Origin of the sequence: Hyalangium sp. (genome assembly GCF_045802625.1) — a bacterium.
Lineage (GTDB): Bacteria > Myxococcota > Myxococcia > Myxococcales > Myxococcaceae > Hyalangium.
On record NZ_JBJMQP010000039.1, the window covers coordinates 55,728 to 112,376 of the forward strand.

The following is a 56,649-nucleotide window of genomic DNA, read 5'->3' on the forward strand; positions in this document are numbered from 1 at the left end:
CGCTCATGGGCAACGGGCTGCCCGTCAATGATGGCGCGTCCTGGCTGCGCCAGCGGCGGATGCTCCAGCCGGCCTTCCATCACCAGCGGATCGCCGCGCTGGCCGGGAGGCTGATGGAGAGCATTGACGAGGGCCTGACGGAGCAATGGGAGCCCTCCGCTCGAACGGGAGAGCCCTTCAACGCAGCGCGGGCCTTCACCCACCTGACGATGCACGTGCTCGTCCACACGATGTTCGGCGGTGGGCTGACGCGAGCCGAAGCCGAGCAGGCCTCCGAGGCCATGGCCTACATCATCGACTTCATGCTGAGGGGAATGCTGGCCCGGTTCCTGCCCTCGTGGACGCCGATCCCCGGGACCGCGCGCTACCGGATGGCCGTGCAGACGATCGACTCGATCATCTTCCGGATGCTCGATCGGGGAGAGCAGGATCCCGCGTTGGGAGACACGCTGCTGTCCCTGCTCCTGCAGGCGAGTGATTCCGAGACGGGCGAGCACATGACGCCCGGCCAGCTCCGGGACGAGGCGGTGGCGCTCTTCGTCGCGGGGTTCGAGACCACCTCGGTGGCCATGGCGTGGGCGCTCCATGTGCTGACGCAGCAGCCGGAGATCGCCCAGCGGCTCCAAAGCGAGGTGGACACCGTGCTCGGCACGCGCACGCCGGGCTTCGAGGACGCGCGGCGGCTCACCTATACGCGCAACGTGTTGCAGGAGTCGATGCGGCTGTACTCGCCCGCGTACTGGCTGCCCCGGACGCCGCTCGAGGACGATGAGATCGACGGCTACCGGATCCCCGCGGGGACGCTCGTGGGAGTCCTCTCGCACCTCATCCACCGCCACCCGGATATCTGGGAGTCGCCCGAGCAGTTCGATCCGGATCGCTTCACGCCTGAGCGCTCGGCCAGGCGTCCCAAGCAGGCGTGGCTGCCGTTCGGCGCGGGCCAGCGGCAGTGCATCGGCAAGGAGTTCGCGCTGATGGAGGGGCAGTTCCTGCTCGCCCGCATCGCGCAGCGCTTCCGCGTGGAGGCCATTCCGGGGCGCACGGCCCAGGTGAACTTCACCACCACGCTGCGCGCCCGGAACGGGGTGTGGGTACGCCTATCGCCGCGGGGATGATCGCGCGTCAGTCGTGATCGTGGCCGTGGCCGTCGGGCCCGTGGGCATGGCCGTGGGTGATCTCCTCGGCGGTGGCGTCGCGGATGTCACGCACGGTGACGTCGAAGTGCAGCGTCTTGCCCGCCAGCGGGTGGTTCAGGTCGACGACCACCGTGTCGCCCTTCACCTCGTGGATGCCAATGGGGATGACCTCGCCCCCGTCAGTCTGCGCGGCCAGCCGCATGCCCGGCGTCAGCTCGGCGTTGGCCGGGAACATGGTGCGCGGCACCTCCTGGAGCCCTCGGGAATCGTGCTCGCCGTAACCCTGGGCGGGAGCCACCACGACCTTCTTGGCGTCGCCAACGCCCATGCCCTCCAGGGCGCCCTCCAGGCCGGGGACGATCTGCCCACGCCCGTGCATATAGGAGAGCGGGGAGCCGGGCTCGCTCTGGTCGATGACCTGTCCATCTCCCAGGTGCAGCCGGTACTCCAACGCGATGATTCGATCCTTGGCGACTTTCATGAGGCTGCTCCTCTGGTTCGGGCTTCGAGTGAGACTTCTTCGGGAAGATTGCGAGCGAGGCCACACCGGTGCATGGATGAGGGACCCGGAGTGGAATCCGCTCTCCTGCTCGGAGAGCGGCCGAGGCAGGGTATATCGCGCCTGAGCCCCTGTGTCGCAGCGGCCGCGTGGGAGCCGTCAAGCGGCTGACGGCTCGGCTCCAGCCTCGATCGAGGCCTGAATGGAGGTGGCATGTGGAACCCTTCGTCCAATCCCTCGAGCTCACGGATGGCGCGCTGCCAGAGCCCCTCTTCCGCCGTCTGCAGAGGCGCATTGGGGCGCTGGGCACCGAGCGCCTGCGCACCACCTACCAGACGACCTTCTGGTACGACTTCAGCGAGCCCACCAACGTGGTGGAGGAGGCCATCCTCACGCTCCGGCCGCGCGTGGTGAAGCACCTGCGCATCGCGGGCGTCGAGTGGTGGCTGAGCCGCATGTACACCACGGACGTGCGGGTGGACTTCCACCAGGACCGGGACGAGAAGCTCGCCCTGCGCACCGGCAAGCTGGTGCATCCGCGGCTGTCCTCCGTGCTCTTCCTGAACCGCGTGCGCGGCGGAGCGCTGGCCATCACCCAGCAGCTCCCGGATCCGGCCAACCCCTCGATGGCGCCGAACAAGCTGGATGATCTGACGCTGGTGGCCCCTCGGCCCAACCGCTTCGTCGTCTTCGAGGGGACCTTCACCCACGGAGTGCTGGACGCGAACAACCAGATCCCTGATCGCAAGCTCCCTGGCCGCTCCCGGCAGCGGCGCACCATCGCGCTGAACTGGTGGGCACGGAGACCCACGGACACTCCCACGTGGGCGGAGACGAGGCTCTATCGGGCCCTGGGCCGCTAGCTTCAGCCCCAGGGTCACTCTTGCGCGGTCTCACGGAGGCGACGAGTGACTCGCTCGGCCCACTCGGGCTCGAGCTCCATGCACGCCGGCCTCCGCCCCAGCCGCAGCGCCGCCGCCGGCGTCGAGCCGCTCCCGGCAAAGGGATCCAAGACGGTGTCTCCAGGCCGGCTGTACGTCCTCACCAGCGGCTCCAACACCGAGAACGGCTTGTGGTGCGGGTGGCTGCCCCACCGCTCCGCCTCGGCGTCATCATCGTAGCCGCCGACCACCGCCCAGACGGTGGGAAGGTCTCCCAGCCCCCTGGGCGGCTCGGGCGTCCGCGCGAACACCAGCGCCACCTCGTACACGCGCAGCAGCTGCTCGTTCGCGTTCTTGTCCGTCGTCCGCTTGCCCCAGGTGTACTCGCCCCGCAGGTGCGAATAGCCCAGCCCCTTCGCCACCGTGGTGATGGGCTCCTTGCCCAGCAGGTTCGTCCAGATCACCAGCGGCGCCTCCGGCGTGAGCCAGGACACCGCTCGCGTCAGCCACGCCTCCGTGAAGGCGCGGTAGTCCCTCACGGTCTCGAAGCGGACAATCGGGTTGCGATCGATCTTCTTGTGGGCCCGCGGATCCCGCTCGTCCCCGCCCTTTCGCCGCCGCGTGAGCAGGCAGTACGGCGGATCCGTCAGCAGCAGGCCGGCACGGGCTTCCCCGAGCGCAGCCCGGTAGCCATCCGCCTCTCGCGCGTCGGCGCGGTGGCAGCGCAGGGCCTCGGGTGGAAGATCCATGCTCATCCGGCTCGCACCCTACACCCCGGGGCGCAAGGCTCAAGGCATCGCGCGAGGCTCCGAGCGGGAGACGGCGGCAATCTCCCGGACGGGGACCCGATCATGCGAACGGAAGACCGCGAAGTCGGTCCCGGCCTCGGTGACCACATCCATCATCTGGTCGATGAAGGTCTCCCCGACCCGCAATTGCACGGCCACGGGGCGCCGACGGACTACCGCTTCCTCGAGCACGTCGATGAAGTCACACCGCCCCACATCGTCCTGGCAAATCCGGCTCATGATTCACCTGACCGGGACTGTCACCCGGTTTTGAGGCGCGGTGACACGCCTCCCCCTGTTGCTGTCTCAAGCCCGTAACGGCTTGGGGATCAGGATACAAGCCGAAATCGGCGATGGCCAGCCGGCGCTCCTGCCCCCCAATGGACGCCATGCGCTCCCCCGGCATACCGTCTCGCTCTGTCCCGCGCGCACGAGTGCCCATGAGCCGGAATCCCCTCCGCCCCCTGTCTTGCCCTCCCCAGAGCCGCGTCGTCCTCTCCCTGCTGACGAGTCTCCTCCTGCTCCCCGCCGCCGTCCGGGCCGAGAGTGCCTCTGACACGCCTGCCGCCTCCCCACCGGGGGCCCCGCTCGTGCCCCCCGCGCGGGCTCCTGACGAGCCGGCTCACCGCACGGGCTGGGACATCCAGGGCGTGCCCGCGGTGAACTTCAACACCGACGAGGGGTTTGGCTACGGCGCGATCCTGATGCTCGTGGACCGCGCGGACGGCACCTACGAGCCCTTCCGCTACTCGATCCTGCTGCAGGTCTTCCAGACCACGCGGCAGGTGGCCTCTCACTTCATCCAGCTCGACGCGCCCCACTTCCTCGACTCGCAGTGGCGAATGGGCTTCGAGGTGGCGTACACCCGGACCCGGTACGCCCCCTACTACGGCCTGGGAAACACCGCGTCCTACGTCCCCGAGTTCTCCGACTGCACGAACCGGGACGCCCTGGAGTCCAATCCAGATGTCTGCCCGGACAACGCCGACTTCCGAGGCCTGCGCTACTACACCTATGACCACCAGAGCCTGCCGCGCATCCGCATCAACGCGCGGCGACAGCTCACCAACACCTGGATGCTCTTCCTGGGCTACCGCCTGCGCATGGACCGGATCCGGACGCGCTACTCCTCGGACGATCTGGGCCAGACCGGCGACTCGAAGCTCATCGAGGATGGCTCGACGGGGCTGATCGACTCCCACGCCAGCGGCCTCTCCGACACGTTCTCGGAGCGCACCTCCGAGCTGATGTTCGGCATCCAGTACGACACCCGGGACATCGAGTCCTCCCCCACCCTGGGCATGTTCCACGAGCTGTCGGTGCGCGGGGGTGCTGGCGCCATCGGCAGCCAGTTCAACTACTGGGGCGCCACGCTCCATGCGCGGTTCTTCCACCCCGTCATCCCCGGGTACCGGCGCCTGGTCATGGGGTGGCGGGGCCTGTTCGATGTGATGGGTGGCGACGTGCCCATCTCCCTGTTCCCGGTGTACGGCGGGCTCGAGAACAAGGATGGCTTCGGAGGTGTGTACTCCGCGCGTGGCATCCTGCTGCGCCGCTACCAGGGGCCCGTGAAGCTGCTGCTCAACGCGGAGCTGCGGTGGACGGCGCTCTCGGCGGAGCCGTTGGGGCAGCAGTTCGACTTCACCCTGGCGGGGTTCGTGGACTCGGGGCGCGTCTGGAGCAACCTGCACTTCAACGAGGGCGGCGGCCTGAAGACGTCCGCGGGCGGCGGGCTGCGCATCTCGTGGAATCGCGAGTTCGTCATCCGGCTGGACTACGGCGTCGGCATCACCGAGCCCACCACCGGCTTCTACCTGGACATCGGCCACATCTTCTGAGCGCTTCGCATGCGCGGCGCTGAACCCGAATCAGCGGACGCGGGGCGAGAGTTCGTCGGACTTCACGTCCTCGGCATACACGTCCCGGTACACCGCGTGCGTGTTCCCGTGCGAGTCCCTCACCTCCAGGTGGATCCGGTACCACTGAGGGCCGTCCGTCTCCTGCATCGCAGGCACCGTGAACGTCCCTCGCGCCATCCCGCTGAGGGGCGGCACGAACGAAGACACCCGGTCGCCTCGATGGATGTCCACCCACCAGGTGAAGGCGCTCGCCGGTAGGGCTCCATCCTCCGGATCCTCTCCACGCCCCTCGAAGGTGAGGGCGCTCCCGGGCCGGTAGCGTGCGCCCTCCTCAGGTGAGCGCAGCCGCGCGACCGGTGGCCTGTCGCCTCGTGCGGCCTCCGTGGCAACCGGCTCCCGCACGCCCGTGTCGTCCTCCAGCCTCTCGTCGCGCGAGGGCGGTGGCATGGGTGGCTCGGTGAACTCCGCTCCAGAACATCCCCCGAGCACCAGGAGCAGGAAGGCCGAAAGGTTCTTCAGACGCATGGCGATGCTTCGTCGGCGGGTCCCCCCCTCCGACGTGCCTGGCAAGATGGGGCGCCGAGCCTCGCTCGCCTACCGCTGGCTCCCATTCAGCCGCGGCCCTTCGTTCATCACCGGATGCTGTTCGCGGAGAGCTGCCGTGCAGCGCTCAGCCTCTCCCTCCAACGAGCCGCCTCGCGTCCAGCACTGGACGGCTTGCGGTACATTTTCTCACCGGGCGCGAGAACGCTTCGCCCGGCGCGCACCTCGCGCCACTTCGGCCCAGCGGCCTCGGAGGCGTGCCTCGGAGGCGAGCGCCTCCTCCCAGGAAGGACCATCCGACAGCAAGCGCTGCGCGTGGGCGAGCACCAGCCGCTCCAACGCCCGCTCTTCGCACAACCTGCGCAACCCCGGCTTGTCCAGCCCACACGCGCCCAGGAACGCCTGCCGCGCCGAAGGGCGCACCCGGTGGTTCCGCCACCACTCCGCTTCCGCCGCCTTCTGCTCTTCATCGGTGGGCACGAGCCCCAACGAGCGAGCCCACCCGGCCAACAACGCTCGCCGCAGGCCCGCCTCGGCCAGCTCCACGCTGTCCGGCGCTCGCTGCAGCGTCGCCAGCACCTGTGCGGAGGAGATGGCCCTGCCGTCCACCATGGACACATCATCCGCCAGCCTCCGGCGCCTCACGAGCGACGAGGGCGGTGGCCGGAGCGCACCTCTCGGAGGATACACCGGCACGACCAAGGACAAGAACGCCGCCGCCGACCGGATGCAGGCGATGGCATCCTGGCGCTTGAGATCCCCCACTCCTCGCGAGAACCAGCCCTCCCAGCCTCCTCGCGTGGCGGCGGGCCAGAGGGGCCGCACGGCGTCGAGGATCCGGCGCCAGGTGCGGTCCTGGTAGAAGAGCTCCTCGGCCGCCGTCACCAATTCCCGAGCCTGCCGCTGGTTGAGCACTCGCGCCGCACGCGCCTGCGCGGCCACGTGCCGGACATTCACCAGCGGCACGGTGAGCGGCCGATAGCCGTGCTCCGCGTCCGCATGCAGCAGCGCCACCTCCGAGTCATCCACCAACACCCCATCCCGGAACCCCTCGAAGATCTGCCCCACACCCACCATGCCGTGAGCGGACAGCTCCGCCGCGCGCAGCGCGCCCATGCTCGCCCCGCCGAAGAGCGCCACGCCCGCCTCCAGCGCGGCCAGCAGCTCGTGGTGCCACACGGAGGGCTGCGCCTCGAAGACTCCATCCACCAGGGCGATCACCCGGGGCCGCAGCGAGAGCGCTCGCCACACATCCCCCTGGCGCGCGGGAGGCAGGACATGGCAGCGCGCCAGCTTGCGCGCCTCGTCCGCGGGCAGCGAGGGACCCAGGAAGACGACGAGATCCTCAGGACGGCGTTTCATAGGAGCTCCGAGATGCGCATGCCCGGCACCACCACCCGCCTCACGTGCAGCCCGGGCATGGGCGCGTCCAGCGTGACTTCGGCCACCTGCGTGAAGCCCGCGCGCCGCAGCTGGTGCAGCACGCGCTTCACCCCTCGTGCCGGAGAGGAGGCCTCCGTGGAGAAGTCCGGCATGTCCTCGGTGCGGCGCTTGGAGCGCACCGAGGCACAGACTCGGGCGAAGCCTCGCGCCGCATCCCGGTCCGCTGGGGACACGTCCTCCCGCGCGCCGTGGATGTCCGTGAGGCGAGACTGGGCCGCCTCCAGCAGCGCCCGCAGCAGCGCGTCGTCCCTCCCGAGCGCACAGGCATACCCCGCCGTCAGCGGCACCGGCCCCTCCTCCTGATCCACCAGCACCGCCGCGGCCACTGGCAGCCCCACCGCTCCCGGCGCCCGCAGGGTGGGCGTCACATCGAAGAGGTACACGCCAAAGCCCCGCTCCCGCAGCGAGCGCGCCAGCTCCGCCGTGCGAGGCGCGCCCCGCTCGAGCACCACCGGCCCCAGCATCCGCCGCCGCACCGCCTCCTCCGTCCACCCGCCGGGCAGCACCCGGGCCAGTTGATCCCGCTCCGTCGCCTCCAGCAGCGCGTGCAGCAGCGCGCGCCGGGCGTCCGGGTGCGCGCCGGAGCCATTGCTCGTCCACGCCACGCTCACCGGCCCCAGCGCCGCCGCGCCCGACGGAGGGCAGTGCACGCCCTGCGCCGGAACCCACACCGAGCGCCCCGAGTGCAGCTCCGTGGCCTGCCTCCACGCGCACCGCACCGAGTCCCCCCACAGCCGCGGATCCACCATCCTCCCCGCCGAGCCCAGCGCCTCGGCGCTCCAGGCGCTCGCGCTGCGTACATCCAGCTCCGAGCGGGCGCCCCACACCAGCCGGCCCGGCAGCACGTTCTCCGCCGCCCACAGCTCCGCCGTCTCGAAGAGCGCCCCCAGCGCGGCCCCCTCGAAGGACAGCCCCTTGCCGTTGCACACCTGGAGCACATGCCCGCCGGGCCGCACGGCGCACGCCACCTCCACCCCGGCGCGATCCAACCCCGTCACCCGCGCCACCCGGGTGACGCCCAGGGCCTCGGCCAGCTGGGACTGAAATACCTGTGAGACAAGGACGTGTTTGGTAGGAAGCACGGCGGCCAACCTTAACTCGAAAACCGTCCCGGGAATCCACCCATCGTGTTCGTCACGAACTCCGCGGGCGTGGTAGGGGTGGGCACGTTAGGGGGAACCCGGGATGATCCAGGTCGGAGATCCAGCGCCGGACTTCAGCGCCATCGATTGCCAGGGGCGCACCCTCGCCCTGTCCTCCCTGCGGGGACGGCGCGTGGTGCTGTTCTTCTTCCCCAAGGCCTTCACCATCGGCTGTACCCTCGAGACCCGGGCGTTTCGAGACAACCACGCCCGCATCCAAGCCCTGGGCGCGGAGCTGGTGGGCGTGTCCGTGGACTCGGTGCGCACCCAGTGCGCCTTCGCCGAGCAAGAGGACATCCACTTCTCCCTCCTCGGCGACGAGGAGCGCCAGATCAGCCACTCCTATGAGGTGCTCTGGCCCGTGCTCAAGGTGGACCGGCGCGTCACCTTCATCATCGATCCCGCCGGCACGGTGGAGTCCATCATCCGCCACGAGGTCCGCGTCTATCGCCACCTGGATGATGTGCTGAGCTACCTCGAGGCCCACCCGCTCCCCTCCAGCGCCTCCGAGGACTCACCCCGCTAGTCCCACTGGCAGTGATACTCGCAACACTGGGCGCCGCGGGCCGTGCACTTCGGGTGGGTGAGCCGGACGGACTTGCCCCCGGACAGCTCGATGGCGCGCTGGTGCCAGCCGATGATGGTGAGGCAGTCCGTCTCGGTGGCGTTCTCCGCGCCGAAGGTGCGCAGCACGGCCGACCTCTGGCCCGTCTTCTCGTAGGTGCGCGAGCCGACGGCGTAATAGAAGCGGTAGATCTGCGGCGCCTGGCTCAGCAGGAAGTGTGGATCTCCCGGCCGGACGAAGACGTGCTGCGCCCCCTTGAGGTTCTCGTCCGCCGAGGCGCGCCCCATCTCCATGAAGGCCCGCGTGCGATCCTCCGGCGACAGCACGTCCGCGATGGCCGCGTCCAGCCGCAGGTTGAGCTCCAACGGATACCAGTTGATGGGGAGGATCATCTTCCGCAGCAGCGCCTGATCCGCGGGCGGCAGCCGGCGCAGCACCTCCTCCACCCTCGCCTGCCCACCCTGCTGGCGCACCATGTTCAGCCGGGAAATGAGCACCGTGCCTTTGATGCGGGAATGGGGAGGGGTCTCTGCCGTCGACATGGGGTGAAGCCCCAGCGGGGCCTGCCCTGCATTGTGACAGTGACGGACGCGGTGCGGCAACCGAATGCGACGCATCGCCACCGCGCACCACCGCATGGCCCCTCACCTCCCCTGGAAATCCGCGACCTTCAAGCCTGCCCGCACTGGCTGTAACCTTTGCGTCCCACCGGTGTTCAAGTGAGTGTGAAGGCATGGCGGACAACGGGAGGCCCAGCGCTCCCTCGGCTGGCACTCGCGAGCAGCGCTCCGGCGCCCTCGGACGAGGTGCTGTGCCGCGCCTTCCTGGACGGTGACGAGGCGGCCTTTGGCACGCTGGTGGAGCGCTACCGTGGCCTCGTCTTCTCCCTGGTGCGCCGCTTCGCCGCCCGCCCCGAGGACGCGGCCGACCTGGTGCAGCAGGCCTTCCTGCGCGCGCTGGAGGCCTCGGGCCGCGTCTTCTCCCGCTGGAAGCTGACGAGCCCCACGCCCTTCAAAGCCTGGCTGATCCGGATCGCCCTCAACCTGGCGAAGAACCATGCGCGCCAGGGCCAGCGCTGGCGCCCGGCCCTGCTCACCGAGGTGGAGGACTCGGCCACCGATCCGCGCGAGTCCCCCCAGGAGGCGCTGGAGCGCCAGGAGCGGGAGCGGCGTCTCCAGGCCGCGGTGCTCGCCCTGCCCCGCCGCCAGCGCGAGGTCCTCACCCTCCGGGTGGATGGGGATCTGCCCTTTCGAGACATCGCCGAGACGCTCGGCATCACCGAGAACAACGCCAAGGTGCAGTTCCACCACGCCGTGAAGCGCCTGAAGGCGGAGGTGGCCGGCGCGCCACAGGAGAAGCGCGAATGAAAGCGTGCCAGGAGCAGGAGGAGCTGTTGACGCTCCACGCCGCGGGGGCGCTGGAGCCGGACGAGGAGGCCCGGCTGCGCGCGCACCTGGCCACGTGTGAGGCCTGCCGGAGCGAGGCCGAGTCCACCGCCCGAGTCCTCTCCGAGGTGGCTCTGCCGCCGCCTTCGTCCGCCCTGCGCGAGCAGATGGAGGCCCTGCCCGAGCGGGCCCTGGGCGCGTGGCGGCGGGAGCAGGTGCGCAAGGCGTTCCGGGCTCGGACCGTGGGCGCGCTGCTGGCCGCGGCGGCCGCCGTGCTGGTGTTGGTGGCCCCGTCGCTGCCTCGGCCGGGGACGCCGAGCCCCGTGGCACGCCCTGCTGCTCCCGCGAGCGTCTCCGAGACGCAGGCCGACTTCGAGCAGTGGGCCTCCGCGGATCCGCTCAGCGAGGCGATCGAGCCCGCCAGCGCCGAAGAGGACGCGGACGGGGACGCTGCGGACGAGGCGGTGACGCCGACGAGTGAGCTGTTGCTGAACCTGAACCCAGGAGACTCGCTGTGATGAAGCCCATTCGAGTGGCCGTATTGACGCTGGCCCTGCTGCCCCTTGCCGCGCTCGCGGCGCCCCCGGATGCCAAGGCGGAGGCGGAGCAGGACGCGGAGCGCCAGATGCGCATGGCGCGCGTGCTGGGGCTCGCGGAGGAGCTGGAGCTGGACTCCACGCAGGCGCTGAAGCTGGACGAGACCTTGCGCAAGTTCGACGAGCGCCGCCGCCCGCTGCGAGAGCAAGTCCGCGAGTCGGCCGACGTGCTCGAGCGCGCGGCCAATGGCGACAACACCGCGCTGTCCCAGGTGGATCAGGCCGCGCAGCGCGCCTTTGACGCCCGGGCCCAGCTCGCGGCGCTGGACCGCGAGATGTTCCAGGCGATCTCCAAGGATCTGCCGCCCCAGAAGCGCGCGAAGCTGGCGCTCTTCATGGCCCGCTTCGAGAACCGGTTCTCGAACTTCAAGCATCAGATCCGTGACCAGGTCCGCGAGAGGATGCGCGAGAAGATGCGCAAGCTCCGGGACCTGGACGACCGCGACTGAGCGCTCCACGCCGCCCTGCCCCCGGCCCTCGAGGTGTGACACCCTGAGGGCATGGAGGCCAGGACTCGACAGGAGGCCATCGCGGGGGCCCTGCTCGGAACGCTCGTGGGAGACGCGCTCGGGCTGCCGCGAGAGGGACTGTCTCGCGGCCAGGCGGCGCTCCGCTTCGGGCATGGGCCGCTGCATCACCAGCTCTTCCTCGGGCGAGGGCTGGGCAGCGATGACACCGAGCACGCGTGCATGGTGGGCCAAGCGCTCCTGGCGCAGCCGGATGAGGCCTCCGCCTTCGCGCGCAACCTGGGCTGGCGGCTCCGGGCGTGGCTGCTGAGCCTGCCGGCGGGACTGGGCCGAGCCACCCTGCTGTCCACCCTGCGCCTGTGGTTGGGGTTCTCTCCCGAGCGCAGTGGCATCGCCTCCTCGGGCAATGGCGCCGCGATGCGCGCACCGCTGCTGGGGGTATGTCTGGCGTACCAGCCTGAGCGATTGGAGGCCTTCATCCGAGCCTCGAGCCGGATGACCCACCGGGATGTGCTCGCGGAGGAAGGCGCGCTCTTGGTGGCGCTGGCGGCGGCGTACGGGACCCGGCGAGGGGTTGAAGGCGTGGAGCCGGAGTCCTTCCTGAAGGAGCTGGAGACCCGCGTGTCGGCGCCCGAGCTCCAAGCCGCCGTGCGCACCGTGCGCGAGTACCTGGTGGGGGACGAGCCGGCCCGGAGGATGGCGGGGAAGTTCGGCCGCTCTCGGGGCGTGTCCGGCTTCGTGCTCCACACCGTGCCCGCGGCGCTCTACGTGTGGCTGCGCCACCCGGGAGACTTCCGGCGCGCGGTGGAAGAGATCATCCGGCTCGGCGGAGACACGGACACCACGGGCGCCATCGTCGGCGCGCTGGTGGGTGCCACCGTGGGGGTGAAGGGCATTCCTCCCGAGTGGCTCGCGGGGGTGGTGGAGTGGCCCCGCACCGTGGGGTGGATGGAGCGGCTGGCGGAGCGGCTTGCGCGGCAGTTCCCCTCGGCGGGAGCGCCTGAACGTTCAGGGCCGCTCCCACTCTTCTGGCCAGGGCTGCTGCCGCGCAACCTGGCCTTCCTGCTCATCGTGCTCGGGCACGGGTTCCGGCGGCTGCTTCCTCCTTGAGGGAGCCCTGGGCCTTGCGCTCCTCTCCCGAGGAGAACAGCGCCTTGAGCACGCGGCCCGTCGCCGTCTTCTGCTTGCACACCTCGCGAGGCGTGCCCTCGGCGACAATCCGGCCTCCCGCCTCGCCGCCCTCGGGTCCCAGCTCCACCACATGGTCCGCCGCGGCGATCACCGAGGGGTGGTGCTCGATGACGACGAGCGTGTCCCCGCGATCCACCAGCCGTCCCAGGAACGTGATCAACCGCTCCACGTCGCCCAGGTGCAGGCCCGTGGTGGGCTCGTCCAGCACGTAGAGCGTGGGCTCGTGGCGAGTGCTGGCCGTCAGCTCCGCCGCCAGCTTCAGCCGCTGCGCCTCGCCTCCCGACAGCGTGTTGGAGCCCTGGCCGAGCTGCAGATAGCCCACGCCGAGATCCGAGAGGCACTCCAGCGGAGCCGACACCTTGGGGAGCGCGCGGAACACCTCCTTCGCCTCATCGGCGGACAGCCGCAGCACCTCGCCGATGGTGAGCCCGTGGTAGCGCACCTCCAACGTGGACACGTCGAAGCGCGCCCCGCCGCAGGCCTCGCACGGCGTCACCACGTCCGGGAGGAAGGCCATCTCGTGGGAGATGGCGCCCTGTCCCTCGCAGGCCGTGCAGCGGCCTCCGGCGGCGGTGTTGAAGGAGAACCGCGCCGGGCCGAACCCTCGGATCTTCGCCTCCGGGGTGGCGGCGAACGCGCGGCGCAGCTCGTCCCAGATGCCGAGGAATGTCGCCGGCACCGAGCGCGGCGTGCGGCCAATGGGCGACTGATCCACGGCGAGCACGCGGGACACAGAGTCCGCCCCGTGGAGCGAGTCGAACGGACCCGGCCTCGGCGCCACGAGCCCCAGTTCCTCTCGCAGAGCCGGGTACAGCACCTGGCGGATGAGCGTGCTCTTGCCCGAACCCGATACTCCCGAGACGACCGTGAGCCGGCCCACCGGCAGCCGCAGATCCACTCGCTGGAGGTTGTTGGCCCGAGCGCCCTTCAGCTCGATCCACTGCTCGGGCTTCCCACGCGTAGAGGGAGGCCGAACCTGAGAGGTCCGCAGCGCCCGAGCGGTCGGCGAGTCCTCCCGCTGGAGCACCTCCTCCGGCGCGCCCTCGGCGATGATGCGGCCACCGCCGCGCCCGCCCGTGGGCCCCAGATCGATCAGATGGTCCGCCGCCCGGATGGTGTCCGTGTCGTGCTCCACCACGAGCACGGAAGAGCCCGTGTCCACGAGCGCCCGCAGGTTGGAGAGCAGCCGGTGGGTGTCTCGCGGGTGCAGGCCGATGGTGGGCTCGTCCAGCACATACAGCGCCCCCGTCAGCCCCGCGCCGAGCTGCGCGGACAGGCGCAGCCGCTGCATCTCTCCTCCCGAGAGCGTGGCGGCGGCGCGATCCAGCGAGAGGTAGCCCAGGCCCACGCGCTCCAGGAACTCCAAACGGCGGACGAGCTCCTGTCGCGAGGGCTCGCCAATGAGCGCCCGGTCCCCTCGGAACTTCCAGCCCTGCACGCGCGCGAGCATGGCCGTGACGGAGCTCTGCACCACCTCGTGGTAGCGCGCGCCCTCCAGCCGTACCCCACGCGGCACCGGCGCCAGCCGTGAGCCCTGACACGTGCCGCACGGCTCGGTGTGGCCCTCGGCGATGGCCTCGGCGCCACCTTCCACGCCGGTGCCCTCACACGCCTCGCAGCGGCCCTGCTTCGTGTTGAAGGAGAACCAGCGCGGATCCAGCTCCGGCACGGCTGTCCCGCAGCGAGGGCAGGTCCGCTCGGTGGACATCAGCGTCTCGCCCTTGCCGCCGCGCACCTTCAGCGCGCCCTGGCCCCAGCCGAGCGCCCGGTCGAAGACCGCCCGTGGCAGCGCCGACAGCTTCCCCTCGTGCATCACGAGATCGATGTCGTGCTCGCGAGTCTTCGTCAGTCGCGGCGGGTTGTCCGTGTTGGCCATCTGCCCGTCCACGATCGCGGCGGGGATGCCCGCGCGGGCCGCGGCGGCGAAGAGATCCAGGTAGGTGCCCTTGCGAGCGCGCACCGCGGGAGCCAGCACCGTGCCCTCCCCCTTCATCCCCGAGAGCTGCGCGTACAGCGCGTCCGCCGTGGTGGAGGCGATGGGCGAGTCATCGTTCGGGCAGTGCGGCTGGCCCAGCTTGGCGAAGAGCAGGCGCAGGTAGTGGGCCACCTCGGTGACGGTGGCCACGGTGCTCGTGGCTCCCGCACGCGAGGTCCGCTGTTCCAGCGCCACGGTGGGCGGGATGCTGCTGATACGCTCCACGTCCGGCCGGGGCATGGTGGGCAGGAACTGCCGCGCGTATGGCGTGAGCGTCTCCAGGAAGCGGCGCTGCCCCTCGGCGAAGACGACATCGAACGCCAGCGAGCTCTTGCCCGAGCCGCTCGGCCCCGTCACCACCGTCATCTTTCCCAGGGGGATCTTGCAGGAGATCTCCTGCAGGTTGTGCTCACGCGCGTGCTCCACCTCGATGGCCGGAGCCCCCGCGCCCGCCCCGCGCGACTTCGCCGGACGCCGGACCGCGGTGCCCTCTCCGCGCAGCGCCGCCGCGGTGAGCCCCGGGCCTTTTGCCAGCGCTTCGGGAGTGCCCTCGGCCACCAGGCGCCCACCGTGACGGCCCCCGCCCGGGCCGAGATCGATGATCCAGTCCGAGCCGCGCATCACCGACAGATCGTGGTCCACGACAAGGACGCTGGCGCCCCGCTCCACCAGCGCGTGCAGCGCGGAGAGCACGTGGCGCACATCGGTCTCGTGGAGACCGGCGCTCGGCTCGTCGATCAGGAAGAGCGTGCCCTGTGTTTCGCCCGCCAGGGCCCGCGCCAGCTTCAACCGCTGTGCCTCGCCACCGGACAGCGTGGACAGGGGCTGGCCTAGCGACAGGTAGCCCAGGCCCAGCTGCGCCACAGGCCCCAGGGTGCGCCGGAGCACGGCATCGTCCCCGAAGTGCTTGAGCACCTCGTCCACGGTGAGCTCCAGCACATGCGCCACGCTGAAGCCCGAGTGCTGGATGGCGAGCACCTCCTCCTTGAAGCGCCGGCCCCGGCACGTGGCGCAGCGCAGGGCCACGTCCGCCAGGAATTGCATCTCCACCGTCTCGTAGCCTTCGCCCGCGCAGGCCTCGCAGCGGCCCTTGTCCACGTTGAAGGAGAAGTGCGCGGCCGTGAGCCCCCGCACCTCCGCCTCCGGCTCGGAGGCGAAGCGCTCGCGCATCCGGTCCCACGCCTTGGTGTACGTGGCGGCGTTGCCTCGCGAGGTGCGCCCCAGCGGCGATTGATCCACGAAGGTGATGGACTTCACCGCCTCCGCGCCCTCCAGAGACTCCACCTCGCCGGGCGCCTCCACATCCTTCTCGCCCAACCCACGCGCCAGGTGCCGGTACAGCACCTCGTCCATCAGCGTGCTCTTGCCGGAGCCACTAGGCCCCGTGATCGCGCACAGCACCCCGAGCGGCACACGCACGGTGAGCTCCTGCAGATTGTTGGTTCGAGCGCTGCGCACCACCAGCTCGCCCGTGCGCTTGCGAGGCGTGTGCGGCGTCTCCTGAGTGCCAGCCAGGAGCTGGCCCGTGGGCAGATCCGTCCGCTTCGCCAGCGCCTCGGGCGAGCCGTCGAAGCACAGCTTCCCGCCGTGCTTGCCCGCCCCCGGCCCCAGCTCCAGCACGCGGTGCGCGGCGCGGATGACGTGCTCGTCCTGCTCGATGACGAGCGCGATGTTGCCGCGATCGGCCAGCTCCGCCATGGCCTCGGTGAGCGGGCGCACGTCGCTCGGGTGCAGGCCCACCGTCGGCTCGTCCAGCACGAACAGAGAGCCCGTCAGCGAAGTGCCGAGCGCCGCGGTGAGTGACACGCGCTGCGCCTCGCCTCCCGAGAGCGTCCGCGCGGGCCGATCGAGCGTGAGATAGCCGAGCCCCACCCGCACCAGGTAGCGCAGCCGGTTGGCCAGCTCCTTGCGCGCCAGCTCTCCTTGGCCCGTGGTGGTGCGCAGGGACTCCAGGCGCTCGCACGCGTCGGACAGCTCCAGCCGGTGCCACGCCGCCAGATCCAACCCACCCACGCGGTACGCCAGGGCCTGCTCGTTCAGCCTCGCGCCCTTGCAGCTCTCGCAGAGCGTATAGGCCCGGTAGCGCGAGAGCAGCACGCGCACGTGCATCTTGTACGTGCGGCTCTCCATCCACCGGAACCACGCGCGCACGCCCGGGTACGACCGCCCGCCGTGGTAGTCACCCTCTCCCTCCAGCACCATCTCCCGCTGCGCCGGAGTGAGCGAGCTCCACGGCTTGTCCAGCGGGATGCCCATGGCCTTGGCGTACCGGTGGAGCATGTTCCGCTCCCAGTCCGAGGTCTTCCCCGACCACGGCCGGATCGCTCCCTGCGCGAGACTCAACGAGGGATTGGGGATGACCTTCTCCCAGTCGATCCCGATGGTGCGCCCGAAGCCGCGGCACGTGGCGCACGCGCCCGTGGGCGACTGGTAACTGAACAGGCCCGGCCGAGCGGGCTCGAACTCCCGAGCGCACTTCGGGCACACGAGGCCCCGGCGGATGCGCCGGGTGACTCCACCGGGGAGGAACGCCATGGCCTCGCCCTCGCTGCGCGCCCACGCGTCCTCCATGGCCTGGGTGACGCGCGAGAGCTGCGACTCCGCCAGCTTCACTCGATCCACCACCACCTGGGCGATGCCCACCGAGTCCGTGGCCTCGCTCGGACGCAGGGACTCCAGCTCCCGCACCTCGCCCTGCACCACGAGCCGATGGTAGCCGTCCTTGAGCAGCCGGGTCCGCACATCGAGGAACTCGGCCGTGCCGGCGATCCGCACCGGGAAGGTGAAGACGGCCTGCGCGTCCGGGTGCGCGGCGATGGTGGCCGCGGCGGCCACGCGCGCATCGGTGCGCACCGCCTCCACACCACACGCGGGGCACACGGGCATGGCCTCGCGGGTGAAGAGCGCCGAGAGGTAGGCCTCCACATCCGCCAGCGTCGCCACGGTGGAGCGAGAGCTCTTCACAGGAGCGCGGCGATCCACCGCCACACCAGCCGCTACCGGCTCGAGCATATCCATGGGCGGCCGCTCCAGCCGCTCGAGGAACTGGCGAGCGTACGGGCTGAAGCTCTCGACGAAGCGGCGCTGGCCCTCGGCATACAGGGTGTCGAGCGCCAGGCTCGACTTGCCTGCACCTGATACACCCGTGATGCAGACGAACTCGCCCTCCGTGAGATCCACGGAGAGGGATTGGAGGTTATGGGTCCGGGCTCCGACGAGGTGCGTCTTATGCATGGAAGCCGCGATCTAACGGCCAGATTGGCACTCGCCAAGCTTATCTATCAGGTTGGATCCTCAGGGAGACGGGGGCTCGCCCGGACCCTCGTACCAGGTGGCCTCGGGCTGCTGCACGTGAAGCTCCAGATCCCGCTGGAGCCGGCGCGAGGCCGCCTCCTTCACCTCCGAGTAGCGAACAGAGACCCGATCCGGGCGCCAGTCGAAGTCCACGCTTCCCTGGCGCACGAACTCCGCGAAGGCGTCCAGCAGCGGCAGCTCCGCCTCGTTCTCCACGAAGAGGAACTGGCCCGCCTGGTTGACCTCCAGGAAGACGTAACGGCCATCCGGCCGGACAATGAAGTCGAAGCAGCCGAAGACGATGTCCAGCCTGCGCATCAGCGCGTAGCACTGCTCGGCCACTTCCACCGGGAGCTCGAACGGCTCCATGCGCAGCTCATCCTGGGCTCTGCGCCAGTCGAGCCGCCCGCCCTCGGTCTGCTGCGAGAGCAGCTTCGCCGCGAACGCCCGCCGCCCCATCATCGTGACGCGCAGCTCGTAGGCCTTGGGCACCAGCGCCTGGTAGATGCCGGGCACCATGGAGAGCAGCTCATCCTCGATGAGCTGAGCCTCGGTCAGCTGGCTCGTATAGGTCATGTAGTACTTCGCGTCGTCCCTCCACGCCGTCATCTTGAAGGGCTTGAAGGCGATCTGCCCTCCGTGCTCCCGAATGAAGGCGCGGATCTCTCCCGGATCATTCGTGTAGACGGTGTCCGGGACCTCCAACCCCACCTCCAGCGCGAACTGATGCTGCCGCAGCTTGCTGGTCCGCTCGACAGCGTGGTGCGGGTTCACCCAGAAGGCCTCGGGAGCGAGCGTGTCGAGCAGCGAGCGCCGGAACGTCCTGCACCCCAGGTCCACGCAGTCGTAGTCCGCGGGGTGGACGCGCTGCGGATCGATGACGACCGCGGGCCTCCGGTTCCAGATGGTGCCAAGGGTGTGCTCGGCGAGATGCTCGGAGAGTTTCAGCTCTGGGCCGCGAAGCCGCACCGAGCGGCGGCCTGCCTCGAAGCGCACCGTCTCGGTGGCGCGCGTGGGGAAGTCGGAGGTGTGCCAGAGCAGCGCCGACGCACCCTTGCGCGCGAGGGCCTCGGCGACGGCGGCGGCGTGGATATCGGTGGGTTGGGAGAGGATCAAGACGGTCTTCATGGCGACGCTCGTGCGGAGGGTTCGGGGCGCAGGGCCGGAGAGAGGGCGCCCTCTCCAGCCCCGTGTCTGCAAGGAGTGACAGGGGCTCTCGGCCTCTCAGTCGCCGTCAGACTGGTCCGCGCTCCCCCCCGTGAGATCCGGGTGACCGTGCGGATCCCGGGTCCGCCCGGCGGTCGCATCCGGCAAGACCAGCGCCGGGTAGCCTCCTCGGACCTGCTCCAGCTCCTCGGCCAGCACGCGCCCCAGCACTCGGCCCGGTTGGTTGCTTTGCTGCTTCATCTCGATCTTCTTCATGTGATGCCTCCGTGCGAGTGGCTCCCGAATGGAGCCATGAAGGACTACGGAGGCCCCCACGAAGGTGGATGGCTTGGGGGAAAAACCACGCCGGGCCTGCTCTCCCGTCGAGACGAGAGCGCAAGGCTCGCCCGCGCGCTTACCGCCAGGGGAGCCCTGCACGGCGAGAGGATCTTCACCTCCAACTCCACTCTTATGCTGGCGCACCTCGGGAAGAGCTATGAGGCAGCGCTCCCCATAAGGATGTCTCGATGACGTCTATCAAGTCACCTGCTGGGTCTCGATACCCACCATGTCGATGACCCGCTGACAGATCCTGGCAGCCTCTTTGGCGGTGGGGGCGGTCGCGATCACATACCCCGACCGATCCAAGGATTTCCGAACCGGCCGGACCACCGAGCCTGGACGCAATGGTAGATGCAGTGCAACGACTCCTGGCTCGATCCGGGCGTACTCGACTCCGGACACCTTGCTGACAACCCCTGGCTGCGGTGTGAAATACCGGATGGCCGCACCACCGAATGGCGCGGCAGCCTGGATGGGCGGCTCAATGAGGCCGCAAGGCCAGCCAACGGCGAGCTCGTAGAGGTCGACCCCAGACGACAGCCTCACCAAGACCGGAAGCCAATCTCCGGCCAGCCGGTTGTGTGTCTCGATTATCCGTGGTCCCTGGGGCGTCAACTTGAGCTCTGTGTGCGCTGGACCGTCGGAGATACCGATACAATCCAGAAACTCTCCGGCAAACTTCACAACCCCAGCCCTCTCCGACTCCGACAGGAGGGCGGGCATTTCATGCGCAATCTCGACGTAGGGATTTGCACTGCTCTCGAAGTACTTTGTCTCTTCGTTGATACCAAACACGAAGTGCTTTCCGTTGAACGAAAAACTCTCAACCGAAAGCTCCCGGCCCTCCAGGTATTCCTCCATGAGGAAGTCACCAGCGAACATGGCCACTGTATCGGCCAGGTTCGTCTTCTCCTCGACACAGGCGACCTGCTGACTCCCCACTCCATCACGAGGCTTGATGATGAATTTGGAGCCCACCTTTTCCCGGAATCGTACCAGATCCTCGACGCTTCGTCCGAGAGCCGCCTTCACTACATCAAATCCAGCCGCGGAAAGGGCTTGCCGCATGGCATGCTTGTCGCGCGTTCTCTCAACGACCTCAGGGGACAAAGCTGGGAGCCCCAGCGCACGGCTCAGCCGCGCCGCGGGCATCAGCCCATACTCCGTCAACGAGATGACGCGGTCCAGAGGCTGCGTACGGTGGATGGCCTGCGCGATGGGCTCCAGCAGAGGGTCCTTCTCGTAGTCCATGACGAGCACGTGCCCAGCCATCTGGAAGAGTTCGTCTTTGACGAGCTCCCGCTTCTGGACGACCACCGTAGCGACTCCCAGGCGGTTCGCACGATCCAAGAGGTGAAACAATGCATCTCCGCCACCAACGATCAATACCCGCTTCTCTTTCATTTCCACTCTCCATGGGACTGCCTTCCTCAAGCCGCTACCCACCCTGTGGCATCAGCTTGAAGAGAGTTCGGTTTGGAAGAATCGAACCATCACCTCTGGGCAGGTCAGCCGGATGAGCTGGATAAATCCCTCGCAAATCTCCTGATTGAAATCGTGCCTGGTTTGAGCGTTGCCCAGCACGACGCAGAGAAGCGAGCGGGTCCCGTTCACGATCCGGAAGTCGTGGGCATCTACGTCGCGCCGCCCCAGCCACGCCAACAAGCGACCGCCACTGGAATAGATGAGATCCCCGCATTGCACCCGCTGGGGCTTGTTCTTGAACAAGGGGATGATTTCTTCCTCGCCCTTACCGCGGCTTACCACCATGTCATCACGAAGTCCGGACGCATCATGGAGGCCAAGCCCTGAGCAATACATGGCACTCATCACGTTGCCCGCATCGATGATGTTGTTATATCGCGGGAACCCCTTCCTCGTGATGCTCTCGATCAACCGGTGTCCAGCGGGGAGTTGCTGAGGATATCCCAGCGCCTCGAATAAAGTGAAAAAGCCAGCCGCTTCAGGGCGCAGCAAGGGAACGCCAGCCTGGACCATCGCGACGGCTTGTGCCACCAGCGGATCAAGGGGCTCCAATCTTCCTTCCCGCACGGATATGCCATCAATGATACACGCTACAGGGTTCCTGATCCCGAGTTCGTAGGCATCCCTGTGCAAGATGAGTTTCTGCATTCGTCCATTCTCGCAATTGCAATCATATCCACTGGATTAGAGATCGAAGCGGTAACGTACCTTCATCATGAACAGGCTGATTGTGGAGTACCTGAAGGAGTCGCGCGCAAGGAAGCCATATGGTCCGTCCGCAGTGGCATCGCCGCCACGGGAATACACCAGGAATAGATCGGAGAGAGGGGCGAACTCGTAGCGATAGCGAATCTGGAGGGCAAGAGTTCCCTTGAAGATCTCCGGGGCTGGAGGGCTATCCAGCGCCTGAAAAAGACGTCCATCGCCGCCGATCTCCCAGTTCGAGCGGGGCTCCGCGCGCAGGCCGAGCCACTGCACGCTCAACTTGAGTTGTTGACGCGGCGAGAACAGGGCACTCACGTCAAGGCGCGGCGTTATCTGGAAGCCGTTGTATGTCGCGAACGTTTGCTCCCTCTGCCAGACCAGCCAACCATCGAGCCTATCAAGCGCCACCTGGGTCTCCATGCTGAAGTGCCCTGAGGGGTTTAGCTTGAGCACAAGGTTCACCGACTCTGAGAACCCGCCCAGATCTTCGCCGTGTCCTTCCGCGACAACTCCCAGAATCCATTGCTTACTCTTGTCGGACCAGGCCTCGATCCTGGCGTCCGGCCGAGCCGCGACCCGGAAGGCCCCATTGCCTCGGCTGTTGCGATCATCCCAGTGCCGCGGCAGGTAACCGACCTGGACATCAATGACAGTATTTCCGCGAAACGTCAGCTCTTGCAACCCTTGAAACAGGGTGTCCACAAGCTGCTGGTGAGTGTTCCATCCGTGCTGCGTCAGGAACTCGGTTCGGATCTCCTTGAGCAGTCCATCCAATGCGCGCGTCCGCGTGTAATGATACTCGAACTGCGAGAGAGCATTCCGCCGGAGAAATCCGAAGTCGTTCAACTGCAGGTTGGCGCCGTAGTGCTCGATCGCGAGCGCATGGACATCCCCCGCCGTGGGCGTCAGCGTGGTTTCCAGCCACGCGCCGTAGTCCCTCTGACCCGCGCGCCAGCCGAAGATTCCCTGCCCATCGGTCTGCCACCTGCCATCCTCCGTGTGGAAGTGGCCATCCACCGCGCTCACCACCGCGGCCGCCAGTGGTGTTTGGACTATCGTGCCGAGCAGACCGATGGCTCGATATCCGCCACCCTGGCTCTCGAAGAGCAGGCGCCCTGCGCCGAACTTCCGCCCCTTGATCCTGGCATTCGTTATCTCGTCACCGAGCCGGACCGTGTAATCCGCACCGGAATCAGCCGCCCCCATCAACCCGTACTGCACATTCCCAGCCTGGCCAGCGATCTTCGCGGCCCCCAGAATCTCTGACGCGCCGGGCAGCCCTTCGGCTTGTGCGCCGTCCGGCAGCGTGGGCGCGTCGGGTGCAGCTCCAATGCGGCGCGTGTACACCGCGTTGACGCGTCCGGTCTGGAAGATGTCTTGCCCTTCGGTGAAGAATGGCCTCTTTTCCGGGAAGAAGGTTTCAAATGCCGACAGGTTCACCACCAGCTCATCCGTATCCACCTGCCCGAAGTCAGGAAGAATAGTCGCTGCAAAGCGTGTCTGGGCTGTCGGGTTCCAGAAGGCATCAATGCCAGCCCGAAACCCTGGCTTCATCCCAACCTGGTCGTAACGGGGGGCGGTATACGGGTATAAAGCGATGTTGGGGCGAGGCTCGACATCCTCGACCACCATGGGCTGGAATGCTGACAGAAACCGGGGGCGCGTCAGCGGGAGGGCGGGCCAGGACCAGCGCTCGTTCAAGGCCGAGACCCAGCGGGCGAGATAGAGCCCGATGAGCCGGCTCTTGCCCTCGCTGCGAGGCATGGCAAACATTGACCACGGAAGAAAGGCCTCCGCGCTCCACCCATCCGGTAGCGACTTCGTCGCCCGCCGCCATGGCCCATCCCAGTTCCAGTTGTAGCGCCGCTCCGGCAACAGCGTGCTGTCCGCCGCCGATCCGCCCAGGAAGATACCGAACATATAGCCATACCGCCCGGTACCGGTCGGATCAATCCCTATCTGAATGAAATCTCCTTCCAGCCAGACATCATGGGGACTCAGGCGCAAGACCTGTTGGTCGAACGGTTGTTCCGACCAGACGCCAACGTAGATGCCCTTCTCGGTGTAGAAGATCTTCGCGTGCGTCTGGTAGAGGGGCTTGCTCCCTGAATCGGGAACCACGACGGCGAACTCGGACACGTCAGCCGCGCTGGCCCAGGCGGGTTCATCCAACCCACCATCGATTTGAATCTGGGCTGTGTCCTCAGCGATGCGCGGAGGCTGTAACGTCCCCGCCGCGTTGATGAAGCTCGCAATGAGAAGAGTTGGCAAGATCATTATAGGCCCCCAGAGCAGATCTCGAACTTGAGCGGGCCTTCGGATGCGCTATGGCTCATGGTGCCATCTCGGAATGTGCTCCTCTATTTGGTGGTCGCGGCAAGCGTGACGAGCCGCACCTGGCGCGTCATGAGCAACAATAGGCTTGCGGCGATACCTATCCCAGTCAACACAAACATGGGCCCCGCCTGTTCAGTTCCCATCCGGTCGAGAGCTAGCGCCAGGGCCAGGGGGACCGCGGCCTTCAGCAGTTGGAAGACAATGGTTGTCCGTCCAGCCCACTCGACACCTTCCTGATCGCTGGTAACATTCTCGAAGATGAGTTTCCGCTGCCAGATGCGCAGGGTGTTGAACGAATAGCCGATCATGAACGCCAACCCCGCGGCGAAGACGACACTGCCCGTGGCGCAGAGGCCGTAATCCGCAATAGCAATGGCGAACACGGACAGGGTGACATTCCAGCGCTCACCTCGCCGCTCGGCCACGACCATCGTGGCGAGTAGCGCCCCAAAACCTGCCGCTGCGCTGACCAACCCGTAGTCGCTCACCGCCCACTGCTTCTCTTTCTGCAGAATGATGGGAATGAGGTAGTTGTACGCCCCGAGGTGCACGGTGAGTACTGCAATTCCGATGAGGGCGAGCCAGAGGATAATGGACCGGGACGTGTCCGCCCGCTGCGCAGCGGTTGTCTGGTGCGACGCCCCGCCAGCACCCTGCCCGGCGTGGGTGCTCTCGAGTTGTTCTGCGCTCCCACGGAGTAGAGCCGGAATCAGCGCTCCTACGGCCAAGGTGCCAATGAGGACCGCGAAGGTCCACTTGATACCCGCTCGCTCGTGGAGCAATCCTCCGAGAGCCCCACCCACGAAAGCACCGAGTTGGATGCCCGCCTGCGAGATCCGGGAGGCCTCCTTCGCCGACAGCACCTTGCGCAAAGCCAGTCCCGCCATCGTGCTCTCAAGCGACTGCTGCGCGATGAAGGCGGTAACCGTGAAGGCCCCCGCGATGCCGTAGAGCCCCCATATGGACAGGGGCGAGGGGAGTAGCAAGCCTGTCAGGGCAACCAGGAGACCCGCGAACCGGGCTGCGGCGAACGCACGCAAATTCTCGTGGGCAATCCAGTTCCTCATCCGCGGCAACAATAACTGGATTGTATAAGGCACCGCGCTCATCAATGCCAGGGTCAGCCCCAGCGGGAGGAAAGACTGGCTGCTCGACAGGGCTGTCCAGATCAGCGCGACGGTCAGCATGGTATCGCCGGACAGCGTGATCGCCAGCAGCAGGATGAGCCATGTCTTTCCCAGCGTCACGCTGACTCACCTGCGAGGACGAGCCCAAGTTCCTGCTCAAGCTCAACCGCCCGCCGCTCGGCAAGCGCGATATCGCCTGGCTCCCTGTATTTTCCCTTCACCGAGAGCAGGCCGGCGATGTCGAAGCCCTTCGGAGCCGAGTGAATGACCGAGCCTACGGCGGCGGCCGGGTAGTAGGCCGTGAACGCGTCCGCTCCCCCTGCCTTGCCGGCGTGGTTCTCCACCACGCGCCCGTTCCGATAGACGAACTTGACACAGGTGGCCATCCGCGGTGCCGAGCGGCGTAGCGCATATTCCCGCAGTGGCGCCAACTCCGGGATGCATGACACAATGTGGGCTGCGACGAGATCAATCAGGTACACGTCCCGGATGTTGCGGTAGACATGCCCGCCACTGATTCGCGGACTGAACTCCACGACGCGATACTCGCCACGCACATCTTGCCGAAGCTCGACATTGAACAAGGCGTTCTCCAGGCCGAGCGCCTCACAGATCCGTGCCGCGAGGCTGGCCAGCGCCGGCTCCGCGTCTGGATGTTTGAATGGGAGCGAATAGAGATCCTCCTCGAAGAAGGGGCCGGGCATTCGCATTTTGTTGTGAATCCCCCCGAGGTAAAACCGGCCATCAACCACGACCCCGTCCAGGGTGACCTCGTTCCCAGGCAGGAACTCCTCGACGAGAGCGAATGCACCAGCGCTCCCCTGGTAGTAGTTCCCAGCCCCACTCCGGGCGAGCTCCTGTATGGACTCAAGGCGCGCGCTCAGCGCCTCCTCATCGGAGACCAGGGCCACCTGGATGCTCGACGCGGCCCGGGTCGGTTTTACGACCACGGGATACCCCATGCGCCGAGCCGCGGCGCAGGCGTCAGCAATTCCGCTGACCTCGATGGACGCCGGGCTCGGCAATTTGTGCTGTGCCAGAAACCGGCGCTGCTGCGACTTGTCTCGCGCGGTCATCGCGGAGGAGAGAGGCGTGGTCCGGGCCCCCAGCTTCGCATTGATGGCGGCGCAGACCTCGATGTCGGTCTCCTGGAATGTCACCGCGAACCGGATGCCGTGGGCTTGGCAATGCTCAAGCCCGAGTTCCACCGCGCGCGCCTTCGCCTCCCCGGATATGACAACCGCAGTGGCGAACCGGGCGTCCTCGGCCGCTTGTGGGACTTCGGTGAGGAGGTGGATGCTCAAGCCGAAACGCCGCATCGTCTCGATGTGGTCACCATGAATCCGGTAGCCTTTCCGCATCACCAGAAGTATGCTTGTCATTCAGGAACTCGCGTGAAAAGGAAGGAAATGGAATTACCAACCCGGACTGCTGGCAATGCCTTCTCCAGCAAGGTCTTGACCCGGCTGTGATGACCGTGCCATGGACACACGATCGTGCCCTGCTCGTTGTTGCACGTCCCGAGACTCAGCGGTCCTCCGCGATGAGCGCAATAGTCTGGAACGACGAAGAGATTGTCGCGCCAATTGAGAATGAATAGACGCTGGCCGCTGACATGGAAGGGCCCCCTCTGGTTGCTGGGGAGCGTGTAGATCTCGCTCGATCCGTCCCTGATCATTTCCGCCGCCGTATCTTCTGGACGCGGTAGGTGCAGGTATCACCGAGGACGCGGGTCCCGTGCAACCTTCCCGCAGGAATCACGATGCTGCTGCCGGCCTCGAGCACGATGGGATCAAGGCCAGCGAAGAACTCAAGTGCCCCCTTCTCCACCGAGAACAGCTCGTCGTCATCATGAATGTGAGCAAAAGAAAGCTCACCTGCTGGCTCAGTGTGCGTGAGGGGCGCGTCTCCGGCCGACTCGTAAGAGGCCGCATCGGCATGGAGTCCTTGGCCGCGCTGCTGCTCCAAGCTCTCGATGAACGAGACCTGCTCTAGGTAATCTTGATCCGCGCGCCCTTGAAGGAGGCGGAACGATTCGAAGCCAATCAGGATCTCGGGAATCACCTGAGGGCCATGCATTTCGATGGTCGGCTTGATGATTGTGTCAAGCACCATACGGCGATGGTGCTTGTCGATATGCACGTGCTCATCGAAGTAGGCCGTGTCCACCTTGCGTCCAAAGGCCCCCTTAAGCGATTTGCTCATCGCCTGGTTGAAGTGGGGGATTGATGCCTCGGTGTAGTAGAGGGCACCGATGTAGCGGAACCAGAGATTCTTGTTGGAACAGATGTAGTGGAAATAGTTCGTCAGAGCCAACGAGCTTGGCAGATAGTGGAAGTAGTAGGTATGTGCCTCGGGGCTGAGCCCAACCGACGTGCAGCAACTCTCGAATAGGGTCGAGTGCTTCTTGCTGTGAACACCGTATCCATACTCGTCGATGAAGACCTTCATCAACTCCGACTGGACCGGGCCATAATTCCCGAGCATGGCTCGCGCCATCGCTGAAGCCTCACTCAGGAAGTCTGAGGCCTGTTGGATCAAGAGGTACTTCAATGCTCTTGGAGGATCGTTCTGCGCTTCAATACGCGCCGTCAGGCCACAGGGCTCGCTCTCGTAGCGCTTGATGACCCCGACAAGATAGTCCTCGAGCCGCTCCCAATCCCATTGGCCCGTGACCTTCACTTCTTCGTCCAGGCAGGAGAACGCGGCCCTCTCGATATTGGCGCGCAAGGTCTGGCCCAGAGAGACTGACTGGGTGTCATAGAACGTGCGGAAGGCCGCCATGTCTTCTTCCCCAAGCCGCCGCCGAGGAAGGAAGAGCATCGACTGCTCATAGATATTCAGGAGGATCCGATGGAGCATCAGCGAGCGGTTCGACGTCAACTCGTCCGCACGCAAGGGTTTCGTGATGTCCAGGGCGGGGAGATCCTGGGCACGGAAGGGCCGATGCCACGGCGTGGGTGGAAGCATCGCCGCTGAGAGGCGAAATGCCGGAGAGGAAACGTATTCTTGAATCGCGAGCATGGGCCTATGCCTGTATTTCGTACCCTTGGAATTGTGTGTATTCCCACCTCATTCAGATGGTCACCGTACAACGAGCCCAGCGACGGCCATGTGATGCGCATGTCAAGTCGGGAACAGCGCAAAATCCCGGAAGCCGTCCTCTGAACCCGTCTCATTCACGACCTGGTTCCGCCCACAGCAGCCGGAAGCCGCATTTTCGGCCTCGGCTGTGTTCTTGCACGGAAGTCACCATGCACCCGATGGGTAACGTGCATGATGGAGCCATGAAAGGAGAGAAGGTTTAAGGGCTGCTCCTTGACGGCCGTCAGCTCAAGGGTTCAGGCCATGGTTGAGCACGGAGATCAGGGGGAGGTCTCTTCTGCCCTCCTGTGAACCCTTTCTTCTCCCTGGACCACCCGGCATGAAAAATCATGCCCATCTTCATGGACGGGTAACATCTCCGCGGCGAGGAGACGTACAGCCTCGAACCGCTGCATGTATGGAATGGACAGGAACGAGTGTATGCGGCGAATCGCCCTGTAGTAACTCTTGGCCTTCTGGTCCCTCTCTAGACCGCGCATGGCGCGCCCCACGGCTGAGATCCAAAGACGGCGCTCGCAGGGGTTGCTCGCGGCCATGGCTTCATCGATCGCCGAGTCGAGGCCTTCCGTGGACGCCATGGCGTGTGTCGCGACGGTACGGGTCCGGGCCTCAAGGACTTCTTCCAGGACTTCCCGGGCGCGAGAATGCACGCTCCACAGTGCATCAGCGATATGCAGGCCCTCGTCGTGCTTCGCAATACTGCGAACAATGCCTATGAGGTAGGCTCCAGCTGCTTCGGCGGGCAAAGTGCCTGCGGTGAGCTTCCCCTCATAGGCCGCCATGCCGGCGAGCACCGCATCGAGTGGGTAGGCGCACAGGGCTGCGGCGATGCGGCCTCCCGCATCTGGAATTGCAAGCCGGGCCAGCCACGCCTCGACGACGGCGGAAATGCCCATCTGCCCGGAGAGCACCTGCCCGTGCTTCGGGCGGGAGACTCGTAACGCACGCTTGCGCAATGCGGCGCAGGCCACCTCGCGCAGTTCCGCGGACATGGCGCGCGTGTCCAGATAGAGCGCGACGCGAGCGCTTCCGCCCCGATCCCGCCGAGGGCGATGATTCAGGGTCCGCGCCCACCCTTGGACCAGGATGCCCAGGAATTGCCGCGCAAGGTCCCGCGTGTTGTCCGCGTGGAGGGTGAGCTCTGGCATGGCCTGGGAGAAAAGGCCAAAAGCGCCTTCCACATGGCCCTTGCTTTGGGGCCTGCCCCGTGCCGCGTAGGTCAGGAGGGTTGTGGCCCTCAGCCGCTCGACCGTGGACGAGTGGTTGCACGCTTTGTTGTCGAGTAGGAGCGCGAGCGGCGGCTGACCCGCCGTGGCCACTGCATCAGCGAATGCTTCGGTAACGGCACGGCCATCCTCGCAGTCACGAAGGGATGCACCCAGGATCGCGCCGCTGTGGGTGTCCACCACCAGTTGCAGGTTGAATGCGAATACCTGTCCATTGATGCGCAGGGACAAGCGCTTCCCGTCGGTCACCCACTGTGCTCCCGGGAAGAAGGTCTCGAATGAGCCGTGGGGTGCGCGCCCTCTGCGCGGACGGCTCGCTCTGCGTCGGGGAGACCGCAGCCCGTATTCCGCGAGCAACGCAGCAATGCGTGAGCGCTTCCAAGGCAGGGCCAGGGCCCGCTGCACGTAGTCGCAGAATCGGGTCAGCGAGCCGCGCCAGGACAGCCATGCCCGAGCGATGGGACCCAACTCGCGCGGCACGCTGACGCTATCAGGTTTGACCGGGGGCGGTCGGATGGGAGTCTGCGCGTGCAGCCACGCGCGCAGCGATGATACGGGCACCTGCACCGCCTCGGAGAAGGAGCCCAGCCCCAGGCTGGAGTGTTCCGCATGGAGCGCCAGTACATGCGAACGAAACGCCTCGTTGTATTGGCGCCGCTCGCCAGTGCTGCACACGGCGCCGGGGTTGTCCATGAGGAAGCGCAACACCCGCTGGGAGAGCGCGGCCGTGACAGTGTGCTTGGGCTCGGTTCGCGGCCGGCCGACTGGGCGGTCCAAGCGGCTCACGAGGCGCAGTATCTCGCTACGGCGTACATAGGCCTGAGCTGCCCCCGCCCCCGTGGAGTTCAGGATGGAGTCGACCGTGGAGTGCGGCAGCCCCATACGTGCTTGGATCTGCCGCGCCAACAACAGGATGCCCGCGAGCATCGAGCCCGACACATCGCTCGTTGCGTCCCTCATGCAAGCCCCGATCGGAACATCACGCTACACGCTCCCCCTCTTCTCGATAACGAGGATCCGTGCCTCTCCCAGAGGGTGGGCCACATGCTCATCCCCCGCCTGGGCATGGAACACGTCTCCAGCGAGCAGCGGGATGATGCGCACCACCCCGTCCTGCTTGACGTGCATGTCGACGGCGCCATCAAGGACGGCGAACACCTCCTCACCATCGTTGACGTGCCACATGTAGGGCTCGTTGGCCCAGTGCATGCGCACCGAGATACCATTCATCTCGGCGATGTCCTGAGCGTCCCAGGCCTGCTTGGCTCGAAAGTCCCGGCTCCGGAAGTGTCGCATCCGCCTCTCGCTCCCCTGGGCATGTCGGCCCGTTAGGCTCATAGCACTCCGTGGCCAGGCGCGTAGCCATTGCCCACCAGCATGGTGCAGCGCTCCTAACAAAAGCCCGGAATGGAGCGTCCTTCCAGGGGGGAGCTATCCCCTCTGAAGGGACTTTGGCCAGGAGCGCTCAGTGCTGTGTCACACAGGGCGATTCCCGACAGCGCAGCCAGCGCCTTCTAGTAGTAGGTGTAGGACAGGCGGACGTAGAAGTAGCGGCCCATATAGTCGTAGGTGGTCGCATCCGAGGACGCGAGGAACCCGTTGTACACGACGGCCGGACGGGCATTGAAGACGTTGTTCACGCCGACCTGCGTGCTGACGTTGCCCAGCTTCGTCGCGAGGTCGTACCCCACGTTGGCGTCAAACGTGTAGTAGTTGCTCACGTCGCGCAAGACGGGCGGCGGGGCATCCTCGTGGATCTGGCAGTCGTTGTTCTGGCACTCCTCGAAGCCTTGCACGAAGCGCATGCGAGTCGACGCGCTGAGCTCGTCCCGGGCCCAGCTGGCCCCCAGGATCGCCACCCACGGGGTGTGGACCTCCTGGAGATCATAGTTGCCCTTGGCATGCAGCACCGTGCCGCCCGCCAGCGTCCGGTCGAACTTCTGCAGCCACGTGGCGTCCCCGCTCAAGCCGAAGCGGCCATAGCGCGTCTGCGGCGAGTAGCGCAGGGCGATGTCCACACCGCCCGTCTTGTCACCGCCCACGTTGGTCAGCGGATCATTGACGGTGGTGATGAGGCCGTTCGAGCCGCGATGGATGAGATCGCAGTACTGCGGCGTCGTGCCGCCCGCGGTCGGGTAGCAGGCGTTCAGGATGACGTCCGTGCCCAGGTTGGTGATCGACTGGCCGACGGAGATGTTGAAGTAGTCCACCGTCGCCGAGACGTCCTTCAGGAAGCGCGGCTCGAGCACCACGCCCACGGTGACGATGTTGGCCGTCTCGGGCTTGAGCGCCGGGTTGCCGCCCAGCAGGGTGCGCTCCTGGGCGCGCGGATCCGACAGGCCGTCCGGGACGCCCTGTGCGTCACAGGCGGCGTCCACCGGCGAGCCCTGCTCGCGATCCGAGCACGGATCCTTCACCCCCACGAAGCTGTCCGTCTGCCCCAGGTAGAGCTCGTTCACCGACGGCGCACGGAACGCCGTGGAGTACGTGGCGCGCAGCGTGAAGTCCGGAATGGGGCTCACGCGGCCGCCGAACTTGTAGGTGAAGTCCGAGCCGAAGGTGTTGTAGTTGAACGCGCGCGCGGCACCCGTCACCTCGACCACGTCGCGCAGGTCGCCCGTGTCCGGGTTCGTCGCTCCGAGCACCGGCACCGAGAGCTCCAGGTAGCCCTCGTTCACGTAGTAGCGGCCCTCCGTGGCGGCCACCTTGTTGCCCGTGGTGTCACCCACGGCCGTGAGGGGATCCGGGATGAAGGCGCCACCCTCGCGGCGGTGCTCGTAGCCCACCGCGAGCCCCACGGCCCGAGCACTCGGGTTCACCTTGAACAGCTCGCCCGCGAAGTTCGCCGTGATGGCGGTCTGATCGGTGAAGCCGCGCGCCGTGCCGCGGAAGCCCAGGTAGTTCACCGCCTCCTGCGAGATGGAGCCGGGGCCACCGAACAGGTTCAGCGGAGAGCAGCCATCCTGGATGGGCGCCTCGGGGGTGCCGCACACGGCCTCGCCCGTCGACGGATCGACGAAGCTGGGGCCCAGCGCGTTCTGCAGCCGGCTGCGCCGCAGCGTGCCCTGCTTGGTCTCGATGCCCTGGGTGCGGCCATAGTTGTAGGCCACATCCCAGCGCCAGTCCTTCAAGGGCCCGAAGCTCTCGTCCAGCCTGCCCTCCAGGCCGGTGACGATGCGGAACGTGGTGATGTCCTGGGCGAAGGCGCGGTTGCCGAACTCCGTCATGCGGCGCAGCACCTCCACGGTGTCCGGCGTCATGTCCACGCCGAACGGGTTGTAGACGTTGGCGGCGGAGACGGTCAGATCCTCACCCGCGGTGCTGAGCGGCTCGGGAGCGAGCTGCTGGGAGGAACGCCGGTTGGTGTAAGAGGCCTCGTAGAAGGCCCGCGAGTTCGTGCCCAGGCGCAAGCCACCGGTGGAGTACACGTGAGCCCGCTGCGAAGGCGTCACCAGGTAGTTGGCGGGCTGGTAGTTGTACAGGTCGCCGCCCGCCTCCGGCACGCCGGCCGTGTAGTTGAACTCCCGCCACCCGTTGGCCCCGCGGAAGAAGGCATCCACCCCCGGGTTGTTGGCCAACAGATCGTTCCAGGTCGCATTGCCCGGCACGGTGGGGTCGTACACGAAGAAGGCGCCCTCGGGCACGTACACGCTGCCCGAGGTGGAGACCTTCCGGCTGTTCCAGTTGTAGCTCCGGGCGTAATGGCTGAAGTCGCGATCCCCGGCGAACACGTCCTTCTGGGTGTAGTAGCCCGCCGTGAAGAGGATGTTACCGCGCTCGGTGCTCTGGCCGGTGGTCATGCTCAGGTCGTACAGCAGACCATCGGCATGCGTGGAGAGGCCCGAGTAGGCGCGCAGCTCCGTGCCGGAGAAGTCCTTGCGGGTGATGATGTTCACCACGCCCGAGATGGCGTCCGAGCCGTACACCGCCGAGCCACCGTCCTTGAGAATCTCGATGCGCTCGATGGCGGCGGTGGGGATGGCGTTCAGGTCCACCGTGGCGTCGGCGCCGGTGCCGCCGGCGACGTGACGCCGCCCGTTGAGCAGCACCAGCGTACGGGCCGTGCCCAGGCCGCGCAGGTTCACGCGCGTCTCACCCGAGCCGCCGTTGTTCACCTGGGTGTTGGTGGCGTTGGACTGCTCCGGGAGGTTCTGGAGGATCTCGCCGATGGACGTCTTGCCCGTCTTCTCGATCTGCGTGCGATCGAGGACGGTGACGGGCGCGGCGGTGGTCAGCTCCTTGCGCGGGATGCGCGAGCCGGTGACCACCATCTCCTCGACGTACTCCTCTGGAGGCGGCTCCTCCTGCGCGGGCTTCGCGGCGGCCTTGGGCTGAGCCTTGGGCTGGGCACTCGGCTTCTGCGCGGGATTGGGCTGGGTGGCCTCGACGGGCTGCTGAACGGGCGTGGCCGCATTGGGCTGCGCCGGCTGCGCGGTGGGCGCTGCCGGCTGGGGCGCGGGCGCCGGGGCAGGAGGTGCCGCTTCCTGCGTGGTCGCCGGAGTGGCACCGGGCGCGCTCTGCGCCGCGGCCACCCCGCCAGTCCCCGTGACGAGGACGGCCACTGCCAGAACCGTGTTTCTGCGAGCTGACTGCTTCGACACCTGAGACCCCTTGCTGGTGTGGACGGATGACATGGGTAGAGATCCTGGAGACGGCAGGCTTAGAAGGGCTTGAGGGTGGGCTTACCCTTGGAGCAGTTCGGATCCGTCTGCTTGGCCTCGGCCACGGCCGCGCAGTACGTCGTCATGCAGTCGGTCCAGGCCTGCCTGGCATCGTTGCAGCCATCAAAATCCGAGGAGCAGATCTGCCCGGAGTTCTTCTCCCAGCAGTCCAGGTGCGCCTGGAACTGGGCGTCGCAGCTCTCCTGGCCCGCGGCCTTCGCGCGCGAGTTGAAGGAATCGACGTCGCTGCAGAACGAGGGGCAATCGACATCGGTGGGCTTCTGGCTCAGCTCGCACGCATTGTAGTTGCCACAGACGGACTCACATTTGCTGGAACAGCCGGTGATGAGACCCATCACGGCCACGAGACCCGCGGTCAGAAGCACTGCTCTCACGCTGACTCCCTCCAAGGAGATTGTGCGGAAACGGACAGTATTGTTGTCGCTCGCTGATTCCAACGTCAACGGTGGGTACCCCATATCGGAGCGATTTGCGCGCCACCCTTCGACGTGAGTTCCCGCCCGTCTCCCGCTCCCACGCCTCAGGTGAAGAAGCGCTGCAGCACGGAGACCATGGCCGTGATGTCCGAGGCGGCGGCCAGCTCGCGGATGGAGTGCATGGAGAGCATGGGGCTGCCCACGTCCACGGTGCGGATGCCCAGCTCCGCGGCGGTGATGGGGCCAATGGTGCTGCCACAGCCCAGGTCCGTGCGAGTGACGAAGTACTGGGGCGTCACCCCGGCCTCGCGGCACAGCGCCGCGAAGTGCGCCCACGTCTCTCCGTCCGTGGCGTAGGACTGGTTCACGTTGGACTTGATGACCGGGCCTCCGCCCATCAACGGCTGGTGCCGGGGCTCGTGGAGCGAGGCGTAGTTGGGGTGGACGGCGTGGGACATGTCCGCGGACACCAGGAACGAGTGGCGGATGGCGCGGTGGAACGCATCCGGGCGGCCGTCCGAGTGGCCCAGCACGAGCCGCTGCAGGCAGTCGCGCAGGAACGTGCCCGCGGCGCCCTGCGCGCTGCGGCTGCCCACCTCCTCGTGGTCGTACAGCACGACGCCGCGGGTGCTCTCTGCCGCCTTGTCCGAGGCCAGCAGCGCGCTCAGGGCCGAGTAGCAGCTGGCCAGGTTGTCCAGGCGCGGCGCGTGGAGGAACTCGCCATGAGCGCCCGAGCGCGTGGAGGGCTGCGTGTCGTAGAGGGCCAGATCATACCCGAGGATGTCCCCGGGCTCGGCGCGCACGCCCGTGGTGGCCAGCTCGCGCACGAGCAGGGCGCGCAGCTCCGCCGGGCCCGCGCTCTCCAGGCCGAGCACGGGGACCATGTGGTCCTGCGCGTTGAGCTTGAGGCCGTCGGTGTTGACGCTGCGGTTGAGGTGGATGGCCAGGTTGGGCACGCGCAGCAGCGGGCGGCGGAAGTCCACCAGGTGCGAGGTGGGGCGGCCTCCGGAGAGCACCACCACGCGGCCCGCCAGGGACAGATCTCGATCCAGCCAGGTGCTCAGCAGCACGCCGCCGTAGATCTCCACGCCGAGCTGGTGGTAGCCGTGCTTGGCGTAGGGCGCGTTGGGCTTGAGGCGCAGGTTGGGCGAGTCCGTGTGGGAGCCCACCAGCCGGAAGCCCGAGCGATCCACGGGCGTGGTGCCCAGGTGGAACGCGGCGATGCTCGTGTCGCTGCGGGTGACGAAGACCTTGTCTCCCGGCTGGAGCGTCCAGGGCTCGCGCTCGTCCAGCTCGCGGTAGCCGTGCTGGGTGAGGCGCCGCGCCGTCTCGCGCACCGCATGGTAGGGCGTGGGAGAAGCGTCGATATAGGCCAGCAGATCCTTTGCCGCGGTGTCGATGTCGATGGGGCTCATGGCCCCGCAGGCTAGCGCCCCCGCCGCGCGCGGCCACCGGAAACGTTACGGGTGTGGGGCCAGAACAGCGCGGAGGCCTTCGAAGTCAGTCACCTCCTCCAACTGAGAAATACTCACCAGAGGGCTCGATGACGACAGCCTCGATCAGCCCACTCTCACGCTGCAGGGGAACGAGGTTCTCCTGGCAGATGGCCAGGATTTTCCGCCCCACGCGCCAGTTGGCATAGCCCTCGGCGTGGTGCCCCTCGATCTTCCAATTCTTTTGCCCAAACCCCTCTGCATTGAGGACGATCCGGCGGATGGCCGCATTGCAACGGTCCACGATGAGGTGCAGCACAGCGGCCTGCACACTGCCCGCCGTGTCAGCCTCTCTAGAGGAGGGATCCGTCTCTTTCAGCCGGAGGCTCAGCGTACAAAGCCTGAATGTGGTCCAGTCGCCGTCCGCGCGGTGCACCAAGTGTCCCAGGCCCTCTAACGCGAAGGGTAGCCGGTGGAAGGCACGCCACCCTCTCACGGCCCCAATGAGCCCGGGGAGCACCAGCAACCCGTGCACCACGAGCAACAGGCCCAGCGCAACCCCAGTCCCAGCCAGAGTCATCAGGGAAGGCACAAATTCGGCTCCCGCCAAGCCCGCCCAGATGAACGAGCCAAGGAAGCAGCCCCATACTGGCAGCATGACTGGAGAGGCCATGCGCAAACAGGAGAGCCGGTAGAAGTCCAGCGGCGAGAGCCGGTCATCCTCGTACAGCGCCCGCCGCTTCTCGTTCTTCCGTTCCTCTCTGAGTGCCTTTCGCTGTGCCTTCCTCTCCAACGCCGCTTGTTTGCGCTGCTGAGACTTGGAAACAAGCTCTCGTCCCGCCTGAACCTCTCGAGCCAGTTTGACCAACGAGGGGGGAGCTTCCGGCGGGATCGTCGCCACGTCGGGCAGTGGATTGACGCGGGCAGGAGACACTGGCGGCTTGGCTTCCCCCAGCGCCTTTCGCGCAAGCGCCGCGCTGCGATACCGACCCTCGGGCCGTAGCGCCGTCATCTTCCGAAGCCAGTCGCCCAGAGAGGGGGCCTTCAGATGAGAAAGGTCCAACCCTCGGTCAGGCTGGAAGTGCTCAGCGGGAGGCGTGCGCCCCAGCAAATGAACCAGCGAGGCCCCCAACGCATACAAATCACTGGTGACGTCCACTGTGCCGCCGAACTGCTCCAGTGGCATATAGCCAAAGGTCCCTACCAGCGTGGAGCCCACCGTGGCGCCTTTCAAGGACTCGCGCGCCGAGCCGAAGTCGACCAGGAAGAGCGTCCCATCCGGCTGGCGGATGATGTTGGCGGGCTTGATGTCTCGGTGGAGGATGCTGGGCGTGCGTCCGTGCAGGTACTCCAGGATCTTCAGCACCTGAAGGCCAATGTCGCGAGCCTCCTCCTCGCTGAAGGTGTGGTGCGCCAGTCGATCCAGCAACGTCTCGCCGGAGATGTACTCGGCCGCCAGATAGAGCCGAAGGTCCGCCCCCTGCCCTTCCCGGAAGTGCCTCAACAGCCGCGGGATTCTCGGGTGTGAGATCGTCTCGAGCAGGCGGGCCTCGCGCTCGAAGGCCTCCAGCTCCTGGGTGCTGGGGACCTGTGCGAAGAGTAGCTCCTTGAGCGCCACGAGCTTGCCGTCAGGGCTCTGCGCCAGATACACGCGACTGTGCGGTGTGCGCGCTATCAGCCGCTGCACCCCGTACCCCCCAGGGCTGGCCGCCGCGCCACATGCCGCGCAGCGGGCCTCTCGGATGGGGGCGCCACACACCACGCACTCGACGGCGGCGTCAGGTGAGCCCGTTCCCCGAGCATCACCAGGGCCGGCGGGAGACAGAGGGTCTTGGCGGCTCATTCAGCGCTCATGGAGAGGGGCCAGGGAGAGGGGCCAAGGAGACTCAGCCCAGCTTGATGATCTTTCCCTTGAGCATGAGCGTGCCGCTGTCAGCGATGGTCATGTGATTGCCCGCCTTGCCCAGATGCACTCGGCTCTTGTTGACCTTGACGCCCATACCGCTGGAGCTCAGCGTGATGGTGTCTCCCTCGATGGTGACCAGAGGATCGGATGGAGCGCCGTCGCTGCCCTTACCAATCTTGATGCCCTCGGGTTTGATCTCCACCGCGTAGGAGCCCACGTGGATCTTGACGACCTTCTTCGACTTGGCCTCCAAGGTATCGTGCGAGTCGAAGAGGATCTTCTCCTTCGCCGTCAGCGTGATCTTGTTATTGACAATGGTCTTCCCAGCTCGCTCGAGCAACCCGATCTCGATCTCCTTCGAGTCGATCGCGAGTTTCTGGGTCGCCGTCAGCGTGAGCTTCTCCGTGGCGAGCTGCGTCCACTTGGGCTTGTCCGTTCCAATGTCGATCTGCTTGCCCTTGAGCTTGAGCTTGCCCCTCAGGCACGAGACCCCCAGCTCCTTGCCAGCCTTGACGTCGGCGTAGGCGCCACCTTCCAGTGAGGCCTTCAGCGCGCCGAAGCACTTCACGCCCTGCACCGCCATCATCGTGCTGCTCGCGGCGCTGGAGATGGTCACCCCCCACTTGGCGAAGACCTTCACGCTGTCCTCTGTCGTGAGCGAGATCTTCTTGGGCGACATGATGTTCACGCCATCCTGGCCGTAGATGTTCACGTCCTTCTTGGCCGTGTGCCCCGCGAGGGCCTTCTTCCCCAGATCGTAGAGCTTCTTGCCCGTGGACCAGACCGTCTCGGCCGTCTTGATCCAGCTATTGATGTCTGCCGTGTCGAGCGGGGAGAAGAAGACCCCCGTCGCCACCAGGCTCATCACCGAGAGGCCTGTGTCCCAGCCGGCGCCCACCTTCTGCAGGTGCTCGATGGCAGGCCCGAGGTCATTCGCGGTATTGGCCGTGAGCTCCTGGCCGTTGTTTTCCTTGGCCGCCGGGGCCTGCACCGAGTTGAGCGACCCGAGGAACACCTGCCCGCCCACCACCTTCACCGCCGCGGGAGAGCTCAGCTCCATGAGGCTCTGGGAGTACTGCTGCCACAGATCATTGCTCTGCATGAGCGTGAAGCCCTGGGTCTGGACGACCGTGTCCTCCTTGATGTCGATGAAGAGGTTGCCGTCCGTCTGCAGCGACGCGCCGGTGTAGCCGAACGGCGTGCTGCCCGTCACGCGCTGGCCCAGCAGGAAGTGCGTGTATGGGTTGGGGATGTGGATCCGCAGCCGCTGCAGGGTGTTCGCCTGCGCGCCCTGCTGGACGACCTCCGCCTCCACTCCGGTCAGCTTGTTCTGCAGGTTCTGGATCTGCTGATCCTGCTGCTGATCCTTCGCGGACTGCTTCTTGTCCTGCTGCCGATCGTAGTTCGTCGGGCGAGAAGGGGGCATGGTCTATCTCCTCAGGAGGAACAGGACGCTCAAGCGTCGTCCTCGAATTCCATGTGGATGCCAGCGCGGGTGCGGATGACGCTCTGCGTGGCGTTGTCCGCCACCACGGGCGTGAGCGTCTCGGGGTTGGGCACCGAGCCGACGATGATGGGACGATCCGGATCGCCGTTGACGTGGGAGATGGCCACCTCCGTGCCTACGTGCAGCGGGAAGTGCATGCCATAGCCGGCGCCGCTGGCCGTCTGCACCATGCGGACCCACCGCGAGGCCTTGCCTCCCGCCTTGCCCGAGACGTCGAAGGGCAGCAGCACCTTGTACCGGCCCAGCTCGTCGATGGGAGCGGCCGCGCCGTTGACCGTGCCGTCCACCACGGCGTTCACGATCCCCGTCACCCTGGGCTTGGGGGTACGCCGCTCGGGCCGGAAGGGCACCGAGGCGAGGATGCCTCGCCAGCCATTGGTATACCCCCGGGTGCCCTTCGCCGCCTCCTGCTCGCTCGAGACGCGCTGCTGGTCCACCTCGTGCGTCACCTCGGTCACCAGGTAGCTCTGGTCGAACTGGCCCAGGGGATGCCCCATCAGCTCGAAGATCTGCCCGGTGCGGAGCGCCCTCACGCGGCTGCGGCCCGCGTACACCTCGCGGGGCGCCGCCAGCTCCTCGGCGCGCACCTTCGCCAGCTTCTTGCCCTCGCCCGTGTCGCGGAAGTGCTCCCCGTAGAGCACCTGGAGCCCTCGGCCCTGCGCATCCACCTTCTGCTGGGCCAGCAGCGGCACGCTCGGCGTCCGCCAGTTGTACTCTCGCAACGTCACCTGCTGGGGCACCAGGTGCGCGCGGTACGAGAGCCCCCACACGGACTCCCCTGGATCCGTGGCGCCCTCCCGCGGCAGGTACTGGAGCTGCTCGTACCCCGCTGGCGCGCTGAAGCCGGCGTTCGCGTCCGAGAACACCACCTTCTCGCCATCCGCGGTGTGCTCGAAGAAGAAGCAGATGCCCTCGTGCTCCACCAGGCGGCAGATGAACTGGAAGTCTGATTCCTGGTACTGCACCACGTACTCGCGCTTGGGGTAGTTGCCCTCCAGGCGCAGCTCGAAGTGCGCGTCCTCCATGCCGGAGTCCTTCAGCACCGTCTTGACGATGTCCGGCACGTTCAGGTCCTGGTACACGCGCGAGCGGAGCGTCAGCGTGGTGTACCAGAGCCGCGGCACCATCACCGCGCGGTACAGCGGAGCGTACCCGTCGTCACGCGGGATCAGCTCGATCTCGCGAAGCACGCCCCACAGGGGGTACTCGTGCCCGCTGCCGAAGGCGATCCCCACCGTCCCCGCCAGCACGTCCTGGAGCGTGTCCGAGGCCAGCGCCGCCTCGCCATCGCCCACCAGCCACAGCTCGAACGAGTACAGCTCGCTGATGGCCTCCCTGCCTCGCATGCGCTCCAGCAACAGCTCCCCCGGCCCGAGCGCGGAGGAGATGAACACCACTTCACTCTCAGAGGCTGTCGCGGCCATGGCGGCTCCCGATCACGGTGAGACGATGACGGTCGTCTGGCTGGGGGCCACCTGGGTCCCCGGCGGCGAGTTCGCGTTCGAGCCGTTCTGCGCCACCATCTTCAGGTGGGTGACGATCTCGTTGCCCTCCACGAGCACCTTGCTCTCGGACGTCTTGTAGGCGGCCTTGTCCGAGCTGGTGGAGGACACCACGCCCTTGAGCGTGCCGGCCTGATCTCCACTGGTGGAGGAGATCTCCGAGCTCTTGTGGAGCACCGCCTTGTTGAGGATCTTCACCTTCTTGGTGCAGGTGTCCCCGTCGGCTCCCGAGCACTGCCCGATGCTGGGGTATGGGATGGGAAGCGGAGACGGCGCCGCGGGCGTCTTGCAGACGTTGGGGAAGGCGAAGCACATCCCTCCCCCCTTGGTTGAAGCCGGAAACATGTGTCACTCCTTCAGCGCGGCCCGCGAGCCTCACGCCAGGTGAATCTTGTCCGCCTTGAGCTTCAGGTCTTCCTTCGCCTTGAACAGCGTCCGGCGGCCGAAGAGGTGGAAGGAGGTCTCGGCGAACAGCCGCACGCGGCCCGCACGCGTCTGCGCCAGATCCTTCACCTCCCGGTAGACGTTCTCCGCCTGCTCGAGGATGCGGCCGGCCTTCACCTCCAGCACATCCACCGCCTGGCGCACCGTCTGGCAGGTGGTGCTCAGCGCCCGCGCGGAGAGCGAGGCCTCATCCACCTCGACCCGGGCCGTGCCAGCGCGGGCCTCCAGGTGCGGCGTGGCCAGATGGGTGCCGCGCGCATCCAGGGTCAACGTGGAGGCGGGGCGGTCCGCTGCCGGGGTGGTGCCCAGCTTCACCGAGTGCTCTGACTGGATCCGCACCTCGCGCTCGCTGTGCACACGCACGGCGTCCCTCGCGGAGAGCAGGATGCCCCCCTCCTCCGCGCGCAGCTCGAGGTTTCCCACGGCGTGCACCACGCTGCGGTGGGCTGCCGCGTGGTGTTCGAAGACGAGCCGCCCCGTGGAGTCCCGTACCGAGAGCACCTCGCCCTCGGAGCCCTCGGAGACACTGGCGCTCGTCCCATTCTGGAGCACCAGCGGCGGCGTGGCCTCGCGCAGCGCCACCAGCACGCCGACCACGTACCGCTCCCCGCCAATGCCCGGCGCCACGAGGACGGAGTCCCCCACGCGAGGGCTGTAGGGCGCCGGCACCGCGAGCAGCGCGGAGAGGGGCGCTTGTCCCTCCACCTCCACCCACACACGGCCGTGCGACACGGACTTCACCGTGGCGGGCCGCAGCGCGGGGGACGCCTCCGCAGGGGGAGCTTCCTCAGATGGCTCGTGTTGGGGTAGCGGCATGGTGTCCCTGAGTCTCCCGAATTCATCTGAGGGGAAGCAACCCCATGGGCCATTTCGTGCGGCGGGTCACCCCTTTGGAGCGGCACCACCCGACCCACCGGGTTTGAAATCCTCGGCGGCAGCCAGGGCCTGATCCGTCCGCTCCACGTCCGTCAACACCGCCTGGTTCCAACGCGTCCCAGCCTCCGTCGCCCGGTGGAGCTTCGCCCCCTTCAGGACGGCGGAGGTGAAGTCCGCCAGATCCAGCCGAGCGTGGGAGAAGTTGGCCCCAGGCGCCTGGGCATGGGAGAGGTCCGCGCTGCGCAGATCCGCGTGGGTGAAGAGGGCCTTGTCCAGGCGGCTGCGCGTGAAGGACGCCTTGAGCGCGACGCTATGCCGGAAGTGGGCATCGCGCAGATCAGCCTCGGACAGATCCGCCCGCTCCAAGCGGGCCTTGGAGAAGTCCGCCGAGCGCAGGCGGGCCTGGCGCAACCGGGCCTCGCTGAGCTGGGCCCCCGAGAAGTTGGCCTGCTTGCCCGAGACGGCGGACAAGTTCGCCGCAGTGAGATCGGCCTGGGAGAGATCCACGTCGGTGAGCTCGCAGCGGGAGAAGTCCTGCCGCGCCGCGCGCACCCCCACCATGCTGCAGCGGGTCAGGTCCGCGCCCTGGAGCTGAACCCCTTCCAGGTTGGCTCCATCCAGATCGGCGCCCACCAGCCGCGCGCCCACCAAGCGCGCTCCCGAGAGCGACACCCCCGCCAGCTGCGCGCCCTCGAGATCAGCCTTCTCCAGGTTCGCTTCCTTCAGATCCGCGCCTTCCAGGAGCGCGCCGGCCAGACGTGCGCCCACCAATTGCGCCTTGCCCAGCATGGCCTCGGAAAGGACCGTCTCCTCGAGCAGCGCGCCCTCCAGTCGTGCGCCTCCCAGCCTCGCTCCCGTCAGATCGCTCCCGGAGAGATCCACCCCTCGCAGCTCCAGGCCCTCCAGGTTCGCCCCAGGCAGGGCGAGCCGCGCCAACTTCACTCCCTCCAGCCGGGCCTGGCGCAGGTCCACGCCCTCCAGGTTGCAGTCCTCCAGCGCCACGCCCGCGAGCGTGGCCCCCTGAAAGCGCGCTCCTCCCACACGAGCGCCCTCCAGCCGGGCCTGACGCAGCGAGGCCTGCTCGAAGCGAGCTCCCAGCGCGGAAGCCTGCCGGAGATCCGCCTTGTCCAGGCGAGCGCCGCCGAGATCCGCTTCGTCGAGCGTGCTGCCGGAGAGATCCGCTCCCTCCAGCACCGCCTCCCGCAGGTCCGCCCCCCGCAGATCCGCCCCCCGCAGATCCGCCCCCGCCAGGGAGAGCCGCGTGAGCTTCGCCTGGGGGAGCCGCGCTCGGACGAGCCGGGTGGGCAGGACGGCAGCCTCGGCCAGGGCGGTCTCCTTCAGATCGGCGCGCTCCAGATCGGCGCCCTTCAGGTTGGCCCCTTTGAGGCTGCACGCCGTGAGGAGGGCCTCGGCGAAGCAAGCGTTGGAGAACTGCCCTCTCTCCAGGTTGGCGCCATGAAGCACCGCGCCGCGAAAGTCTGCTCCCTCGGCTCGCGCCTCGACCAGCTTGGCCCCTGAAAGATCCGCTCCCGAGAGGAAGGCCCCGGTCAGCTCGCTCCGAGAGAGATCCGCGTCCGTCAACAGCGCGTCCTCCAGGTGAGCCCCCACCAGGCATGCGCCTCCGAGGCGGGCTTTATGAAGATCCACCTCCGTGAAGCGCGCCCCCGTGGCATCCACCCGCCGCGCCCCCTCTCCCTCCATGTCCACCTCATGGAGCAGTACTCCCGAGAAGTCCGCCTCGCGCAGACTCCCTCCCCGGAACACCACCTCCATCAGCTGGACGTCGGTGAAGCGCGCACCGCTCAAGTCCACGTCCTCGAAGCGCACTCGGACGAGCGGCCGGGAGGTAAACACGTAGCCCGCAAGGCGCACGCCCTGAATCAGCACCTCGCGCAGGCCCTCGCGCTCGTACTCCTGGGTGACCTCCTGCGCGGTCCGCAGCACTCTCATGACCGGCCCGCCAGCTTGGTGCGCGTGAGGATCGCCTGCTCCAGCCGCGTGGAGGCCGTCTGGGCCTTCCAGAACTCGGCGCCAAAGAGGTTCGCGCCGCGCAGATCGGCGTGGGAGAGGTCCGCGGCCTCGAACAGCCCCTCGAAGACATTGGCCTTGAGCATCGACGCGCCCACCATCCGAGCGCTGGCAAAACGCCCGTGGGACACGTTGCAGCCGCTGAAGCGGGCCTTCACCAGCGAGGCCCCGCTGAAATCGGCTCGCTCCAGCTCGGAGAAGCTGAAGTCCACCTCGTCCAGGAAGGCGCCCCCCCAGCGGGAATGGGCCGCCTGCACGCGCTTGAAGGAGGCCTGGGCCATACGTACCCCCCGAGAAGCACGGAGCTGGGTGAGGTTGGCACCGTCGAAGCAGGCGCGGCTGGCATCCACTCCTGCCAGCTCCGCGTCCTGGAGGCTCGCCCCGTCGAGCCGAGCCTCCTCCAGCCGGGCGCCCGTGAGATCCGCTTCATCAAGGCAGGCCTCCCGCAGATCCACCTTGAGCAGGCGCGCCTCGACAAACTCCGCGCCCGCGCACTGGGCCTTCTTGAAGGAGGCCTCGGAGAAGTCCCCACCGCTGAGCGTGGCGCCCTCCAGGCTCGCCTCCGCGAAGATGGCGAAGGTGGCGCGCACTCCCGTGAGATCCGCCCCATCCAGGCATGCCCCTCGCAGGCTCGCCTTCGTGAGCTCCGCCCCCGCGAGAATGGCGCCTTCGAGTTTGGCCTCATCCAGCCGCGCTTCCCGCAGGGAGGCTCCCTGGAGGATCGCTCCAGTCAGATCCATGCCACGCAGGTCCATCCCCGAGAGGTCGGCCCCGGTCCAGTCTCCTCCCGCGACGCTCTTCTTGGCCTTCACGCTCTGGAGGAACCGCTCGCGAGGGTTCTCCTCGCTCGGGCTTGCCACGGCGCCGGGGGCCGCCTCCGGAACCTCGAGGCCCGCGAGGAGCTCCTGGACTGCCTTGTCCTTCTCCAGGCCGGCCGCGGCGAAAGACTTCCTCAGCGCCGCGGCCGTCTCCTTTGGCGCTGGGGCGCCCTTCGTGTCGTCCTCGGAGTCCGACGCTTCCGGAGGAGCCGACGCGATCAATGCTTTCAGCGCCGCCTCGGCCTCGGGAGCCAGGGGAGGCTCGGGCTCCTCGCTCGGCGGGGCCGCGACAACCTCGGGGGCGGGCGAAGGCGGAGGGGCCTCGGGCTCGAAGTCCTCGTCTTCCTTCTCCCGCTCCACGAGCTTCTGCTCGAAGCGGGCCTGATGGGCCTCCTGGGAGAGGGGCGCGGCCAGCGGCTCGTGCGCGAGGTAGAGGAAGTCCACCTCCTCCAAAGCCTCCGTCTTGACCTCGACCATGCCGCGCCAGAGCACGAAGACAAGGCCCGCATCCGCGTCCACGGAGATCGTGTCCAGGCGCAAGGGGACCTCACGAAACCCAGTGCCCTTCTCCACGAGGAAGCTCCGAGCACGCAGGGCGGGCAGGCGCGTGCGCAGCACCGAGTGCTTCGGGTGGAGGTTCTGGAGGACGAGCTCCTCGTCTCCCCGCCAGAAGCCCTCGATCCACTGATCCTCGGGGGCGGCGTTGAAGAAGCTCCCGTCGAAGTCTTCGGGGAAGTACGGCCAGCGCTGGGAGAGCCACTTCTTGTCGTAGGTGCCCGCCCGCTTCAGCCGGCTCTTCCAGTCCGGCAGCACGGGGAAGGCCCCGGCCGGCTTCGGGCGCGAGCGAGGAGAGGTGATCAAATTGCGGGGATCCTCGATGTTGGGGACCGGGCTGCCCAGGGGATTGGCGTCGATGCCGGGCCCGCCAAAGCTGCGCTCGTAGCACAGGGGCATGGCCGTGAACGGCTTCGGAGCGCTCAGCACCCCCAGACTCGACCAGGTGCGATCGCCGATCACCGCCAGCGTCTTGGCGACCTTGCCCACCTGAAAGGAGACCGCGGAGGTCTGGGCGGGCTTGCCGCCGGGAGGGTGGCACGTGCCAGCCAGGAAGCACTCGCCCCGCGTCTTCCAAACGGCCAGGTCCGTGTCCAGCCGCATGCTCCGCTCTGGATCATCCTCATGGAAGAGGGGCCCGGTCACGGGGTGCTGCTCCGCCGCCAGCGTACAGGGCTCCTCCGGTACCAGCGCGAACGTGGCCTTGGCGACGACCGTCAGCGAAGGACGTGGCGGGCGGACCTGCCAGATCAGGTAGCCCACTTCCATGACGGTGTCTTTGAGGATGTGCATGACTTCTCGGCGCTAGAGCTTAGCTGTCCCTCCTCCCCTTCCCCAAAGTCCCTCAGGAGGAGGACTACGTTAGGGGGGGCTCCTCGCCGTCGTCCGGGGACGCCTCCTGCGCCGGGCCCACCTCCTGCCCCAGCAGCTCCTGCAGCACCTGGATGGCCCCCGCGATGCGCAGCATCGTCTGTTGCACCGAAGCCTGCTTCGCCTGCAGCTCGGCCAGGAGCTTCTCTCCCGCGGCCAGCTCGGCCCTGAGCTCCTCCAGGCGCTTCTCCATCTGCTCTTTCATGTCGTGCTCCTCCTCGCTGCGGGACTGGGCGGCTCGATGGCGGTGCCACGGCGGTGCTCTCGGGGCGCATCCAGGAACGTGCCGAGCAGCACCCAACGCCGCGCGCCATCCTCGGCTCCGGGCCGGGCCACCAGCGGCGTGGTGTAGTGCCAGAAGGGCAGCCGGTACACCGTCACCCCTCCCACGGTGTTGACGTTGGAGATCTCCGTGAAGTGGCCACCCTTGGCGTAGACCAGCCACTGGTGCGCCACCGCCGGAGTGGCCAGGGTGAGGTGCATGTCCACGTACCCGTCCCGGGCGTCGAGATCCTCCGGGTGGTGATCATTGTGGGGACCTGTGTAGTCACCGGGCCCATAGCACAGCACCTGGATGCCCCACCGTCGCCGCAGCGCGCGCCCGCTTACCGCCGCCGCGAAGGTGGCGAAGCTCTCCGAGCGCAGCATGGCGGTGAGCCCCACCCGCTCGGCCGCGCCCCACGAGCGCGAGCGCCTGCTCCCCAGGAGCGCGGTGCGCACGCGAACCGACTTGGGCAGCAGCTCCGAGTAGTTCTCGGTCATCCCCAGCAGGCTCTCCGGAGGGATGGGATCATCCATCTCCGTGAGCGTGTCGCGCAGCTCCTCCTCCAGGGCGTTGCGGCACGCGGCGGCCTTCTTCGCGTCCACCACGCCCATCAGGGAGATGAAGCGCTGAGGCGGCACCCGGAGCAGCGCGCCACACGCTTCCGGGTCTCGTCCTCTGAGAATCCGGAGGCCCCGAGGCGTCAGCAAATCGGCGAATTCAGAGGGAAATAAGGGCATGCAACTTCCACTGAGACTGGCAGATAATGGCCGCGTTTGTCTCTCCCGTCCTGATCAGGAGCCGTCCATGAGCACCATCGGTCCCCGCCCCTCCGCCCCGCGGCCCTCCACGACGGCTCCTCAGACGGAGACCCGCCCCATGGCCACCGCGAAGACGGCGCCCGCGGCGGCGACGAACACGGTGAGCGCGGTGCAGCGCAGCAGCTTCGACGCCCCGGTGACGAAGGCGGCCGCCCAGCCGATGCCGGGCGCCTGGCGCGGCGGGCCGGACACCGAGGTGGGCAAGGCGATTGCCGGGATGATCACCCGGATGCGCGCCTCGGATGCTTCGGGCATCCAGATCAAGGGCGACACCATGGAGAGCCTCTTCACGCGGGCCATCCTGGACAACAAGCACCTGTCGAACGACCAGCTCCTTGCCATGTCGAAGGTGAAGCTGGAGCAGCTGGCCGACGGCCCCGAGGACAGCGCGAAGATCCTGAAGAAGATCCCCAACGCGCGGGACTTGCCGGTGCACAAGTTCACGGTGGGCATGCTCGCGGCGGTCACGGGCGTGGACCCGAAGGCGCTCTCCGAGGCCTCTCCGGGGCTGGGCATGACGGGCGCGCCGGACGTGTTCGTCTTCGCGGCGGGGAGCGAGGGGCTGCAGCGCTCCACCGCGCTGCATGACTTCACGGACTACCTGCGCGGCGCCGGCGTCAAGGGCGTGAACAAGGCGGTCTGGGGCGTGGAGAACCGCGTCCTGTCGGCTATCGTGAGCGCGGTAGGCGGCGGGCGGTACTGACATCCCGCGCCTGGAGGCATTCCACGTGCGCCGCTCCGTCCTCTGCTCCTGGCTCCTGCTCGCCGCAGTTCTCCTTGGAGGGTGCTCACAGGACGAGATCCAGGTCTCCATCAACCCCGAGTCCGCCACCGTCTCCGCGGGAGAGAGCATCACCTTCACCGCGGAGGTGAAGGGCTCGGAGGATCCCTCCGTCACCTGGAGCGTGCCCGCTGGAGACTCCGCTGGCACCATCTCCACCTCCGGTGTCTACACCGCTCCCTTGAGCGCGGGGACCTTCGAGGTGAAGGCCACCAGCGTCGCGGATCCCACCCGCAGCGCCACGGTTACGGTGACCGTGACTCCACCCACGAGCGTCGCCATCACCGTCACTCCCACCCCCGTCTCCGTGCAGACGAGCGGACGGCAGACGTTCTCCGCCACCGTGACCGGGACCCAGGATCGTCGCGTCACCTGGCGCGTCCAGGAAGGCCCGGCCGGTGGCTCCATCAACGAGAATGGCACCTATACCGCCCCAGCCACCGCGGGCACCATCCACGTGGAGGCCACCAGCGTGGCGGACTCCCGCGCGAAGAACTTCGCGACGGTGACGGTGACGACGAGCTTCGTGGCCTCCGTCACCCTCTCCCCCGTCAACCCGACGGTCGTCTCGGGTCAGTTCGTGCCCTTCGATGGCGCGGTGTATGGCGTCCGGTACTCCACGTCGCTTCAGTGGAGCGTCATCGAACCGCAGGGCGGCGGCATCACCGCGAACGGGCTCTACCTCGCGCCCTTCCGCACGGGCCTCTTCCACGTCGCCGTGGCCCCCCAGAGTGACAGCGCCAAGCGCGCCCAGACCGCTGTCGAGGTCCAGGCCCCCTCGGCCATCTCCGTCTGGATCGCTCCTCGCACTCCCTCTATTCCTCCCGGCGGCCAGCAGAGCTTCTCTGCCAGCGTCTCCGGCGCCACGGACCCGAGCGTCACCTGGAGCGTCCGCGAGTCCAATGGCGGCTCCATCACCGCGGATGGCGTCTATACGGCGCCGCAGCTCTCGGGCAATGCCTCCACCGCCGGGTACACCATCGTCGCGACGAGCAATGCGGATCCCACGAAGCGCGCGGAGATCCCCGTGCTGGTCACGAGCCTGCCGGTGTACTCGCTCGTCATCAACCCGAGCACCGTCTCGCTGCGCCCCGGTGCGGCCACGGCCTTCTCCGCCTCCATCTCCTCGGGCATCACCTATGGGCCGGACGTCGGCTACACGCCCGCGCTCATCTGGCGCGTCCTGGAGAGCGGAGGGGGCACCATCTCCTCGAGTGGTAACTACACGGCGCCCTCCACGCCGGGCATCTACCACGTCGCCGCGGAGGCCGAGGAGATCCCCGACACCTTCGCCACGGTCAAGGTGGAGTGAGCCCGCGGGCACTCCGTGTGCCGGGAGCGCGGTCCGCGGCGGGCTTCGTCCTGTTCGTCCACCTCGCGCTCTCGCCCCTCGTCTTCTCGCACGCGACCACCGAGCACTTCGAGTTCAACAAGGTCGCCCTGCTGCTGCTCGCGGTGGTGGGGCTCGCCGGCCTGGGAGCCTTGGGGGTGCCTGCCCGCGCCTTGAGGCGTGAGCCCCTGTCCCTGGGCATCCTCCTCTTCACGGCCTCCGCGAGCGCCTCCACCCTGGCGTCCATCAGCCGGTGGACCTCGCTCGTGGGATACCCGGACTCCTTCGCTGGTCTGCCCACCGTGCTCGCCGGTGCGGGGCTCTTCTTCGCCACGCGTGCCGCATGCCGTACTCCGAACGCCGCGCGTCGCCTGCTCCTGGCTCCTGTGTTCGGAGCCGCGATCACCTCCACCTATGCCTTGCTCCAGGTGCTGGGCTTCGACCCGATGCCCTGGACCCGCGCTGCCTCGTTCGCCGAGGCCGTCCGTCCCTTCTCCACGCTCTCGCACCCCAACTTCCTCGGCGCGTACCTGGCCATGGCCCTGCCGCTCGTGGCTGTCCTCGGACTGCGGGCCCGGGGCATGGCCCGGGCGCCCTTTGCCGTCACCGGCCTGTTGGGCATGCTCGCCATCGCCGCCTCCCTGTCCCGCGCCGCCTGGGCCGCGCTCGCCGCCGCGCTGATCCTCCTCGGGCTCGGCGCGCTCAGACTCGGGCCACGGAGAGCTGCGTTGCGGTGGGGGCTGGGCCTCGCCGCCGGGGTGGGAGTGCTCGCGGCGCTCCTGCTCCTGCTGCCACTCCCAGGCGCTCTGCCGTCCCTGCTCTCCGAGCGGGCCCGCCACCTCACGGATCCCGGCGCCCGCCACTTCATCTGGCGCGCGGCTTGGAACATCTTCCTCGACCATCCGCTCCTGGGCTGTGGGCTGGATGCCTTCGCGCTCGCCTTCCAGCGCCACCGCGAGCCGGAGTACTGGCTCCTCGAGTGGGCCACCACGCCGTACCGCGCCCACTCGGACGCGCTGCATGTGCTCGCGACGCAAGGGCTGGTTGGCGTCGGCGCGGTGCTCGTCATGGCCGTGGGCCTGGTCCTCTCGGGCCCGCGGGCCTGGCGGCTAGCACGGCGCGAGGACCAGCCTCTCGTGCTGGCTGTCCTCGCGGGCCTCGTGGCCTTCTGTGTCCAGGGCGCCGTGGGCTTCACCGTCACCGCGACGGGGACCCTCTTCCTCACCTTCGCCGGGGTGCTCTCAGGGCTGGCGGCACCGGACCTGGAGGATCCACCTGCATCCCCGGCGCCCGCGCTGGGGTGTGCTGCCGCCCTCTCGCTCGCGGTGTTCGCGTACAACTTCCTGGGCGGTCCCTGGAGCAGGGATGGAGTTGGGCGCAGCGCTTGGATCGCGCTGCTCGTCCTGGCCGGTGCCATGGTCTGGCTGCTCTTCGCTCTCCCAAGAGCAGCGCGGTCTGCCGATGCCCCTCCCGCCGCAGCGCGTTCCTCCCATGCGCCGCGGGCCTGGGTGCGCGTGACGGCGTGGGGACTGGCTCTCGGGGCGGCGTACTTCCTGGTGCTCCGGCCGTACCGGGCGAACCTGGCGGCCCATGAGGGAGACCTGCTGCTCCCCGGAGCCCCCGAGCGGGCTCTCGCCGCCTACGCAAACGCCGCCGTGCTGGACCCCACGCGAGACCTCTACTTCGCGCGGCTGGGCACCGCATTCCAACAGACGGCCCTGCTCACGGCCGATCCCGCCATGCGCACGCGGCGGCTCTCCGAAGGACTGGCGGCCTTCCAGCATGCCGTCTCGCTCGTGCCCGCGGATGCGCGGAACCGCGCCAACCTGGGATCGATGCTCGCGGAGTTCGCGGCCCTGAAGATGGCGACGCCCGCCCAGGTCTATGCCGCGTTCGATGATGCGCTCGCCAGGGATCCTCACGACGCCACCTTCCACTTCCGAGCCGCCAACGCCGCGCTCCGCCTGGGAGACCACCCCACGGCCCGGCGCTATGCCTCGCGCGCACTCGAGCTCTACCCGCGCTTCGGTCCTCCGCGGGCCCAGCTTGGCTATCTCGCTCTCATGGACGGCAAGGCGGAGGAAGCCGCCAGACTGTTGCGCGAAGCGCTCGACGGCGACTGGTATGACGACACGGCCGCATGGGTCGCGGCCTCTGGAAACCTGGCGACGGCGCTGCTGGCCCTGGGGCGTATCGATGAGGCACATCAGGCGGCCTCGGACGCGGTGACGGAAGCTCCCGAGAGCGTGGACGCCCGCCTCGTGCTCGCTCATGTGCTCGAACAGGCCGGCACTCCGCAGGAGGCCCTCGCGCAATATCGGCGGATCCTCACCCTCCAGCCGGACCATGCCTCGGCTCGCGAGGCCCTACGCAGGCTGGGCGCGGACCCGAGCCGGCCCTGAAGGCTCCGGATGAAGTTTCCACAAGCACCCGCCGCTCACGGAATCAGGGCGCCCCAGAGTCCGCAGGGCCTACGTCAACGTGTCACTTGCCCGCCAGCCGCTGGCGAGCCACCTCGAGCCGCTTCGCCCGAGCCTTGCCGGCCACCCCGAGCAAAGGCTTGTCGCGCTCCCAGAGTTCTCGCGTCTGCGCGTCCACCTGGGGCCACTGCTCTTCCACGCTGCTCACCAGTCGGCGACAGAGCTCCAGCGCACCACCGAGCGCCACGTGCACCGCGGGTGAAGAGGGCTCCTCCTGTGCGAGTCCGCGGAACGTCACCGCCAGCGCGAGCGCCTCGTCCTGGATGCGCTCCGGCCAGCCCGAGCGGCGTGCCACCTGGAGCAGCCAGCCCAGCAACGCCGCGTGTACATGGCAGTCCTCGGTCGTCCGGAAGGGCTTGAGGTAGCGCGTGTAGCCATCCCCGGGCAGCACCTCCTCGGGCGAGACGGCCACGTCGCGCAGTTCCAGCACGGCGTGGGGAACTTCCGGGACGAACGGCGTGGGCGGCAGCGCGGTGAGGTGCACCCCCTCGCGCTGGGAGTCGATCATCACCACGCGCAGCCGGTTCCGGCCCTGCTCGTCCTGTCCCTCGCTGGCGACGACGAACAGTGTGTCGGCGGCCGTACCCAGGGTGACGAAGGCCTTGGTGCCCGAGAGCCGCAGCGAGCCCCCTTCACCAGACAGGCGCGTCTGGATGGCGTTCGGGTGGGCGCCGCTCTCCTCGGTGGCGCAGAGCGCCCCACGGTGATCCGGTGTCATTCGCGGAAAGAGGCAGCGCAGCGCCGCGTGGTAGCCCGAGGCGAACGCGAAGCCCAGCCGGTCCGCCATGAAGCCGCCAGCGAGCGCCAGATCCACCGGCGTCGGGAAGCGTGAGGCCAGCCCGAGGTGCTGCTGCCACCAGGCCTCCAGCGTGAGCAGCGAGCCCGGCTGAGGAGGAGGAGTCGTCAGGAGGAACCGAAGGATTTCATCCACGGGGCCACTCTAGGCCATCAGCGCAGCTTCTTTCCCCGCAAGTCGTCGTGGTGACTCGGGGAGAATGATCGGAGAATTTAACTTTCGGCCGTCCCCGGGGTCCTGTTCCTGGAATCGCACGCTCATCCGACGATGCTCACCTCCCCCAGGCAACCGCCGCGCGCTCACCTCCCAGCCCTCATTGCGGGGCTCCTGGCCCTGGCGCTGGTTCCCAGCCCCAGCGCGGCGCAGCCGGCCCAGCCACCTGCACAGGCCCAGCCGGCCCAGCCCCCCCCACAGGCCCAGCAGGAACAGGGCAAACCGCCTGAGCAGCCCCAGCAGGAAGCACCCTGGATGAGCATGACGCTCGAGGAGGCCATCTCCCGAGCGCGCAAGTACAGCCCTCAGGTCGTCCAGGCCCAGGGCTCCATCCGGACGACGGCCGCGGCCGAGAAGACCGCCTTCGGGGCCTACCTGCCCACCCTGGGCCTCAGCGCGAGCAGCTCGCTGGCCAGCGCCGAGCGCCTCAACCCAGCCACCGGCACCACGGTCACCGGCTCCGCCGACTCGTACAGCGCGGGCCTCTCGGCCGCCTGGGACGTGTTCACCGGCTTCCGCCGGAAGAACGAGCGGCTGCGGGCCGAGGCGGAGTCCCAATCCGCCCAGGCCCAGCTCGTCGGGCAACTCTTCAGTGTGGAGTTCTCCGTCGAGCGCGCCTTCTTCGACGCGCTGCGCGCGGAAGAGTTGATGGCGGTGGCGAAGGCCCGCATCGAGCGGGCGAACCAGGGCGTGGGGTTCGCCGAGCGCCGCCTGACCGTGGGCTCGGCCACGCGCTCGGATCTGCTCCGCGCGCAGCTCGAGGTCAGCACCGCGCGCGAGTCCCTCCTCCAGACCGAGAACCAGCGCCTCGTCGCGGCCCTGAGCCTGGGGCGGCTCGTCGGCGCGGACGGGCCCGTGGCCCCGACTCACTCCGGCCCCACCGAGCCCACGCCCCTCAAGTCCTCGCGGGAGGAGGTGGTGAACAACCTGGTGGCCGTGGCTCCCTCGATCAGGGCCGCGCAGGCGGCCGTGGCCTCCGCGGAGGCGGGCATCGGCACGGCGCGCTCGCAGTACTACCCCTCGGTCCGCCTGTCCGCGGGCTATGACTGGTTCAACCAGGACTTCGGGCTGGCGGGAGGACGCTCGAGCTGGTCGGTGCGCCTGGGCCTGGCCTACCCCATCTTCGATGGCTTCGTCCGGGAGCAGGGCATGGTGCGCGCGCAGACCCAGGCCGAGGTCGCCCAGTCCCTGCTCCAGGACACCCAGCGCTCCGTGCGCGCCGAGGCCGAGCGGGTGCTGAGCCAGCTCCTGCTCGCCGAGGAGCGGATCGCCCTGAACCAGCAGGCGGTGGCCGTGGCCGAGGAGGATCTGCGCGTGCAGCAGGAGCGCTACCGGCTGGGCGCCACCACCATCCTGGAGTTGCTGACCTCCCAGACCGCGCTGGTGCAGGCCCAGACCACCCTGGTGAGCCTGCGCTTCGACTACCTGCTCTCCCGCGCGGAGCTCCAGTCCATCCTCGGGAGAGAGCTGTGAGCGCGGCGGGAGCGCCCCAGGCCACTCCAGGAGGCCGCACCGTCTCGGACGTGGTGATCCGCGTCGAGGCGCTGACGAAGAAGTACCAGGTAGGCTCGGAGACCGTCCACGCCCTGCGCGGGGTGAGCCTGGAGATCCGCCGCAACGAGTACGTGGCCGTCATGGGCCCGTCCGGCTCCGGCAAGTCCACCTTCATGAACCTGATCGGCTGCCTCGACGTCCCGAGCGACGGGCAGTACTGGCTCAACGGGCAGCCCGTGGCGGGGCTGAGCGAGGACCAGCTGGCGCGCATCCGCAACCGCGAGATTGGCTTCGTCTTCCAGAGCTTCAACCTGCTGCCTCGCGCCTCCGCGCTGGACAACGTGGCGATGCCGCTCGTCTACGCGGGCGTGAAGAAGAGCGAGCGCCGCGCTCGGGCCGCGGTGCTGCTGGACAAGGTGGGGCTCGGGGCGCGCAAGGACCACCGCCCCAACGAGCTGTCGGGCGGCCAGCGCCAGCGCGTGGCCATTGCCCGCGCCCTGGTGACCCAACCCGCCCTGCTGCTGGCGGACGAGCCCACGGGTGCACTCGACAGCAAGACGGGCGAGGAGATCATGGCGCTCTTTGGCGAGCTCCACTCCCAGGGCCAGACCCTGATGCTCGTGACCCATGAACAAGACATTGCCGATCACGCCAAGAGGATCCTCTTCCTCAAGGATGGCGTGATCGAGCGGGACGACCGGAGGCAGGGATGAACGGGTGGGGCCCGCGGGGCGAGCTGGCGCACAGGGAGAAGCGCTCGTGAACTGGAAACGGCTGTTCCTCATCATCGCAGTGCTCTCCCTGGCCGGTGGCGCCGTGTTCTACGTGCGCGACCGCTCGAAGCAGAAGGGCTCCGAGCACCCGCTGCCCACCGCCGCGGCCAAGCGCATGGATCTGGCGATCGTCGCCGACGCGTCCGGCCTGCTGGAGCCCATCCGCGTGGTGGAGGTGAAGTCCAAGGCCTCGGGCGAGGTGCTGCGCGTGCTCGTCGAGACGGGCACCCAGGTGGCGCAAGGCGCGCTGATGGCGGAGATCGATCCCCGGGACGTCCAGAACGCCCTGTCCCAGGCGGAGGCGGACCTCGAGTCCGCCCGGGTGAAGGTGCAGGTCGTCGACGCCCAGCGCAAGCGCATGGAGGAGCTGCGCGCCTCCGGCGTCGTCACCCAGCAGGAGCTGGAGACCTCGGTCGACGCGGCCGCGACTGCTCGCGCGGCCATGGTGCGCGCCGACACGAACCTGCAGCTGGCTCGGATCCGCAGGCAGGACGTGACGATCCGCGCGCCCATCGCCGGCACCATCCTGGACCGCACCATCGAGCCGGGGCAGATCATCGCCTCGGCCACCTCCAACGTGTCCGGAGGCACCACGCTGTTCAAGATGGCGGACCTGTCGGACATGCAGGTGCGCGCGAAGATCGACGAGACGGACATCGGGAAGATCCAGCCGGGGATGACGGCCAAGGTGTCGCTGGAGGCCTACCCGGGCCGCGCCTTCACCGGCGACGTCGTGAAGATCGAGCCGCAGGCGGTGGTCGAGCAGAACGTGACCCTCTTCCCGGTGCTCATCCACCTGAAGAACTCGGAGGGGCTGCTCAAGCCGGGCATGAACGCGGAGGTCTCCATCGAGGTCTCCAGCCGGAACAATGTCATCGCCATTCCCAACTCGGCGGTGGTGGGCATGCGCGAGGCCGCCACCGCGGCGGGCGCGCTCGGGCTGGACGAGGCGGCGGTGCGCGCGCAGTTGCGGCCGCCCGGAGGAGGCGGCGGCTGGGGCGCTCCCGCGGGTTCAGGTGCACCGTCCTCTCCGGGCGAGCCGGTTCCCGCGAGCGCGACCGCGCCCGCAGCCGAGCCCTCCCCGGAGTGCAAGGCCCTGTTCGAGCGTCTCCATTCGGATGGAGGCTTCGCCGCGCTGTCGGACGCAGACCGCGAGCAGCTGCGCCAGTGCAGGCCCGCGGGGGCGGGGGCGGCGGAGGGCAGCGGAGGCCGCTTCCGATCCCATGGCGGTGGCTCGGGCCAGGGGCGCGGAGGCAACGCGGATCGGCGCCCGGGAGTGATCTTCGTGCAGCAGGACGGAGCCCCCCAGCCCCGGCGCGTCATGCTGGGCCTGAGCGACTGGGACAACACGGAGGTCATCAGCGGCCTGGAGGAGGGAGAGCAGGTGTACCTGGTGTCCGTGGCCCAGCTCCAGCAGCAGCAGCA

47 protein-coding genes (2 of these 47 running past the window's edge) are annotated in these 56,649 nt (G+C 67.9%); 15 read left to right on the plus strand and 32 right to left on the minus strand.

The window, feature by feature from the left end; all coding sequences use genetic code 11:
• A protein-coding gene (locus ACJ8AT_RS06385) for a cytochrome P450 (RefSeq protein WP_407736719.1) crosses the window boundary here: on the plus strand, positions 1-1,115 show its 3' portion. Its footprint begins 271 nt before the window's first position; 1,115 of the gene's 1,386 nt are visible here — the last part of the coding sequence; its start codon lies beyond the left edge, outside the window; it ends in the stop codon at positions 1,113-1,115.
• Positions 1,116-1,122: 7 nt separating this feature from the next.
• On the opposite strand, the gene ACJ8AT_RS06390 is transcribed toward ACJ8AT_RS06385, so the two are convergent.
• Entirely contained in the window at positions 1,123-1,617 is a 495-nt protein-coding gene (locus ACJ8AT_RS06390) for a peptidylprolyl isomerase (RefSeq protein ID WP_407736720.1), read from the minus strand.
• 233 nt (positions 1,618-1,850) lie between these two features.
• Between ACJ8AT_RS06390 and ACJ8AT_RS06395 the strand changes: the two genes are divergently transcribed.
• On the plus strand, positions 1,851-2,498 hold the full coding sequence (locus ACJ8AT_RS06395; RefSeq protein ID WP_407736721.1) for a hypothetical protein: 648 nt from the start codon (positions 1,851-1,853) through the stop codon (positions 2,496-2,498).
• A gap of 14 nt (positions 2,499-2,512) precedes the next feature.
• Here ACJ8AT_RS06395 and ACJ8AT_RS06400 read toward each other — a convergent pair whose 3' ends face one another.
• Together ACJ8AT_RS06400 and ACJ8AT_RS06405 are read right to left on the minus strand one after the other, a co-directional pair.
• Positions 2,513-3,271 (minus strand): DNA-methyltransferase, encoded by a 759-nt coding sequence (locus ACJ8AT_RS06400; RefSeq protein WP_407736722.1) that lies wholly within the window; start codon positions 3,269-3,271, stop codon positions 2,513-2,515.
• A gap of 33 nt (positions 3,272-3,304) precedes the next feature.
• Complete coding sequence (locus tag ACJ8AT_RS06405) at positions 3,305-3,544, minus strand: hypothetical protein (protein WP_407736723.1); 240 nt, start codon at positions 3,542-3,544, stop codon at positions 3,305-3,307.
• 350 nt (positions 3,545-3,894) lie between these two features.
• Here ACJ8AT_RS06405 and omp85 point away from each other — a divergent pair, with 350 nt between their 5' ends.
• Entirely contained in the window at positions 3,895-5,142 is a 1,248-nt protein-coding gene (gene omp85, locus ACJ8AT_RS06410) for an Omp85 family outer membrane protein (RefSeq protein WP_407736724.1), read from the plus strand.
• A 30-nt stretch (positions 5,143-5,172) separates the two neighbouring features.
• On the opposite strand, the gene ACJ8AT_RS06415 is transcribed toward omp85, so the two are convergent.
• The 3 genes from ACJ8AT_RS06415 to ACJ8AT_RS06425 all read right to left on the minus strand — a co-directional run bounded on the left by ACJ8AT_RS06415 (position 5,173) and on the right by ACJ8AT_RS06425 (position 8,231).
• Positions 5,173-5,688, minus strand: coding sequence for a hypothetical protein (locus ACJ8AT_RS06415; protein WP_407736725.1), 516 nt, complete (start codon positions 5,686-5,688; stop codon positions 5,173-5,175).
• A gap of 207 nt (positions 5,689-5,895) precedes the next feature.
• Positions 5,896-7,068 (minus strand): TfuA-like protein, encoded by a 1,173-nt coding sequence (locus tag ACJ8AT_RS06420; RefSeq protein ID WP_407736726.1) that lies wholly within the window; start codon positions 7,066-7,068, stop codon positions 5,896-5,898.
• Positions 7,065-8,231, minus strand: coding sequence for a YcaO-like family protein (locus ACJ8AT_RS06425; RefSeq protein WP_407736727.1), 1,167 nt, complete (start codon positions 8,229-8,231; stop codon positions 7,065-7,067). The genes ACJ8AT_RS06420 and ACJ8AT_RS06425 overlap by 4 nt, the downstream gene beginning before the upstream one ends.
• Positions 8,232-8,334: 103 nt before the next feature.
• Here ACJ8AT_RS06425 and ACJ8AT_RS06430 point away from each other — a divergent pair, with 103 nt between their 5' ends.
• Complete coding sequence (locus ACJ8AT_RS06430) at positions 8,335-8,817, plus strand: peroxiredoxin (RefSeq protein ID WP_407736728.1); 483 nt, start codon at positions 8,335-8,337, stop codon at positions 8,815-8,817.
• Here the strand turns inward: ACJ8AT_RS06430 and ACJ8AT_RS06435 are convergent.
• Entirely contained in the window at positions 8,814-9,398 is a 585-nt protein-coding gene (locus ACJ8AT_RS06435; RefSeq protein WP_407736729.1) for a TIGR02265 family protein, read from the minus strand. The genes ACJ8AT_RS06430 and ACJ8AT_RS06435 overlap by 4 nt on opposite strands.
• A 177-nt stretch (positions 9,399-9,575) precedes the next feature.
• On the opposite strand from ACJ8AT_RS06435, the gene ACJ8AT_RS06440 reads away from it, so the two are divergent.
• From ACJ8AT_RS06440 to ACJ8AT_RS06455, 4 genes are read left to right on the plus strand one after another with little or no spacing between them, the layout of a single operon-like run.
• On the plus strand, positions 9,576-10,223 hold the full coding sequence (locus tag ACJ8AT_RS06440) for an RNA polymerase sigma factor (protein WP_407736730.1): 648 nt from the start codon (positions 9,576-9,578) through the stop codon (positions 10,221-10,223).
• On the plus strand, positions 10,220-10,759 hold the full coding sequence (locus tag ACJ8AT_RS06445; protein ID WP_407736731.1) for a zf-HC2 domain-containing protein: 540 nt from the start codon (positions 10,220-10,222) through the stop codon (positions 10,757-10,759). The genes ACJ8AT_RS06440 and ACJ8AT_RS06445 overlap by 4 nt, the downstream gene beginning before the upstream one ends.
• Entirely contained in the window at positions 10,759-11,286 is a 528-nt protein-coding gene (locus ACJ8AT_RS06450; RefSeq protein WP_407736732.1) for a hypothetical protein, read from the plus strand. The genes ACJ8AT_RS06445 and ACJ8AT_RS06450 overlap by 1 nt, the downstream gene beginning before the upstream one ends.
• A gap of 51 nt (positions 11,287-11,337) precedes the next feature.
• Complete coding sequence (locus ACJ8AT_RS06455; RefSeq protein ID WP_407736733.1) at positions 11,338-12,414, plus strand: ADP-ribosylglycohydrolase family protein; 1,077 nt, start codon at positions 11,338-11,340, stop codon at positions 12,412-12,414.
• On the opposite strand, the gene uvrA is transcribed toward ACJ8AT_RS06455, so the two are convergent.
• The 3 genes from uvrA to ACJ8AT_RS06470 all read right to left on the minus strand — a co-directional run bounded on the left by uvrA (position 12,371) and on the right by ACJ8AT_RS06470 (position 19,186).
• The gene (uvrA, locus tag ACJ8AT_RS06460; protein WP_407736734.1) at positions 12,371-17,704 is read right to left on the minus strand and encodes an excinuclease ABC subunit UvrA; all 5,334 of its coding nucleotides are present in this window, start codon (positions 17,702-17,704) and stop codon (positions 12,371-12,373) included. The two genes, ACJ8AT_RS06455 and uvrA, sit on opposite strands and share 44 nt — an antisense overlap.
• Positions 17,705-17,764: 60 nt before the next feature.
• The gene (locus tag ACJ8AT_RS06465; protein WP_407736735.1) at positions 17,765-18,892 is read right to left on the minus strand and encodes a hypothetical protein; all 1,128 of its coding nucleotides are present in this window, start codon (positions 18,890-18,892) and stop codon (positions 17,765-17,767) included.
• A 96-nt stretch (positions 18,893-18,988) separates the two neighbouring features.
• A complete protein-coding gene (locus ACJ8AT_RS06470; RefSeq protein ID WP_407736736.1) occupies positions 18,989-19,186 on the minus strand; it encodes a hypothetical protein in 198 nt (65 codons plus the stop codon).
• Positions 19,187-19,222: 36 nt separating this feature from the next.
• Here ACJ8AT_RS06470 and ACJ8AT_RS06475 point away from each other — a divergent pair, with 36 nt between their 5' ends.
• The gene (locus tag ACJ8AT_RS06475; protein WP_407736737.1) at positions 19,223-19,441 is read left to right on the plus strand and encodes a hypothetical protein; all 219 of its coding nucleotides are present in this window, start codon (positions 19,223-19,225) and stop codon (positions 19,439-19,441) included.
• Between the two features lie 6 nt (positions 19,442-19,447).
• Here the strand turns inward: ACJ8AT_RS06475 and ACJ8AT_RS06480 are convergent, their stop codons facing one another.
• From ACJ8AT_RS06480 to ACJ8AT_RS06580, 21 genes are all read right to left on the minus strand, one after another.
• Positions 19,448-20,656 (minus strand): ATP-grasp domain-containing protein, encoded by a 1,209-nt coding sequence (locus ACJ8AT_RS06480; RefSeq protein WP_407736738.1) that lies wholly within the window; start codon positions 20,654-20,656, stop codon positions 19,448-19,450.
• Positions 20,657-20,707: 51 nt separating this feature from the next.
• Positions 20,708-21,385, minus strand: a complete 678-nt coding sequence (locus ACJ8AT_RS06485) for a phenylalanine--tRNA ligase beta subunit-related protein (protein ID WP_407736739.1) — start codon at positions 21,383-21,385, stop codon at positions 20,708-20,710.
• A 36-nt stretch (positions 21,386-21,421) separates the two neighbouring features.
• Entirely contained in the window at positions 21,422-23,719 is a 2,298-nt protein-coding gene (locus tag ACJ8AT_RS06490; RefSeq protein ID WP_407736740.1) for a DUF5916 domain-containing protein, read from the minus strand.
• Positions 23,720-23,802: 83 nt separating this feature from the next.
• Positions 23,803-25,026 carry an MFS transporter gene (locus ACJ8AT_RS06495; RefSeq protein ID WP_407736741.1) on the minus strand — a complete coding sequence of 408 codons (1,224 nt, stop codon included), beginning with the start codon at positions 25,024-25,026 and terminating at the stop codon, positions 23,803-23,805.
• Entirely contained in the window at positions 25,023-26,288 is a 1,266-nt protein-coding gene (locus tag ACJ8AT_RS06500) for an acetyl-CoA carboxylase biotin carboxylase subunit family protein (RefSeq protein ID WP_407736742.1), read from the minus strand. The genes ACJ8AT_RS06495 and ACJ8AT_RS06500 overlap by 4 nt, the downstream gene beginning before the upstream one ends.
• Complete coding sequence (locus tag ACJ8AT_RS06505) at positions 26,285-26,584, minus strand: Rieske (2Fe-2S) protein (RefSeq protein ID WP_407736743.1); 300 nt, start codon at positions 26,582-26,584, stop codon at positions 26,285-26,287. Before ACJ8AT_RS06505 ends, ACJ8AT_RS06500 begins: the two co-directional genes overlap by 4 nt.
• Positions 26,581-27,930 carry an iron-containing redox enzyme family protein gene (locus ACJ8AT_RS06510; RefSeq protein WP_407736744.1) on the minus strand — a complete coding sequence of 450 codons (1,350 nt, stop codon included), beginning with the start codon at positions 27,928-27,930 and terminating at the stop codon, positions 26,581-26,583. The genes ACJ8AT_RS06505 and ACJ8AT_RS06510 overlap by 4 nt, the downstream gene beginning before the upstream one ends.
• Before the next feature lie 341 nt (positions 27,931-28,271).
• Positions 28,272-30,197, minus strand: a complete 1,926-nt coding sequence (locus tag ACJ8AT_RS06515) for a hypothetical protein (protein ID WP_407736745.1) — start codon at positions 30,195-30,197, stop codon at positions 28,272-28,274.
• A gap of 24 nt (positions 30,198-30,221) precedes the next feature.
• The gene (locus ACJ8AT_RS06520; protein WP_407736746.1) at positions 30,222-30,533 is read right to left on the minus strand and encodes a hypothetical protein; all 312 of its coding nucleotides are present in this window, start codon (positions 30,531-30,533) and stop codon (positions 30,222-30,224) included.
• Positions 30,534-30,751: 218 nt separating this feature from the next.
• Entirely contained in the window at positions 30,752-33,799 is a 3,048-nt protein-coding gene (locus tag ACJ8AT_RS06525) for a TonB-dependent receptor domain-containing protein (RefSeq protein ID WP_407736747.1), read from the minus strand.
• Between the two features lie 98 nt (positions 33,800-33,897).
• Complete coding sequence (locus ACJ8AT_RS06530) at positions 33,898-34,293, minus strand: hypothetical protein (protein ID WP_407736748.1); 396 nt, start codon at positions 34,291-34,293, stop codon at positions 33,898-33,900.
• 146 nt (positions 34,294-34,439) lie between these two features.
• Complete coding sequence (locus tag ACJ8AT_RS06535) at positions 34,440-35,750, minus strand: M18 family aminopeptidase (RefSeq protein WP_407736749.1); 1,311 nt, start codon at positions 35,748-35,750, stop codon at positions 34,440-34,442.
• Positions 35,751-35,835: 85 nt separating this feature from the next.
• On the minus strand, positions 35,836-37,611 hold the full coding sequence (locus ACJ8AT_RS06540; RefSeq protein ID WP_407736750.1) for a serine/threonine protein kinase: 1,776 nt from the start codon (positions 37,609-37,611) through the stop codon (positions 35,836-35,838).
• A 43-nt stretch (positions 37,612-37,654) separates the two neighbouring features.
• Positions 37,655-39,100 carry a hypothetical protein gene (locus ACJ8AT_RS06545; protein ID WP_407736751.1) on the minus strand — a complete coding sequence of 482 codons (1,446 nt, stop codon included), beginning with the start codon at positions 39,098-39,100 and terminating at the stop codon, positions 37,655-37,657.
• Between the two features lie 29 nt (positions 39,101-39,129).
• Positions 39,130-40,605 (minus strand): type VI secretion system Vgr family protein, encoded by a 1,476-nt coding sequence (locus tag ACJ8AT_RS06550; protein WP_407736752.1) that lies wholly within the window; start codon positions 40,603-40,605, stop codon positions 39,130-39,132.
• 12 nt (positions 40,606-40,617) lie between these two features.
• Entirely contained in the window at positions 40,618-41,028 is a 411-nt protein-coding gene (locus ACJ8AT_RS06555) for a DUF4150 domain-containing protein (protein WP_407736753.1), read from the minus strand.
• 30 nt (positions 41,029-41,058) lie between these two features.
• Complete coding sequence (locus tag ACJ8AT_RS06560; RefSeq protein ID WP_407736754.1) at positions 41,059-41,943, minus strand: DUF3540 domain-containing protein; 885 nt, start codon at positions 41,941-41,943, stop codon at positions 41,059-41,061.
• Between the two features lie 66 nt (positions 41,944-42,009).
• Entirely contained in the window at positions 42,010-43,953 is a 1,944-nt protein-coding gene (locus ACJ8AT_RS06565; protein ID WP_407736755.1) for a pentapeptide repeat-containing protein, read from the minus strand.
• Entirely contained in the window at positions 43,950-46,196 is a 2,247-nt protein-coding gene (locus ACJ8AT_RS06570; protein ID WP_407736756.1) for a DUF2169 domain-containing protein, read from the minus strand. The genes ACJ8AT_RS06565 and ACJ8AT_RS06570 overlap by 4 nt, the downstream gene beginning before the upstream one ends.
• A gap of 64 nt (positions 46,197-46,260) precedes the next feature.
• Complete coding sequence (locus ACJ8AT_RS06575) at positions 46,261-46,479, minus strand: hypothetical protein (protein ID WP_407736757.1); 219 nt, start codon at positions 46,477-46,479, stop codon at positions 46,261-46,263.
• Positions 46,476-47,276, minus strand: coding sequence for a hypothetical protein (locus ACJ8AT_RS06580; RefSeq protein WP_407736758.1), 801 nt, complete (start codon positions 47,274-47,276; stop codon positions 46,476-46,478). Before ACJ8AT_RS06580 ends, ACJ8AT_RS06575 begins: the two co-directional genes overlap by 4 nt.
• Before the next feature lie 67 nt (positions 47,277-47,343).
• Here ACJ8AT_RS06580 and ACJ8AT_RS06585 point away from each other — a divergent pair, with 67 nt between their 5' ends.
• The 3 genes from ACJ8AT_RS06585 to ACJ8AT_RS06595 are packed head-to-tail and all read left to right on the plus strand — an operon-like array spanning position 47,344 to position 51,870.
• On the plus strand, positions 47,344-48,060 hold the full coding sequence (locus ACJ8AT_RS06585) for a hypothetical protein (RefSeq protein ID WP_407736759.1): 717 nt from the start codon (positions 47,344-47,346) through the stop codon (positions 48,058-48,060).
• Between the two features lie 25 nt (positions 48,061-48,085).
• On the plus strand, positions 48,086-49,450 hold the full coding sequence (locus ACJ8AT_RS06590) for a hypothetical protein (RefSeq protein ID WP_407736760.1): 1,365 nt from the start codon (positions 48,086-48,088) through the stop codon (positions 49,448-49,450).
• Positions 49,447-51,870 carry an O-antigen ligase family protein gene (locus ACJ8AT_RS06595; RefSeq protein WP_407736761.1) on the plus strand — a complete coding sequence of 808 codons (2,424 nt, stop codon included), beginning with the start codon at positions 49,447-49,449 and terminating at the stop codon, positions 51,868-51,870. The genes ACJ8AT_RS06590 and ACJ8AT_RS06595 overlap by 4 nt, the downstream gene beginning before the upstream one ends.
• A gap of 82 nt (positions 51,871-51,952) precedes the next feature.
• Here ACJ8AT_RS06595 and ACJ8AT_RS06600 read toward each other — a convergent pair whose 3' ends face one another.
• The gene (locus tag ACJ8AT_RS06600; RefSeq protein ID WP_407736762.1) at positions 51,953-52,879 is read right to left on the minus strand and encodes an acyl-CoA dehydrogenase family protein; all 927 of its coding nucleotides are present in this window, start codon (positions 52,877-52,879) and stop codon (positions 51,953-51,955) included.
• 333 nt (positions 52,880-53,212) lie between these two features.
• Between ACJ8AT_RS06600 and ACJ8AT_RS06605 the strand changes: the two genes are divergently transcribed.
• The 3 genes in view from ACJ8AT_RS06605 to ACJ8AT_RS06615 are tightly spaced (at most 46 nt apart) and all read left to right on the plus strand, a layout consistent with a single transcriptional unit that may run on beyond the window.
• The gene (locus tag ACJ8AT_RS06605; RefSeq protein ID WP_407736763.1) at positions 53,213-54,430 is read left to right on the plus strand and encodes a TolC family protein; all 1,218 of its coding nucleotides are present in this window, start codon (positions 53,213-53,215) and stop codon (positions 54,428-54,430) included.
• On the plus strand, positions 54,427-55,164 hold the full coding sequence (locus ACJ8AT_RS06610) for an ABC transporter ATP-binding protein (RefSeq protein WP_407736764.1): 738 nt from the start codon (positions 54,427-54,429) through the stop codon (positions 55,162-55,164). Before ACJ8AT_RS06605 ends, ACJ8AT_RS06610 begins: the two co-directional genes overlap by 4 nt.
• A 46-nt stretch (positions 55,165-55,210) precedes the next feature.
• A protein-coding gene (locus tag ACJ8AT_RS06615) for an efflux RND transporter periplasmic adaptor subunit (RefSeq protein WP_407736765.1) crosses the window boundary here: on the plus strand, positions 55,211-56,649 show its 5' portion. 88 nt of this gene lie beyond the right edge of the window; only the first 1,439 of its 1,527 coding nucleotides appear in the window; its start codon is at positions 55,211-55,213; its stop codon lies off the right edge, out of view.

What these genes read in the sequence shown, in the direction of transcription:
- ACJ8AT_RS06390 (WP_407736720.1), bottom strand. Translation starts at nt 1,617, where the DNA reads ATGAAAGTCGCCAAGGATCGAATCATCGCGTTGGAGTACCGGCTGCAC.
- ACJ8AT_RS06400 (WP_407736722.1), bottom strand. Translation starts at nt 3,271, where the DNA reads ATGAGCATGGATCTTCCACCCGAGGCCCTGCGCTGCCACCGCGCCGAC.
- ACJ8AT_RS06405 (WP_407736723.1), bottom strand. Translation starts at nt 3,544, where the DNA reads ATGAGCCGGATTTGCCAGGACGATGTGGGGCGGTGTGACTTCATCGAC.
- ACJ8AT_RS06415 (WP_407736725.1), bottom strand. Translation starts at nt 5,688, where the DNA reads ATGCGTCTGAAGAACCTTTCGGCCTTCCTGCTCCTGGTGCTCGGGGGA.
- ACJ8AT_RS06420 (WP_407736726.1), bottom strand. Translation starts at nt 7,068, where the DNA reads ATGAAACGCCGTCCTGAGGATCTCGTCGTCTTCCTGGGTCCCTCGCTG.
- ACJ8AT_RS06430 (WP_407736728.1), top strand. Translation starts at nt 8,335, where the DNA reads ATGATCCAGGTCGGAGATCCAGCGCCGGACTTCAGCGCCATCGATTGC.
- ACJ8AT_RS06435 (WP_407736729.1), bottom strand. Translation starts at nt 9,398, where the DNA reads ATGTCGACGGCAGAGACCCCTCCCCATTCCCGCATCAAAGGCACGGTG.
- ACJ8AT_RS06445 (WP_407736731.1), top strand. Translation starts at nt 10,220, where the DNA reads ATGAAAGCGTGCCAGGAGCAGGAGGAGCTGTTGACGCTCCACGCCGCG.
- ACJ8AT_RS06450 (WP_407736732.1), top strand. Translation starts at nt 10,759, where the DNA reads ATGAAGCCCATTCGAGTGGCCGTATTGACGCTGGCCCTGCTGCCCCTT.
- ACJ8AT_RS06455 (WP_407736733.1), top strand. Translation starts at nt 11,338, where the DNA reads ATGGAGGCCAGGACTCGACAGGAGGCCATCGCGGGGGCCCTGCTCGGA.
- uvrA (WP_407736734.1), bottom strand. Translation starts at nt 17,704, where the DNA reads ATGCATAAGACGCACCTCGTCGGAGCCCGGACCCATAACCTCCAATCC.
- ACJ8AT_RS06465 (WP_407736735.1), bottom strand. Translation starts at nt 18,892, where the DNA reads ATGAAGACCGTCTTGATCCTCTCCCAACCCACCGATATCCACGCCGCC.
- ACJ8AT_RS06470 (WP_407736736.1), bottom strand. Translation starts at nt 19,186, where the DNA reads ATGAAGAAGATCGAGATGAAGCAGCAAAGCAACCAACCGGGCCGAGTG.
- ACJ8AT_RS06475 (WP_407736737.1), top strand. Translation starts at nt 19,223, where the DNA reads ATGAAGGACTACGGAGGCCCCCACGAAGGTGGATGGCTTGGGGGAAAA.
- ACJ8AT_RS06480 (WP_407736738.1), bottom strand. Translation starts at nt 20,656, where the DNA reads ATGAAAGAGAAGCGGGTATTGATCGTTGGTGGCGGAGATGCATTGTTT.
- ACJ8AT_RS06485 (WP_407736739.1), bottom strand. Translation starts at nt 21,385, where the DNA reads ATGCAGAAACTCATCTTGCACAGGGATGCCTACGAACTCGGGATCAGG.
- ACJ8AT_RS06490 (WP_407736740.1), bottom strand. Translation starts at nt 23,719, where the DNA reads ATGATCTTGCCAACTCTTCTCATTGCGAGCTTCATCAACGCGGCGGGG.
- ACJ8AT_RS06500 (WP_407736742.1), bottom strand. Translation starts at nt 26,288, where the DNA reads ATGACAAGCATACTTCTGGTGATGCGGAAAGGCTACCGGATTCATGGT.
- ACJ8AT_RS06505 (WP_407736743.1), bottom strand. Translation starts at nt 26,584, where the DNA reads ATGATCAGGGACGGATCGAGCGAGATCTACACGCTCCCCAGCAACCAG.
- ACJ8AT_RS06510 (WP_407736744.1), bottom strand. Translation starts at nt 27,930, where the DNA reads ATGCTCGCGATTCAAGAATACGTTTCCTCTCCGGCATTTCGCCTCTCA.
- ACJ8AT_RS06515 (WP_407736745.1), bottom strand. Translation starts at nt 30,197, where the DNA reads ATGAGGGACGCAACGAGCGATGTGTCGGGCTCGATGCTCGCGGGCATC.
- ACJ8AT_RS06520 (WP_407736746.1), bottom strand. Translation starts at nt 30,533, where the DNA reads ATGCGACACTTCCGGAGCCGGGACTTTCGAGCCAAGCAGGCCTGGGAC.
- ACJ8AT_RS06535 (WP_407736749.1), bottom strand. Translation starts at nt 35,750, where the DNA reads ATGAGCCCCATCGACATCGACACCGCGGCAAAGGATCTGCTGGCCTAT.
- ACJ8AT_RS06540 (WP_407736750.1), bottom strand. Translation starts at nt 37,611, where the DNA reads ATGAGCCGCCAAGACCCTCTGTCTCCCGCCGGCCCTGGTGATGCTCGG.
- ACJ8AT_RS06545 (WP_407736751.1), bottom strand. Translation starts at nt 39,100, where the DNA reads ATGCCCCCTTCTCGCCCGACGAACTACGATCGGCAGCAGGACAAGAAG.
- ACJ8AT_RS06550 (WP_407736752.1), bottom strand. Translation starts at nt 40,605, where the DNA reads ATGGCCGCGACAGCCTCTGAGAGTGAAGTGGTGTTCATCTCCTCCGCG.
- ACJ8AT_RS06555 (WP_407736753.1), bottom strand. Translation starts at nt 41,028, where the DNA reads ATGTTTCCGGCTTCAACCAAGGGGGGAGGGATGTGCTTCGCCTTCCCC.
- ACJ8AT_RS06560 (WP_407736754.1), bottom strand. Translation starts at nt 41,943, where the DNA reads ATGCCGCTACCCCAACACGAGCCATCTGAGGAAGCTCCCCCTGCGGAG.
- ACJ8AT_RS06565 (WP_407736755.1), bottom strand. Translation starts at nt 43,953, where the DNA reads ATGAGAGTGCTGCGGACCGCGCAGGAGGTCACCCAGGAGTACGAGCGC.
- ACJ8AT_RS06570 (WP_407736756.1), bottom strand. Translation starts at nt 46,196, where the DNA reads ATGCACATCCTCAAAGACACCGTCATGGAAGTGGGCTACCTGATCTGG.
- ACJ8AT_RS06575 (WP_407736757.1), bottom strand. Translation starts at nt 46,479, where the DNA reads ATGAAAGAGCAGATGGAGAAGCGCCTGGAGGAGCTCAGGGCCGAGCTG.
- ACJ8AT_RS06580 (WP_407736758.1), bottom strand. Translation starts at nt 47,276, where the DNA reads ATGCCCTTATTTCCCTCTGAATTCGCCGATTTGCTGACGCCTCGGGGC.
- ACJ8AT_RS06585 (WP_407736759.1), top strand. Translation starts at nt 47,344, where the DNA reads ATGAGCACCATCGGTCCCCGCCCCTCCGCCCCGCGGCCCTCCACGACG.
- ACJ8AT_RS06605 (WP_407736763.1), top strand. Translation starts at nt 53,213, where the DNA reads ATGAGCATGACGCTCGAGGAGGCCATCTCCCGAGCGCGCAAGTACAGC.